Annotated in this window: 57 protein-coding genes, 1 tRNA gene and 4 pseudogenes (1 of these 62 running past the window's edge); 28 read left to right on the top strand and 34 right to left on the bottom strand. The window is 57.9% G+C overall.

Annotated features, from left to right (window positions below):
- The 3 genes from QK296_RS04740 to pabB form a co-directional block, all read left to right on the top strand.
- Positions 1 to 1,006, top strand: the 3' portion of a protein-coding gene (locus QK296_RS04740; RefSeq protein WP_003193324.1) for an inactive transglutaminase family protein. 527 nt of this gene lie to the left of the window's left edge; the window shows 1,006 of its 1,533 coding nt (coding positions 528–1,533); its start codon lies off the left edge, out of view; the stop codon is at positions 1,004 to 1,006.
- Entirely contained in the window at positions 1,006 to 1,992 is a 987-nt protein-coding gene (locus tag QK296_RS04735; RefSeq protein ID WP_003193326.1) for an alpha-L-glutamate ligase-like protein, read from the top strand. The genes QK296_RS04740 and QK296_RS04735 overlap by 1 nt, the downstream gene beginning before the upstream one ends.
- A 101-nt stretch (positions 1,993 to 2,093) precedes the next feature.
- Positions 2,094 to 3,437, top strand: a complete 1,344-nt coding sequence (gene pabB, locus QK296_RS04730; RefSeq protein ID WP_282390654.1) for an aminodeoxychorismate synthase component I — start codon at positions 2,094 to 2,096, stop codon at positions 3,435 to 3,437.
- Positions 3,438 to 3,547: 110 nt separating this feature from the next.
- Here the strand turns inward: pabB and thrH are convergent, their stop codons facing one another.
- Positions 3,548 to 4,165, bottom strand: a complete 618-nt coding sequence (thrH, locus tag QK296_RS04725; protein WP_003193330.1) for a bifunctional phosphoserine phosphatase/homoserine phosphotransferase ThrH — start codon at positions 4,163 to 4,165, stop codon at positions 3,548 to 3,550.
- A 151-nt stretch (positions 4,166 to 4,316) separates the two neighbouring features.
- On the opposite strand from thrH, the gene QK296_RS04720 reads away from it, so the two are divergent.
- From QK296_RS04720 to QK296_RS04710, 3 genes are all read left to right on the top strand, one after another.
- On the top strand, positions 4,317 to 5,051 hold the full coding sequence (locus QK296_RS04720) for a phosphoadenylyl-sulfate reductase (protein ID WP_282390653.1): 735 nt from the start codon (positions 4,317 to 4,319) through the stop codon (positions 5,049 to 5,051).
- Between the two features lie 490 nt (positions 5,052 to 5,541).
- Positions 5,542 to 7,071: an NCS1 family nucleobase:cation symporter-1 gene (locus tag QK296_RS04715; RefSeq protein ID WP_169856715.1), complete on the top strand. Its 1,530-nt coding sequence runs from the start codon at positions 5,542 to 5,544 to the stop codon at positions 7,069 to 7,071.
- A gap of 13 nt (positions 7,072 to 7,084) precedes the next feature.
- Positions 7,085 to 7,813 (top strand): aspartate/glutamate racemase family protein, encoded by a 729-nt coding sequence (locus QK296_RS04710; protein WP_034136192.1) that lies wholly within the window; start codon positions 7,085 to 7,087, stop codon positions 7,811 to 7,813.
- 143 nt (positions 7,814 to 7,956) lie between these two features.
- On the opposite strand, the gene QK296_RS04705 is transcribed toward QK296_RS04710, so the two are convergent.
- Positions 7,957 to 8,880 carry a LysR family transcriptional regulator gene (locus QK296_RS04705; protein WP_057709730.1) on the bottom strand — a complete coding sequence of 308 codons (924 nt, stop codon included), beginning with the start codon at positions 8,878 to 8,880 and terminating at the stop codon, positions 7,957 to 7,959.
- A gap of 107 nt (positions 8,881 to 8,987) precedes the next feature.
- Here QK296_RS04705 and QK296_RS04700 point away from each other — a divergent pair, with 107 nt between their 5' ends.
- Entirely contained in the window at positions 8,988 to 9,734 is a 747-nt protein-coding gene (locus QK296_RS04700) for a 3-oxoacyl-ACP reductase family protein (RefSeq protein WP_003193340.1), read from the top strand.
- Between the two features lie 127 nt (positions 9,735 to 9,861).
- Here the strand turns inward: QK296_RS04700 and QK296_RS04695 are convergent, their stop codons facing one another.
- Positions 9,862 to 10,548: an HAD-IA family hydrolase gene (locus tag QK296_RS04695; protein ID WP_003193342.1), complete on the bottom strand. Its 687-nt coding sequence runs from the start codon at positions 10,546 to 10,548 to the stop codon at positions 9,862 to 9,864.
- Positions 10,549 to 10,771: 223 nt separating this feature from the next.
- On the opposite strand from QK296_RS04695, the pseudogene QK296_RS04690 reads away from it, so the two are divergent.
- From QK296_RS04690 to QK296_RS04680, 3 genes and pseudogenes are all read left to right on the top strand, one after another.
- A pseudogene (locus QK296_RS04690) lies at positions 10,772 to 11,023 on the top strand (type II toxin-antitoxin system RelE/ParE family toxin); the annotation flags it as partial.
- A complete protein-coding gene (locus QK296_RS04685) occupies positions 11,007 to 11,333 on the top strand; it encodes a helix-turn-helix transcriptional regulator (protein ID WP_003193344.1) in 327 nt (108 codons plus the stop codon). The pseudogene QK296_RS04690 and the gene QK296_RS04685, both read left to right, overlap by 17 nt.
- Before the next feature lie 50 nt (positions 11,334 to 11,383).
- Positions 11,384 to 11,740, top strand: a complete 357-nt coding sequence (locus QK296_RS04680) for a DUF2784 domain-containing protein (RefSeq protein WP_014719513.1) — start codon at positions 11,384 to 11,386, stop codon at positions 11,738 to 11,740.
- On the opposite strand, the gene QK296_RS04675 is transcribed toward QK296_RS04680, so the two are convergent.
- Positions 11,727 to 12,695 carry an NAD-dependent epimerase/dehydratase family protein gene (locus QK296_RS04675; RefSeq protein ID WP_014719514.1) on the bottom strand — a complete coding sequence of 323 codons (969 nt, stop codon included), beginning with the start codon at positions 12,693 to 12,695 and terminating at the stop codon, positions 11,727 to 11,729. The two genes, QK296_RS04680 and QK296_RS04675, sit on opposite strands and share 14 nt — an antisense overlap.
- A 94-nt stretch (positions 12,696 to 12,789) precedes the next feature.
- Here QK296_RS04675 and QK296_RS04670 point away from each other — a divergent pair, with 94 nt between their 5' ends.
- The 6 genes from QK296_RS04670 to QK296_RS04645 all read left to right on the top strand — a co-directional run bounded on the left by QK296_RS04670 (position 12,790) and on the right by QK296_RS04645 (position 16,448).
- A complete protein-coding gene (locus tag QK296_RS04670) occupies positions 12,790 to 13,674 on the top strand; it encodes a LysR family transcriptional regulator (protein ID WP_014719515.1) in 885 nt (294 codons plus the stop codon).
- Between the two features lie 53 nt (positions 13,675 to 13,727).
- Positions 13,728 to 14,306 (top strand): DUF4337 domain-containing protein, encoded by a 579-nt coding sequence (locus tag QK296_RS04665; protein WP_003193347.1) that lies wholly within the window; start codon positions 13,728 to 13,730, stop codon positions 14,304 to 14,306.
- A gap of 185 nt (positions 14,307 to 14,491) precedes the next feature.
- Positions 14,492 to 14,827, top strand: a complete 336-nt coding sequence (locus QK296_RS04660) for a hypothetical protein (protein ID WP_003193349.1) — start codon at positions 14,492 to 14,494, stop codon at positions 14,825 to 14,827.
- Positions 14,828 to 14,928: 101 nt separating this feature from the next.
- Positions 14,929 to 15,561, top strand: a complete 633-nt coding sequence (locus QK296_RS04655) for a hypothetical protein (RefSeq protein WP_003193350.1) — start codon at positions 14,929 to 14,931, stop codon at positions 15,559 to 15,561.
- 132 nt (positions 15,562 to 15,693) lie between these two features.
- Positions 15,694 to 16,146 (top strand): thiol-disulfide oxidoreductase DCC family protein, encoded by a 453-nt coding sequence (locus QK296_RS04650; protein WP_003193352.1) that lies wholly within the window; start codon positions 15,694 to 15,696, stop codon positions 16,144 to 16,146.
- The gene (locus tag QK296_RS04645; RefSeq protein ID WP_281914730.1) at positions 16,143 to 16,448 is read left to right on the top strand and encodes a hypothetical protein; all 306 of its coding nucleotides are present in this window, start codon (positions 16,143 to 16,145) and stop codon (positions 16,446 to 16,448) included. The genes QK296_RS04650 and QK296_RS04645 overlap by 4 nt, the downstream gene beginning before the upstream one ends.
- On the opposite strand, the gene QK296_RS04640 is transcribed toward QK296_RS04645, so the two are convergent.
- From QK296_RS04640 to QK296_RS04630, 3 genes are all read right to left on the bottom strand, one after another.
- Entirely contained in the window at positions 16,399 to 16,896 is a 498-nt protein-coding gene (locus QK296_RS04640) for a DUF2269 domain-containing protein (protein WP_003193355.1), read from the bottom strand. The two genes, QK296_RS04645 and QK296_RS04640, sit on opposite strands and share 50 nt — an antisense overlap.
- A gap of 2 nt (positions 16,897 to 16,898) precedes the next feature.
- Positions 16,899 to 18,026, bottom strand: a complete 1,128-nt coding sequence (locus QK296_RS04635; protein WP_003193357.1) for a saccharopine dehydrogenase NADP-binding domain-containing protein — start codon at positions 18,024 to 18,026, stop codon at positions 16,899 to 16,901.
- A 198-nt stretch (positions 18,027 to 18,224) separates the two neighbouring features.
- On the bottom strand, positions 18,225 to 18,524 hold the full coding sequence (locus tag QK296_RS04630; protein ID WP_003193360.1) for a hypothetical protein: 300 nt from the start codon (positions 18,522 to 18,524) through the stop codon (positions 18,225 to 18,227).
- A gap of 313 nt (positions 18,525 to 18,837) precedes the next feature.
- Here QK296_RS04630 and QK296_RS04625 point away from each other — a divergent pair.
- Positions 18,838 to 18,948, top strand: a pseudogene (locus QK296_RS04625) (short-chain dehydrogenase); the annotation flags it as partial.
- Between the two features lie 127 nt (positions 18,949 to 19,075).
- On the opposite strand, the gene QK296_RS04620 reads toward QK296_RS04625, so the two are convergent.
- Positions 19,076 to 19,828, bottom strand: a complete 753-nt coding sequence (locus tag QK296_RS04620) for an NAD(P)-binding domain-containing protein (RefSeq protein ID WP_282390652.1) — start codon at positions 19,826 to 19,828, stop codon at positions 19,076 to 19,078.
- Between the two features lie 97 nt (positions 19,829 to 19,925).
- Here QK296_RS04620 and QK296_RS04615 point away from each other — a divergent pair, with 97 nt between their 5' ends.
- From QK296_RS04615 to QK296_RS04595, 5 genes are all read left to right on the top strand, one after another.
- Complete coding sequence (locus tag QK296_RS04615; protein ID WP_098950650.1) at positions 19,926 to 20,294, top strand: helix-turn-helix domain-containing protein; 369 nt, start codon at positions 19,926 to 19,928, stop codon at positions 20,292 to 20,294.
- A gap of 631 nt (positions 20,295 to 20,925) precedes the next feature.
- Positions 20,926 to 21,141 carry a hypothetical protein gene (locus tag QK296_RS04610; protein WP_098950649.1) on the top strand — a complete coding sequence of 72 codons (216 nt, stop codon included), beginning with the start codon at positions 20,926 to 20,928 and terminating at the stop codon, positions 21,139 to 21,141.
- Between the two features lie 497 nt (positions 21,142 to 21,638).
- Positions 21,639 to 22,166: an ATP-binding protein gene (locus tag QK296_RS04605; protein WP_098950648.1), complete on the top strand. Its 528-nt coding sequence runs from the start codon at positions 21,639 to 21,641 to the stop codon at positions 22,164 to 22,166.
- A 15-nt stretch (positions 22,167 to 22,181) separates the two neighbouring features.
- Positions 22,182 to 23,231, top strand: coding sequence for an N-acetyltransferase (locus tag QK296_RS04600; RefSeq protein WP_098950647.1), 1,050 nt, complete (start codon positions 22,182 to 22,184; stop codon positions 23,229 to 23,231).
- The gene (locus QK296_RS04595) at positions 23,209 to 23,604 is read left to right on the top strand and encodes an ASCH domain-containing protein (protein ID WP_098950646.1); all 396 of its coding nucleotides are present in this window, start codon (positions 23,209 to 23,211) and stop codon (positions 23,602 to 23,604) included. Before QK296_RS04600 ends, QK296_RS04595 begins: the two co-directional genes overlap by 23 nt.
- An 84-nt stretch (positions 23,605 to 23,688) precedes the next feature.
- Here QK296_RS04595 and QK296_RS04590 read toward each other — a convergent pair.
- The 5 genes and pseudogenes from QK296_RS04590 to QK296_RS04570 form a co-directional block, all read right to left on the bottom strand.
- Positions 23,689 to 24,623, bottom strand: a pseudogene (locus QK296_RS04590) (hypothetical protein).
- Positions 24,596 to 24,790 (bottom strand): annotated as a pseudogene (locus tag QK296_RS04585) (hypothetical protein); the annotation flags it as partial. The pseudogenes QK296_RS04590 and QK296_RS04585, both read right to left, overlap by 28 nt.
- Before the next feature lie 69 nt (positions 24,791 to 24,859).
- Entirely contained in the window at positions 24,860 to 25,966 is a 1,107-nt protein-coding gene (locus QK296_RS04580) for an SEC-C domain-containing protein (protein ID WP_282390650.1), read from the bottom strand.
- Between the two features lie 182 nt (positions 25,967 to 26,148).
- A complete protein-coding gene (locus QK296_RS04575; protein WP_256588493.1) occupies positions 26,149 to 27,135 on the bottom strand; it encodes a DUF3644 domain-containing protein in 987 nt (328 codons plus the stop codon).
- A gap of 405 nt (positions 27,136 to 27,540) precedes the next feature.
- Positions 27,541 to 27,630, bottom strand: a tRNA-Ser gene (locus QK296_RS04570).
- Positions 27,631 to 27,951: 321 nt separating this feature from the next.
- Between QK296_RS04570 and QK296_RS04565 the strand changes: the two genes are divergently transcribed.
- From QK296_RS04565 to QK296_RS04555, 3 genes are all read left to right on the top strand, one after another.
- Positions 27,952 to 28,644, top strand: coding sequence for a crotonase/enoyl-CoA hydratase family protein (locus QK296_RS04565; RefSeq protein ID WP_003193445.1), 693 nt, complete (start codon positions 27,952 to 27,954; stop codon positions 28,642 to 28,644).
- A 212-nt stretch (positions 28,645 to 28,856) separates the two neighbouring features.
- Positions 28,857 to 29,579, top strand: a complete 723-nt coding sequence (locus QK296_RS04560) for a 1-acylglycerol-3-phosphate O-acyltransferase (RefSeq protein WP_003193447.1) — start codon at positions 28,857 to 28,859, stop codon at positions 29,577 to 29,579.
- A gap of 147 nt (positions 29,580 to 29,726) precedes the next feature.
- Complete coding sequence (locus tag QK296_RS04555; protein ID WP_003193449.1) at positions 29,727 to 30,698, top strand: magnesium and cobalt transport protein CorA; 972 nt, start codon at positions 29,727 to 29,729, stop codon at positions 30,696 to 30,698.
- Here the strand turns inward: QK296_RS04555 and QK296_RS04550 are convergent.
- The 3 genes from QK296_RS04550 to QK296_RS04540 form a co-directional block, all read right to left on the bottom strand.
- On the bottom strand, positions 30,695 to 31,420 hold the full coding sequence (locus QK296_RS04550; protein WP_003193450.1) for an amidotransferase: 726 nt from the start codon (positions 31,418 to 31,420) through the stop codon (positions 30,695 to 30,697). The two genes, QK296_RS04555 and QK296_RS04550, sit on opposite strands and share 4 nt — an antisense overlap.
- A 205-nt stretch (positions 31,421 to 31,625) precedes the next feature.
- Positions 31,626 to 33,770, bottom strand: coding sequence for a 3-hydroxyacyl-CoA dehydrogenase NAD-binding domain-containing protein (locus tag QK296_RS04545; RefSeq protein WP_282390648.1), 2,145 nt, complete (start codon positions 33,768 to 33,770; stop codon positions 31,626 to 31,628).
- A gap of 16 nt (positions 33,771 to 33,786) precedes the next feature.
- Complete coding sequence (locus QK296_RS04540; protein WP_003193454.1) at positions 33,787 to 34,992, bottom strand: acetyl-CoA C-acetyltransferase; 1,206 nt, start codon at positions 34,990 to 34,992, stop codon at positions 33,787 to 33,789.
- A 647-nt stretch (positions 34,993 to 35,639) separates the two neighbouring features.
- Here QK296_RS04540 and QK296_RS04535 point away from each other — a divergent pair.
- Positions 35,640 to 36,446 (top strand): cytochrome c, encoded by an 807-nt coding sequence (locus QK296_RS04535; RefSeq protein ID WP_282390647.1) that lies wholly within the window; start codon positions 35,640 to 35,642, stop codon positions 36,444 to 36,446.
- 145 nt (positions 36,447 to 36,591) lie between these two features.
- Here the strand turns inward: QK296_RS04535 and QK296_RS04530 are convergent, their stop codons facing one another.
- The 14 genes from QK296_RS04530 to QK296_RS04465 form a co-directional block, all read right to left on the bottom strand.
- The gene (locus tag QK296_RS04530) at positions 36,592 to 37,374 is read right to left on the bottom strand and encodes a transglutaminase family protein (protein ID WP_281914723.1); all 783 of its coding nucleotides are present in this window, start codon (positions 37,372 to 37,374) and stop codon (positions 36,592 to 36,594) included.
- Positions 37,371 to 38,321, bottom strand: coding sequence for an alpha-E domain-containing protein (locus QK296_RS04525; RefSeq protein WP_169856705.1), 951 nt, complete (start codon positions 38,319 to 38,321; stop codon positions 37,371 to 37,373). Before QK296_RS04525 ends, QK296_RS04530 begins: the two co-directional genes overlap by 4 nt.
- A 4-nt stretch (positions 38,322 to 38,325) precedes the next feature.
- Entirely contained in the window at positions 38,326 to 39,735 is a 1,410-nt protein-coding gene (locus tag QK296_RS04520; RefSeq protein WP_003193461.1) for a circularly permuted type 2 ATP-grasp protein, read from the bottom strand.
- Between the two features lie 446 nt (positions 39,736 to 40,181).
- The gene (locus tag QK296_RS04515; RefSeq protein ID WP_003193463.1) at positions 40,182 to 40,523 is read right to left on the bottom strand and encodes a ribonuclease E inhibitor RraB; all 342 of its coding nucleotides are present in this window, start codon (positions 40,521 to 40,523) and stop codon (positions 40,182 to 40,184) included.
- A 213-nt stretch (positions 40,524 to 40,736) separates the two neighbouring features.
- On the bottom strand, positions 40,737 to 40,973 hold the full coding sequence (locus QK296_RS04510; protein ID WP_014719530.1) for a hypothetical protein: 237 nt from the start codon (positions 40,971 to 40,973) through the stop codon (positions 40,737 to 40,739).
- 103 nt (positions 40,974 to 41,076) lie between these two features.
- Positions 41,077 to 41,682 (bottom strand): START domain-containing protein, encoded by a 606-nt coding sequence (locus QK296_RS04505; protein WP_003193467.1) that lies wholly within the window; start codon positions 41,680 to 41,682, stop codon positions 41,077 to 41,079.
- 41 nt (positions 41,683 to 41,723) lie between these two features.
- A complete protein-coding gene (locus QK296_RS04500; RefSeq protein ID WP_034126753.1) occupies positions 41,724 to 41,978 on the bottom strand; it encodes a YkgJ family cysteine cluster protein in 255 nt (84 codons plus the stop codon).
- A 162-nt stretch (positions 41,979 to 42,140) separates the two neighbouring features.
- Positions 42,141 to 42,632 carry a translation initiation factor 2 gene (locus QK296_RS04495; RefSeq protein ID WP_282390646.1) on the bottom strand — a complete coding sequence of 164 codons (492 nt, stop codon included), beginning with the start codon at positions 42,630 to 42,632 and terminating at the stop codon, positions 42,141 to 42,143.
- 93 nt (positions 42,633 to 42,725) lie between these two features.
- Positions 42,726 to 44,165: a PLP-dependent aminotransferase family protein gene (locus QK296_RS04490; protein WP_003193472.1), complete on the bottom strand. Its 1,440-nt coding sequence runs from the start codon at positions 44,163 to 44,165 to the stop codon at positions 42,726 to 42,728.
- Positions 44,166 to 44,432: 267 nt separating this feature from the next.
- The gene (locus QK296_RS04485; RefSeq protein WP_003193474.1) at positions 44,433 to 45,245 is read right to left on the bottom strand and encodes an OmpA family protein; all 813 of its coding nucleotides are present in this window, start codon (positions 45,243 to 45,245) and stop codon (positions 44,433 to 44,435) included.
- Positions 45,242 to 45,604, bottom strand: coding sequence for a DUF4398 domain-containing protein (locus QK296_RS04480; RefSeq protein ID WP_003193475.1), 363 nt, complete (start codon positions 45,602 to 45,604; stop codon positions 45,242 to 45,244). Before QK296_RS04480 ends, QK296_RS04485 begins: the two co-directional genes overlap by 4 nt.
- Positions 45,605 to 45,613: 9 nt before the next feature.
- A complete protein-coding gene (locus QK296_RS04475; RefSeq protein ID WP_282390645.1) occupies positions 45,614 to 46,429 on the bottom strand; it encodes a transporter substrate-binding domain-containing protein in 816 nt (271 codons plus the stop codon).
- 72 nt (positions 46,430 to 46,501) lie between these two features.
- The gene (locus tag QK296_RS04470) at positions 46,502 to 47,431 is read right to left on the bottom strand and encodes an FAD-binding protein (protein WP_003193478.1); all 930 of its coding nucleotides are present in this window, start codon (positions 47,429 to 47,431) and stop codon (positions 46,502 to 46,504) included.
- A 2-nt stretch (positions 47,432 to 47,433) separates the two neighbouring features.
- Positions 47,434 to 48,183, bottom strand: a complete 750-nt coding sequence (locus QK296_RS04465) for an electron transfer flavoprotein subunit beta/FixA family protein (protein WP_003193480.1) — start codon at positions 48,181 to 48,183, stop codon at positions 47,434 to 47,436.
- 516 nt (positions 48,184 to 48,699) lie between these two features.
- Here QK296_RS04465 and QK296_RS04460 point away from each other — a divergent pair.
- Positions 48,700 to 50,364, top strand: coding sequence for an electron transfer flavoprotein-ubiquinone oxidoreductase (locus QK296_RS04460; protein ID WP_003193481.1), 1,665 nt, complete (start codon positions 48,700 to 48,702; stop codon positions 50,362 to 50,364).
- Positions 50,365 to 50,532: 168 nt separating this feature from the next.
- Here QK296_RS04460 and QK296_RS04455 read toward each other — a convergent pair whose 3' ends face one another.
- Positions 50,533 to 51,426, bottom strand: a complete 894-nt coding sequence (locus QK296_RS04455) for an AraC family transcriptional regulator (protein ID WP_003193483.1) — start codon at positions 51,424 to 51,426, stop codon at positions 50,533 to 50,535.
- A gap of 180 nt (positions 51,427 to 51,606) precedes the next feature.
- Here QK296_RS04455 and QK296_RS04450 point away from each other — a divergent pair, with 180 nt between their 5' ends.
- Entirely contained in the window at positions 51,607 to 52,659 is a 1,053-nt protein-coding gene (locus QK296_RS04450) for an NAD(P)-dependent alcohol dehydrogenase (protein WP_282390644.1), read from the top strand.
- Here the strand turns inward: QK296_RS04450 and QK296_RS04445 are convergent, their stop codons facing one another.
- The 3 genes from QK296_RS04445 to QK296_RS04435 all read right to left on the bottom strand — a co-directional run.
- Entirely contained in the window at positions 52,660 to 53,463 is an 804-nt protein-coding gene (locus QK296_RS04445) for an IclR family transcriptional regulator (protein ID WP_003193487.1), read from the bottom strand.
- A gap of 120 nt (positions 53,464 to 53,583) precedes the next feature.
- On the bottom strand, positions 53,584 to 54,549 hold the full coding sequence (gene araH / locus QK296_RS04440; protein WP_003193489.1) for an L-arabinose ABC transporter permease AraH: 966 nt from the start codon (positions 54,547 to 54,549) through the stop codon (positions 53,584 to 53,586).
- A 22-nt stretch (positions 54,550 to 54,571) separates the two neighbouring features.
- On the bottom strand, positions 54,572 to 55,241 hold a 670-nt coding region (locus QK296_RS04435; protein ID WP_282390643.1), incomplete at its 5' end, for an ATP-binding cassette domain-containing protein.

The following is a 55,241-nucleotide window of genomic DNA, read 5'->3' as shown; positions in this document are numbered from 1 at the left end:
CGACAATGTGAAGTTGCTGCTGGCCGGAGACCCCTCGACGCCGCACAAAGCCAAAATCGTCGAGCTGCTGCTGTCCATCGCCCACGTGCCGGTAGAGAAAGTCCACACCATCCGCCTGGTGGCCGACCAGCCGCAAACCCCGGAGCTGTGGCTGCGCAGTTTCAACGGCAACGACTGGCTGTACTTCAACCCGGAGACTGGCGAACAGGGCCTGCCCGCCGACCGCCTGCTGTGGTGGACCGGCGATGAAAACCTGATCACGGTCGATGGCGGCAAGAAGGCCATGGTGACCTTCAGCCTCAACAACAGCGAAATGAACGCGATTCGCCTGGCCAAGCTGACCGACGAAAACACCGACGCCAACTTCCTCGAATACTCGCTGTACGGCCTGCCGCTGCAAACCCAGCAGACCTTCATGATCATGGTGATGATCCCGATTGGCGTGCTGGTGATCCTGATCCTGCGCAACCTGATCGGCCTGCAAACCTTGGGCACCTTCACCCCCGTGCTGATCGCCTTGGCGTTCCGCGAGACCCAGTTGGGCTTCGGGATTGTGCTGTTCACGATCATCACGGCCCTGGGCCTGTCGCTCAGGTCGTACCTTGAACACCTGAAACTGCAGATGCTGCCGAGGCTGTCGGTGGTGCTGACCTTCGTGGTGGTGTTGATTGCCGCCATCAGCCTGTTCAGCCACAAGCTGGGGCTGGAGCGTGGCTTGTCGGTGGCGCTGTTCCCGATGGTGATCCTGACCATGACCATCGAACGCCTGTCGATCACCTGGGAGGAACGTGGTGCCAACCATGCGCTGAAAGTGGCGATTGGCACGCTGTTCGCCGCGTCCCTGGCGCACCTGATCATGAGCGTGCCGGAGCTGGTGTATTTCGTGTTCACCTTCCCGGCGATCCTGTTGATTCTGGTGGGCTTCATGCTGGCCATGGGTCGCTATCGCGGCTATCGCCTCACCGAGCTAGTGCGCTTCAAGGCGTTCCTGAAGGCTGACTCTTGATGTTCGGCTTCTGGAAGACCTGGAAGGCCCTGGAAGCGCGGGGGATCATGGGCATCAACCGGCGTAATGCCGACTACGTGCTCAAGTACAACAAGCGCAGCCTGTACCCCATCGTGGATGACAAGATCATCACCAAGGAACGGGCGCTGGCGGCCGGCATCCACGTGCCGGAAATGTACGGGGTGATCTCCACCGAAAAGGAAATCGACAAGCTCGACGAGATTATCGGTGGGCGCAGCGACTTCGTGATCAAGCCCGCCCAGGGCGCCGGCGGTGACGGCATCCTGGTGGTGGCCGACCGGTTTGAAGGGCGCTATCGCACGGTGTCCGGCAAGATCATCAGCCATGAGGAGATCGAGCACCAGATTTCCAGCATCCTCACCGGCCTGTATTCCCTCGGCGGCCACCGCGACCGCGCGTTGATCGAGTACCGCGTGGTGCCCGACCAGATCTTCAAGAGCATCAGCTATGAAGGCGTGCCGGACATCCGCATCATCGTGCTGATGGGCTACCCGGTGATGGCGATGCTGCGCCTGCCCACACGCCAATCCGGCGGCAAGGCCAACCTGCACCAGGGCGCGATCGGCGTGGGTGTAGACCTGGCCACCGGCCTGACCCTGCGCGGCACCTGGCTGAACAACATCATCACCAAGCACCCCGACACCACCAACGCCGTAGATGGCGTGCAACTGCCCAACTGGGACGGTTTCATGAAGCTCGCCGCCGGCTGCTATGAGCTGTGCGGGCTGGGTTATATCGGCGTGGACATGGTGCTGGACCAGGAAAAAGGCCCGCTGATCCTTGAGCTGAACGCACGGCCTGGGCTGAACATCCAGATTGCCAACGACTGCGGCCTGACGTTGCGCACCCATGCAGTAGAGGCGCGGCTGGAAGAACTCAAGGCGGCCGGGGTGACAGAGACCCCAGAGGAACGGGTGAAGTTCGTGCAGGAGATGTTCGGGCATATTCCGCCCGTGGAAGGCTGATCCGGTCTTCGAACTGTCTATCCCCGACATCCCCTCTAGGAGCAAATCCTACAGGGGACTACAATCCCCCTCCCCCGCGCCATTGGCTGATCCACCCCCGCATGTCGACCTGTTCCGTATACCCGTTGCCCTACCGGGCCAATCCCGCCGAGTTCTTTGCGGTCATTCGCCACGCCCCTGGTGCGGTGCTGCTCGACAGCGGCCGCCCGATGGCTGTTCGCGGCCGGTATGACCTGCTCAGTGCCTGGCCCGAAGCGATCCTGACGGTAGGGCCGGACGAAAGTGGCGGTGATTTCCTGCAACGCTTGCGCAAGAACCTCACGCAGTTGGGTCAAGCGACGTTGCCTGATGGCTATGACTTACCGTTTGCCGGTGGTTTGATCGGTTACCTGAGCTATGACTTTGGTCGGCACCTGGAGCAGATTTCACACCTGGCCGTGGACGATTTGCATCTGCCCGATGCGCGTTTCGGGCTCTATGCCTGGGCGCTGGTCAGCGATCACCAGGTGCAAACCAGCCAGCTGGTCTTTCACCCTGCGCTGGCCGACAGCGAGCGGCAACGCTTGATCAACGTGTTCAGTCAGGCACAAAACGATGCGCCGACGACCTTCAAGCTTCACGGCCCCATGATCCCGGACCTCAGCGCCGAGGCGTATCACCAGGCCATCATTCGCATCCAGGATTACATCCAGGCCGGCGACTGCTACCAAGTCAACTTTGCCCAACGCTTTCGCGCGCCGTGCATCGGCGATCCATGGGTAGCCTACTGCGCGCTGCGCGAAGCCTGCCCGACGCCGTTTTCCGGGTTCCAGAGTTTGCCCGATGACGGCGCGGTGCTGAGCCTGTCGCCGGAACGCTTTGTGCGCATCAGCGAGCGTCAGGTGGAAACCCGCCCGATCAAGGGCACCCGCCCTCGCGGTTTAACCCCCGAAGAGGATGCCGCCAACGCCGCTGAGTTGCTCGCCAGCCCCAAGGACCGCGCAGAAAACCTGATGATCGTCGACCTGCTGCGCAACGACCTCGGCCGCAGTTGCCGCATCGGCTCAGTGAAAGTGCCGGAGCTGTTCAGCCTGGAAAGCTACCCCAACGTGCACCACTTGGTGAGCAGCGTCACCGGCGTATTGGCCGACGACAAAGACGCCCTCGACCTGATCGCCGGCAGCTTCCCCGGCGGCTCCATCACCGGCGCGCCGAAGATTCGTGCGATGCAGATTATCGACGAGCTTGAACCCACCCGCCGCGGGCTCTATTGCGGCTCGCTGGTGTACCTGGACGTGCGCGGCGAGATGGACAGCTCCATCGCGATTCGCAGCTTGCTGGTCAAGGACGGGCAAGTGTGTTGCTGGGGTGGCGGTGGGATTGTGGCGGATTCAGAGTGGCAGGCGGAGTATCAGGAATCGTTGACGAAGGTGCGGGTGTTGTTACAGACATTGGAAGGTTTGTAGGGCCTGTACCGGCCCTATCGGGGGCAAGCCCCCTCCCACCTTCGACCGCGCCGCGATCAAAGGTGGGAGCTGGCTTGCCTGCGATGGGGCAATCAGTCGCGCCGCATAACTTACAGGCTCAACTGCCGATTCGACGCCTTGATAAACTCTGTCTTCAACTCTTCAAACGTATGCACCGCCGGAAACTGCGGGAATTCGCGAATCACATTGTCCGGCGCATGGAACAGAATCCCGCGGTCAGCTTCACCCAGCATGCTGGTGTCGTTATAGGAATCACCGGCAGCGATCACGCGGTAGTACAGGGTCTTGAATGCCAGCACCGATTGGCGTTTCGGGTCTTTCTGGCGCAGTTGGTAGCTGACCACTCGGTCGTTTTCATCGGTGATCAAGCGGTGGCAGAGCAGGGTTGGGAAACCCAGCTGACGCATCAGCGGCTGGGAGAACTCATAAAACGTGTCGGACAGGATCACCACCTGGAAGCGCTCGCGCAGCCAGTTGACGAACTCGATGGCGCCGTCCAGCGGCTTGAGCGTGGCGATCACGGCCTGGATATCGGCCAGCTTGAGCCCATGCTCGTCGAGGATGCGCAGGCGCTGCTGCATCAGCACGTCGTAGTCGGGAATGTCACGGGTGGTGGCCCGCAGGGACTCAATGCCGGTTTTCTCGGCGAAGGCGATCCAGATTTCCGGAACCAGCACCCCTTCCAGGTCAAGGCAGGCAATTTCCACACGACACTCCTATTAGATGTTGTTAGTTGAGCGAGCAAAAGGACTGCCGAACTCTAGCGACTCAAGCCCGCCGCCGCAACGCGGGACAGATTTTGATACCATCGCCCTCCTAGAGAGCGCTCAGCGCCACTGACCTGTAGGAACCGTCCTGATGAACCAAGCCTTCGACGTCGTTGAACTCGCCACGACTTATGCCAACAAGTCTGCCCAGGACATTCTCAAGCTGGCGTTCAGCCAGTTCGGCGATGACCTGTGGATTTCCTTCAGCGGTGCCGAGGATGTGGTGCTGGTGGACATTGCCTGGAAGCTGAACAAGAACGTCAAGGTGTTCAGCCTCGACACCGGCCGCCTGCACCCCGAGACCTACCGGTTTATCGAGCAGGTGCGTGAGTTCTACAAGATCGACATCGAACTGATCTCACCGGACCCGAGCAAGCTGGAGCCCTTCGTCAAAGAGAAAGGCCTGTTCAGCTTCTATAAGGACGGCCATGGCGAATGCTGCGGTATCCGCAAGATCGAACCGCTGCGCCGCAAACTTGCCGGTGTACGCGCCTGGGCCACCGGCCAGCGCCGCGACCAGAGCCCGGGCACTCGCAGCCAGGTGGCGGCGCTGGAAATCGACACGGCGTTTTCCACGCCGGAACGCACCCTTTACAAATTCAACCCGCTGGCACAGATGACGAGCGAGGAGGTGTGGGGTTATATCCGCATGCTCGAGCTGCCGTACAACAGCCTGCATGAGCGCGGGTTTATCAGCATCGGCTGCGAGCCCTGCACCCGGCCGGTATTGCCACGCCAGCATGAACGTGAAGGCCGCTGGTGGTGGGAAGAAGCCACGCAGAAGGAATGCGGGCTGCATGCGGGGAATATCATCAGCAAGGCTTGAGCCGCTGATGCCACCGCCTCTGTAGGAGCGAGCTTGCTCGCGAAAATCGTCAACGATAACGCGTGTTTCCTGAATGAACGCGGCGTCTGTGAGTTTTTCGCGAGCAAGCTCGCTCCTACAGAAAGCGAAATTTCCTTTTTGGTCGGGTGAATCTTGTACACAACCTTGTAACCATAAGTGCCATTTTTGTGTGCAACCTAATATACAACGCACCAAAACGTAACATCTCCCGGCGCCAATGGCGCTGTCTATAAATAGCCCTGCAATTAACAAAAAAATAAATACCTGTTCAAACGGTCAATTTATAACGCTTATAATTCAGTAATTTATTCTCAAACTATATAAAAACGAAATTAGCCAAGATTTTCATATATCGAAAATTGGCACGCATATGGCTTAGGCATAAGTACGCTTTGTATACAATCAATACAAAACCTACATACACTTTGCCATCCGCCGCTTTGCTGCAGATGCGCTGGAGCCTGCCGGAATGCGTACAAGCCTCTCGAACACCCTCGCACTGGATCTGCCCTCCTCCCCATTAAACCCTGCAGCCGCCGGCCCCGGCCCGCTGGTGCTCAGCCCGCGCCTGCACAACAAGGACCTGGCGCCCACCAAGGTCGAAGGACGACGCTGGGGGCGCTATAGCATCTTCGCGTTGTGGACCAATGACGTGCACAACATCGCCAACTACTCATTCGCCATCGGCTTATATGCATTAGGCCTGGGCGGCTGGCAAATATTGCTGTCCCTGGGGATCGGCGCGGCGCTGGTGTACTTCTTCATGAACTTGTCGGGCTACATGGGGCAGAAGACCGGTGTGCCGTTTCCGGTTATCAGCCGCATCAGTTTTGGCATCCACGGGGCGCAGATTCCGGCATTGATCAGGGCGGTAATTGCGATTGCCTGGTTTGGGATCCAGACCTACCTGGCCTCGGTGGTTTTCCGCGTACTGCTGACAGCCATTCATCCAGGGTTTGCCGATTATGACCACGACTCGATTCTCGGCCTGTCGACCCTGGGTTGGGCGTGCTTTGTGGCGATCTGGTTGGTGCAGTTGGTGATTCTCGCCTATGGCATGGAAATGGTACGTCGCTATGAAGGCTTCGCCGGGCCGGTGATTCTGCTGACCGTGGCTGCGCTGGCCGGCTGGATGTACTTCCAGGCGAACGGGCAAATTGCCTGGTCGATCCGCGAGCCCCTGAGTGGCGGCGAGATGTGGCGCAATATCTTTGCCGGCGGCGCGCTATGGCTGGCGATCTACGGCACCTTGATCCTCAACTTCTGCGACTTCGCCCGCTCTTCGCCGTGCCGCAAAACCATCCAGGTCGGCAACTTCTGGGGCCTGCCGGTGAATATCCTGGTGTTCGCCGCCATCACCGTGCTGCTGTGCGGCGGGCAATTCCAACTCAATGGCCGGGTGATCGAAAGCCCGACCGAAATCATCGCGGCGATCCCCAACACCTTCTTTCTGGTGCTCGGCTGCCTGGCTTTCCTGATCGTCACCGTGGCGGTGAACATCATGGCCAACTTCGTCGCCCCGGCCTTTGTACTGAGCAACCTGGCGCCCAAGTACCTGAACTTCCGGCGCGCCGGGTTGATCAGTGCCTTTGTTGCCGTACTGATCCTGCCGTGGAACCTCTACAACAGCCCGTTGGTGATCGTGTACTTCCTCTCTGGCCTCGGCGCGCTGCTGGGGCCTCTGTACGGGGTGATCATGGTCGATTACTGGCTGATCCGTAAAAGCCAGGTGGACGTGCCACAACTGTATAGCGAAGACCCCCAAGGCATTTATTACTACAGCCGGGGGGTGAACATGCGTGCGGTGGCGGCGTTTATGCCGGCGGCGGTGATCGCCATCCTGCTGGCGCTGTTGCCGGGGTTTGCCAGCGTCTCGCCGTTCTCCTGGTTGTTTGGCGCTGGCATCGCCGGGTTGCTGTACCTGCTGATCGCCAAGCGCCAACCGCACTACGCCGATGTCAGCGGCGAAAGCATTGCCGTCGATAACGTCAGTCATTAAACAAGGACTTTCCATGCGTATCCTCGTGGTCAACGTCAACACCACCGAATCCATCACCGAGACCATCGCCCAGCAAGCACGGGCGGTGGCTTCACCGGGCACCGAGATTGTCGGGCTAACCCCGTACTTCGGCGCCGAATCGGTGGAAGGCAATTTTGAAAGCTACCTGGCGGCCATCGCCGTGATGGACCGGGTAATGGCCTACGACCAGCCCTTTGATGCGGTGATCCAGGCCGGCTATGGCGAACATGGCCGCGAAGGCTTGCAGGAACTGCTCAATGTGCCGGTGGTGGATATCACCGAAGCGGCGGCCAGCACCGCGATGTTCCTGGGGCACGCCTACTCGGTGGTGACCACCCTGGACCGCACTGTGCCGCTGATTGAAGACCGGCTGAAACTCGCCGGCCTCTACCAGCGATGCGCTTCGGTGCGCGCCAGCGGCATGGCGGTGCTGGAGCTGGAAGAAGACCCGTTGGGCGCCATGGAGGCCATCGTGCGCCAGGCGGAACTGGCCATTCGCGATGACAAGGCCGAGGTGATCTGCCTGGGCTGCGGCGGCATGGCCGGGCTGGACGAGCAGATTCGCCAGCGCACCGGGGTGCCGGTGGTGGACGGGGTGACGGCGGCGGTGATGGTGGCCGAGTCGTTGGTGCGGTTGGGGTTGTCCACGTCGAAGGTCAGAACGTATGCCACGCCGCGGCCGAAGAAGGTCATCGGTTGGCCGGGCAAGTTCGGGCGGTAGACCGATGCGCCTGCATCGCGGGCAAGCCCGGCTCCCACAGTGATCGGGACCCCATGTGGGAGCCGGGCTTGCCCACAGTGACAGCGACCCCATGTGGGAGCCGGGCTTGCCCGCGATGGCCACGACTCGATGTAAGGCCGTGCTCAGATAGCACTGAACCGTTGAGCCAGTTTCTGCTCGGCAAACTGCTCAATAACGAAATCCACAAACGCCCGCGTCTTGCCCGGCAGCAATTTATGCTCGGCGTAGTAGATGGAAATATTGCCGTCGTCCACATACCAATCGGGTAACACTCGCACCAACGCCCCGCTGTCCAAGAACGGCACGGCCATCGGCATGCTCACCAGCGCGATACCAAGGCCCTGGGCACTGGCGCAGCAAGCGGCTTCGGAGTCGCTCATGGTCATGGCCGGCTTCAGTACCAGTGGGCTGTGCTCGCGCTCACGGTGGGTCAGTTGCCATGAACGCACCCGGCCAGTCTGCGGCGAGCGAATCAAGATGCCGAGGCAGTGCGACAGGTCCTCGGGCGCCAGCACTGGCAAGCGCCGCGCCAGGTAATCCGGCGACGCCACCAGCACCCGGTGCGCCGGCGTCAACTTGCGCGCCACCACGCCTTGGGGCAGCTCAAAACCACCGCCGATAGCGGCATCGAAGCCTTGCCCGATCAGGTCGACCTGGCGGTTATCGAAGTGCCAGTCCGGACTGATATCAGGACAGCGCCGCATAAATTCGCCCAACAACGGCACCACGTACCGATTGCCGAACACTGGCCCCATGCTGACCTTGAGCGTGCCCACCGGCCGCCCTTCGGCACTGGCCAGGTTGGCGACCGCATTCTGAATGGTGGTGAGGCTGCTGCTGACTTCCGCCAGGAACATTTTGCCGGCTTCGGTCAGCGCCAGGCGCCGAGTGCTGCGCTGGAACAGCCGCACACCGAGGCGCGCCTCCAGCTTGGCGACGCTTTTACCCACTGCAGCAGGCGTGAGGCTCAGGTGCCGTGCAGCCTCGGCAAAGCTGCCACCCTCGGCGCTGCGCACAAAGCATTCGATACTGCCAAAGCTTTCCATATGGCCCCACTCTAAACTTTTGGTTTACACAGACTATAGCAACCACGGGCTACCGAGCTGCGCGGGTGAGGTCGATACTCGCTCCATCAACTACCTCGGAGATCGACATGACCACACACAACCTCACCGGCAAAGTCGCCTTGATTCAAGGCGGTTCCCGCGGCATCGGCGCCGCCATCGTCAAGCGCCTCGCCGCTCAAGGCGCAGCGGTTGCCTTTACCTACGTCAGCTCAGCCGCCAAGGCCCAAGCGTTGCAGAACGAGGTGATCAGCGAAGGCGGCAAAGCCTTGGCGATACAGGCCGACAGCGCTGATGCCACGGCGATTCGCGCGGCGGTCAACGCCACGGTCGAGGCGTTTGGACGCCTGGATATCCTGGTGAATAACGCTGGCGTGCTGGCCATCGCCCCACTGGACGAATTCAAGCTGGAAGACTTCGACCAGACCTTGGCGATCAACGTACGCAGCGTATTTATCGCCACCCAGGAAGCCGCCAAGCATATGGGCGAAGGTGGCCGCGTGATCAATATCGGCAGCACCAACGCCGAACGCATGCCCTTTGGCGGTGGCGGGCCCTACGCCATGAGCAAGGCGGCGCTGGTGGGGTTGACCAAGGGATTGGCGCGGGACCTGGGGCCACGTGGCATCACCATCAACAACGTGCAGCCTGGGCCGGTGGACACCGACATGAACCCGGCGAACAGCGATTTTGCCGAAAGCCTGATCGGGTTGATGGCGGTAGGTCGGTATGGGCATGTGGAGGAGATCGCCAGTTTTGTGGCGTATCTGGCCGGACCGGAAGCGGGCTATATCACGGGCGCCAGCCTGACCATTGATGGTGGGTTCAGCGCCTGATTTTGCAAAACCGCACACCAAATGTGGGAGCGGGCTTGCCCGCGAAGGCGGTGTGTCAGTGGCACATCTGTCACTGCGCTACCGCTTTCGCAGGCAAGCCCGCTCCCACATTTTTGACCGCGCGGGGTCAGGCCATGGGAGGCAAGCCGTAGGCGGCCAGGTCAAAGTCGGCGAGCTTGCGAATAATCTGGTCAGCATGCTGGTACTTGCTGTCAGCCATCGCCTCATCGGGCACCGCAATAGCGGTCATGTTGGCAGCCTTCGCCGCCGTCACGCCGAACGGCGAGTCTTCGAACACCAGGCAATCCTCAGGCGCCACACCCAAGCGGCGCGCGGCGGTAAGGAAGATGTCCGGCGCGGGCTTGGCGGCGCCGACTTCCGGGTCGTCGGCGGTGACGATGGTGTCGAACAGGCCAAACCATTCACGGTGCAAGGTGGTCTTGTGGCCAAACGAATTACGCGATGAACTGGTGCCCACCGCAATTGGAATATTGTGCGCCTTCAAGTGCCGCACCAACGCCTCGGCGCCGGGCATGCCCAGGGCCTTGGGAAAACGCTCGCTCATCAGCGGTTCGCGTATTTCCAGAAACTCGGCGGGCGTGATCGGAAGGTCCAGTGCCTTGACCACGTAATCGGCCAAATCCTGAGCACCGCGCCCGATGATGTGCTGCTTGATGCCCCAGTCGTAGGTACGGCCATAGCGTTCGGCAATGATCTGCGTGACTTCGGTGTAGATGCCTTCGGTATCTAGCAACAACCCGTCCATATCGAAAATCACGGCCTTGATCGGGACAGCGGTACGCGGTGCATTCATCACAACACAACCTTGGGGCAAGGACTAAAAGGATTCAGCACAATAACGGCCCTCGTTGCCTGCAAGCAACCTTCGTGGACCAACCGTTGATTCATACCACGCAACAGTTTTAACCCTCGACGCTGACGGCGGCCAGCTAGGGTTTGAGAGGACAACGTCATGACCCGTCGACACGAATCTGAAAATACCGATTGCAAACCTTATAAAAGACTTATTAACCTCCATGAACTCAATCCAATGGACCCGAAAAGCCGTCAAACAATTGCTTCGGTTGCATTCGTATCATCAGCAACAGGTACGCAATGCCGTGTCCGCTCTTGAACACATGCCCGATGCAATCAACGTCAAGGTGCTGGTTAACCATCCTCACAGCTATCGCTTGCGGGTAGGTCATTACCGGGTCCTTTTCGACTGGGACGGCAGCATCCAGGTCGTCAGCATCCAAGAGGTTAAAAAACGTGACGAGCGAACCTACTGCCGTACAGATCATCCACAATACGCAGGGCAAGCCAGCCTATGTGGTGATTCCCTATGAACACTATGTGGCGCAGCAAAACGATCCAAACCTGATTCCCCATGCGGTAGTCAGCCGCCTGGTGGATGGCGCAACACCTATTCGCGCGTGGCGCGAGCATCTGAGCCTGACCCAGGAAGAAGTCGCCCAACGCCTGGGTATTTCACAATCGGCATTTGCCCAGCAGGAAGCGGTCAGCAAACCCCGCCGCACCACGCGGGAAAAGATAGCCAAAGCGTTCGGTATCAATGCCAGTCAACTGGAGCTATAACGTCACCCTGCAAAATTTCACGTATTCCTTTACTCACATCGAGCTCAAACATGCTCTACCGCCTAGCCGCCGACGGCCTCGTGCTGTTCCACCTGGCCTTTATCCTGTTCGTGCTGTTCGGCGGCCTGCTCACCCTGAAGTGGCCCAGGGTAATGTGGCTGCACCTGCCCGCCGTTGCCTGGGGCATCGCGGTGGAGGTGCTGCACCTGCCCTGCCCACTCACCCGTTGGGAAAACCTGTTTCGCCACTTGGCCGGGCAGGATGGTTATGGCGGTGGGTTTATCGAGCATTACATTCTGACGATGATCTACCCAGCCGGGCTGACTGCGAATACTCAATTAGTGCTGGGGGCCGTGGTGGTGGTGGTCAACCTCGCCGTGTATGCACGCCTGATCAAACGCAAGTAGGCAGGCAACCCAGGCCAACCAGGGTGGCCTCCACCGCCTGTTCCAGCGGTGTGTGGGGCTCATGGCCGAGCGTCGCGAGCAGGCGCTGGTTATCCAGGCGCAACGGTGTTTGCCACAGGTAGCGCATCTCCTGCATCTCACGCACGGTGACGACAAAAGGCGCCGCCCAGTTCAACAACCACCAGGGAAACGCGCCGACCCTGGGTTGCTGGCCCGTCCTGCGCAGCACCACACGCTGGATCGTCTTAGCCATCTGCGTACCGTCCGCATCCATGTACCCAGCCATATGAAAGCAGGCGAAGGCGCCAAGACTGGCACGACGCTCAATCAACTCAAGCATTGTACGCGCTACGTCCGGCAGATAAGCCCATTGATGGGCCACGCCGTAATCGCCTGGGTAGCGGATGGTGTGCACCGGTTTGCCGGGTTTGACCAAGCCTTGGGCAAACCAGTTATTGGCCACCCTGGCGCCGAAAAAATCCCCAGCGCGCACAATCACCACCCGGGCGCCCTGAGTGGAAGCGGCTCGCAAGCGCTGCTCCATCTGCACACGGATCGCGCCCTTGCGAGTCAGCGGGTGCTGGGGTGAGTCTTCGTGCAGCACAGGGAATGCATCCGGCCCGAAGTTGTAGACCGTGCCGGGCAGCACGACTGTCGCGCCTTCGCAGATGGCCGCCGCAATGGAGTTGTCGATCATCGGCAACACCCACTCGGCCCATTTGCGATAACCCGGCGGATTGACGCCGTGCACGATTACCGCGCAGCCCCGGGCGGCCGCGATCACGTCGTCGCGATTCAGGGCATCGCCTTTTAGCCACGTAAAAACAGGATTTTGGCTGCGAGCCTTGATCAGATCCCGAGTCAACGCCCGCACCTCCCAGCCCGCCGCGCTCAACTGCCGCGCCACTTCGCCACCAATGCCACCGGTTGCACCCAAAACCAGAACCTTGCTCATCACCCTCTCCCACTGTTGGTTGATGAGGGTATGTTGGATGCGGAACAGCTATAGAGGAATTGCCCAAGAGTATCGAGCCGCTATACATTTATGTATGGCTACGAATATCGGTTGGGAGCTTTACCGGTCATTTCTCGGTGTACTCAAGGAAGGATCGCTGTCGGGGGCCGCACGGCAGCTCGGCATCACCCAACCCACGGTAGGGCGGCACATCGCCGCGCTGGAAACGGCGCTGGGCGTCGTGTTGTTCACCCGCTCGCCCTCAGGCTTATTACCCACTACGGTCGCCCACACACTGCGGGCGCATGCAGAAACCATGGCGCGTACCGCCGCCGCCCTTGAACGCGCCGCCTCGTCCCAAGGCGATGAGGTGCGCGGCGTGGTACGAGTATCGGCCAGTGAAGTGGTGGGTGTGGAGGTACTGCCGCCGATCATCACGCAATTGCGCCGGGAACACCCGCACCTGAAGGTGGAACTGGTGCTGACCAACCGCTTGAGCGACCTGCTGCAGCTGGAAGCCGACATTGCCGTGCGCATGGTGCGCCCCAGCCAGGAGCAGCTGCTGGCGCGGCGTATCGGCCTGATCGAAGTCGGCCTGCATGCCCGTGACGATTACCTGCAGCAACACGGCATCCCCCAACACATGCACGACCTGGCCGGCCACTCCGTCATCGGCTTTGATCAAGCCACTGCATTTATCCGCAGCCTGGCAATCAAGGGTTTTGAGCGCAACGCCTTCGCCATCAGTAGCGACAGCGACCTGGCGCAACTGGCAATGATCCGCGCCGGTGCCGGCATCGGTGGGTGCCAGGTACAACTGGCCCAGCGCGACCCACGTCTGCGCCGAGTGCTGCCTGACGGCTTCGCGTTTAAAATGGACACTTGGGTAAGCATGCACGAAGACCTGCGCAACAGCCCACGCTGCCGGGTGACATTCGATGCACTGGTGGCAGGTTTGCAGCGTTACGTACAGGCTTGAGACAGCTGCGCTGGTGAACAATCAGCGCACCTCAATCCGTTCGCGGTCGCCCCATGTCCGAAGCCTTCGAAGTTCCCAGCCCCCACGAAAAACACCTTGAACACACCACCGAGCATGCTCACGGCCGCGGCGATAGCTTTGCCAGTCGTATCGCCGTGATGACCGCGATCATGGCGACCGTCGGTGCCATGCTCAGCTATCAGGCCGGCTCCAGCGAAAGTGAAGCTGCGATGGACAAGAACAACGCCGCCATCATCAAGACCGAAGCCGCTAACCAGTGGAACTACTACCAGGCCAAATCCAGCCGCCAGAACCTGGCAGAACTGGCCAGCCATATTCCCGGCGTGGATGCTGCGCATTACCAGGCGGAGATCGAGCGCTACAAGCGCCAGAAGGAAGAAGTGCGTAAACAGGCCGAAACGCTTGAGGCCACTTCACGGGACTGGGACCACAAATCCGAGGAAGCGCTGCACCAGCACCATCGCTGGGCCCAGGCGATGACGGCGATTCAGATCGCGATTTCATTGGCGGCGATTACCCTGCTCACGCGCAAGGAATGGCTCAAACGCATGTCGTACACCGCCGGCGGGGTGGCGGTGATGTTGGGTGGCCTGGCGTGGCTGCATCTGTGACACGCCGAAGATTAAATGTGGGCGCTGTCGAGCCCCGGCGAGGCTGCGATGGGATCACCGCGCAGTACCCGCCAGACTGAGCCATCTGCATGCCAGCCTCGCTGATCGATTTCAATCTGCCAACTGAGGGCTTAAAGTGTCGCCCCCGAGAATTGAATCTCGAGATTGAACCTATGGAGTTATAAGTGAAATACGTCAGTAAAGTCGTTGCAGCAGCCGTACTTGGTTTCACCCTGGCAGGTTGCACCGGCACCGCCATGAAAACCCAGCAATACGACGCCAGCCAATACACCGTGCTGGGCCACAGCGAAGCCAGCGCCACCGGCATCATGCTGCTGGGCGTCATCCCCATCGGCCAGAACAACCGCTTCGTGCGCGCCCAGGATGCAGCCATCAAGGCCAAGGGCGGGGACGCGTTGATTAACACGCAAGTGCAGGAAAAGTGGTTCTGGGCTTGGGTATTGAACGGCTACACCACCAAGATCTCCGGTGATGTGATTAAGCTGAAGACCGCGCAATAAGTGTGAAAAAGCCGCTTGATCTCGGTATGAGACAGCGGCTTTTTAGCGCAAGTGATAAGCGGGTGTGCTACGTCGAGAGCAGCCGATTAAAGGAAGCAGTCATGCGAATATTGTTTGTATCACTCTTCTGTTTTTTTATAACGGCGTGTTCAAGCAGTCCAGCAACGCTGTTTATAGACCAAGTCAAAAACAGCCAGACGCCTTTGGCTCTCACACCGGTGGAAGCCCTGCATATTTCGCAGGCGGTACCCATGCCTGTCGACCCCGGCTGGCGACCACCTCAATGGAAAATTACCGCCGCAGAACCTCGTATCCTGATCAATGGAACGCCCTCTAATTATCGAGTGTTCAGCACTACCCTGGTTAAAGACAAAGTCTTCCATATCAACGTTAACTCTTGGTGCGTCAACGCCTGCTTAGGATTCAGCAAATACGCGTTGAACCCGTATTTAATCCTCATGGATGCCCAGGGTAATGTGCAAGGCGAAGGCTTTGGCAAGGCGACCGGCATAGTCGGAGTCATCAACCAAGCCTTGACCGGTACAGTGAAAAACAGCGGTACTTATTACCTCATCGTCGCCGCAGATAATCGGGCACCGGGAGAGACCATTGTTATCGACAACGTCCTGCTGATCGGCGCTGCAGCTAGCCCGATAGCGCCTTTGCGTATTGGCATGAACAGTTACCCATTTGGCTCAGTCGGACCGTTTCTGAATACCGAAGAATCGCCTTGAAGCGGTGACAGATCTGCCTTCGAATCATCGGCGCGCCCCCTGAAGCTCATTGGGGTAGCCAACCCCAAACACTACAGTGCAGACGAAGGCAGGTATGATCCAGGCTAACCCGGCCCGACTGGACCCACACACATGCCTGCCTCCGACCCCCGCCCTACCCCCGCGCCATTCCTCAAGCCCGGTGAAACCGTGGTGTTGTTCGACGGGGTGTGCAAGCTGTGTAACGGTTGGGCAAGGTTTCTGATCCGCCACGACCGCCAACGGTGCTTGCGATTAGCCGCCGTGCAGTCACCCGAGGGCCAGGCGCTGCTGGCGTGGGCGGGGTTGCCGCTGGAGCAGTTCGACACCCTCGCAGTGATCCGCGATCGGCACTGTTGGGAGCGTTCGGAGGCGGTGTTGCAAATCATTGCGCAACTGCCTGCCCGCTGGCGCCCAATGCTGCTCCTGCGCGGCATCCCGCGCTTTCTTCGGGATTGGGCTTACGACCGCGTCGCGCGCAATCGCTATCGGCTGTTCGGGAAATACGATACCTGTCTGTTGCCGAACGCGGATCATGAACAGCGCTTTTTGAAGGATCAGCCATGAACCCCCTGTTGCGCATCAACTGGATCGCGCGGGGCGGCCTGGCTTTCATGTTTGCTTACCATGGGCTGGTGCCGAAGCTGCTGTGGCTAAGCCAGGGTGAGCGGGCAATGATCCAGGCGCATGGGATCGAGCAGGTGCAGTTGTTCGCCACGCTGGCGGGGGTTGGCGTTGTGTGCGGTGGCTTGGAATACCAAGCCCTGAACGGCATCTATTTCAGCCCGAGCGCCTCAAGTGCAATGGCCAGCGCTGATGTCAGCCATACAGCAACAGCCCAATCAACTGCCATGGCGTCATCTTCGTGACCATGATCAGCACGATCACAAACATCCCAGAGAAACCCAAAACTCCCATCCAGAACCATTGCCTATAGACGCCGCGGTATCCATCACCAAGCGCCCTGCCCGTCTCAACCGCACTGAGCGCCATCTGCTGCAAACGCTTCTGCAGCACCAGCACCGGCAGCCAAAGAGCCCCCACACACAGGAAGATGATCAGCGAAGTCAGCACCCATTCGGTGGTCAACCCCAGTCCGGCAAGCTTGATCAACACAAAGCCGGTAATGATCTGAATGACGCCCGCCGGCGTAGTGATCCAGGTATCGAACTGCACCACCATCCGCGCCACATGGGCAATCACTTGCGGGTTGGCCGTACGGCTCGCGGCGATCAGATACAGATACGAGCCCATGCCGAAGCCAAACAGGAAAATCGCCGCGATGATGTGGATGTATTTCAGGCTCAGATAGAGCATGGTCAGCCCTGCCCGTCAGAGAAATGCACGGCCAGGCTAAGGTTCGCCGGGTCGTTGATGGCGGCCATGTATTCGTCGACGGTGATTTCGCCAACGCACGGCCGCGCACCGGGTTCAGGCACATAGCCTTGGGCGACTTTGAGGGCCAGAGCAACGGCGGCGCAGCTGGGGATTTCCGGGCCTTTGTCATTCAGCGCCGTCAGTTGCACCGCCAGGGACAGCGGTTGCCCTTCTGCACCGAGGCCGTTCACGTCGATGTACATCGCGCTTTTGCCATCGCCAAAGCGCTCGAACCAAGTACCCAGCCGATGCAGCCGCGCAGCCCAGGCAAGATGGTCACGCACGACGCCCCACCGCAGCGCCTGGGCCAGCAGATAGTTGGCGACACCGCCAAGCTTGAGCCCCGCACCAGCCTTGAAGCTCAGGGTGTGGGCACCATAGCGGCCAGCAAAGATGTCCATGTCGGGCACATCCACATTCGCCAACACCCGCGTGCCAAGCTCAGGCATTTTGCGCAGCGTCAGGTCCTGCCAGCCCAGCACTTCATGCACCTGACCATGCCTGAGCTGCTTGATGGGTTTGCCCGCGTAAGCCAGCACACCTTCGACGGTGGACAGGCCCGGCATCTTGGCCGAGGAGGAAATACCGTGCTCGATCGAGTCGATACGGGTGAAGCGATAGCGATACTGATCGATGATGGCGCACGACAGCGTCGGCACGGAGCTGCACCCGCTAAGGATCGCCACGCCTGCCTGCCGTGCTTGTGCATCCAGCACGCTCACACCGTTGACGAAGGTGCGGCAGTCGGACAAGTCGCAGTAGTTCACGCCAGCGTCGATGCAACTCTGGGCGACAGCATAGGACTGCCCCTGGAACGGGCCGCCGGTGTGGATCACCCACCTGATGTTCATCGAACGCAAAACGGAGGCGAACCCGGCTCCCATGGCATCGCCGCACCAGCCCTCGCAAGCGGTGTTCGACTGGCTTTTCAGCTCATCCACCTTGCGCTGCAGCTTATGAGGGTCGCGACCCGAAATCACCAGTTCAATGCCCGGCGCCAACACCAGATGCCGGCAAACGATGCTGCCGAAATTGCCGTAGCCACCGACTACCAACACCCTGAGTGTCATTCCATTCTTCCCTAAACAAACGATCATGCGCTGCGCCTGAGACAGGCTGGCGGCTGAGGCGGCAAAGATACCCGATTTGCTTAACAGCTTGGGCCAGATCAACAGAGAGAGTGAGAAGAAGGACTACGGTTTTACAGAGCCCTGATCACCAGCCCGCCCCACAAGCCGTCTCAGACCACCTGCAACGGTTTACCGAGATCAATTGACTCCAGGCCAACTCTCTACATATTCAATAGTGAAGTCCGGATAGGAATCGACAATCTGGATCTTGTAATCAGGATAGCTATCGACGGTTTGCCATTTCCCGACAGAATCCGGCCAGGAATCCACCTTCTTTACTTTGAGGTCGGGGAATTGATTCACCACCTTCACCTTGTAGTCGGGATAGCTGTCCACGAACTGGATCTTGCCGTAAATCTTCGACACATCGACCGTCGTACCGGCGTGAGCGCAAAAAGTGCAGGTCAACAGCAAGGAAGCGAGGGCAACTTTGAACATGAGTACTGCATCCTGAAAAATTGAGGCGTCCAGTCTATCCGTAGCCGCGCAGGCCGTGCCGAAAAACGCCTATCCCTTAAACTCACCCGCCCCATTGCCGACGGCGTCAACATACGCCACACACAACGACTCGGCGATCTGGCTTTTGACTGCTTTGGTCGATTCCGGGCGCGGGTTTCACCTTTGTTGTTTCCGGACTTTGGATAGCAACCCTGAGCCGGAAATAGCATGAGGGTTCCCGTCGGCGAAGTTAGCGATAAAACACAACGCTGTGCGGGCCATAAAGTAAATAAATCCGTCCCCTTTTTCCGGTAGTGATGCGGTGGTGCTGAGTGACTTTGCACTGCTCTGTTCGATTCCACTGCGCGATGGATGCGATTTGCTCGATGTCATCGGGCGACGAATGGACGCGCCGTGCGCATGATCTAAAAACAGCAGGTTTCAAACTCAAAAATTAAAAAACCCCAGGTTTCTTTCGAAACCTGGGGTTTTGTTTGCTGTGAACGTGGTGAAACGAAAATCAAATAAACCTGTGCCTTCGCCAACTTCTGTTACGCGTGCGATATCGGGCTCAGTTGACGATTCATCGCAATGATATCCGCATGACTAGGGTTGGGACCCAGCTTCGCGAAATGCTCTATCATGCGATCCCGAGTTTTTGGCGCCTCACCTTTAACTGCCGCATCGAGGGCCCGGCGCATATCAACGGCGGTGTAGTCGCAGCAGTACGCAGGGGTTGCAGGTTGTTGCCGCCACGACTGCTCAAGTGAACCCGCATTGACTGGATCAAAACCTGATTCGCTCACCAGTTCCATGACTGTCTGCACACCGACCTGATCGTCCCCAGCGACTGCCGCCGCCAATCGTCCGGGCGTGCCCTCGGGCTGGCCGAGTTCAGCGAGCGAATAGGCTAACAAATTGTTGAACGCCTTAATCACCGGCCTTCCAATCTGTTTCGAAACCCAAATGCTTTCGGCCATGCCTTCCTCTATTTCCGCAATTTTCTGATCCCTCAAGCCTGGGTAGTAATTGCCGGTATCCACGACAGGGACGTCCAATGGAACAGATGCGAACAAGTCAGCAGGCAGATCAGCCACTGCTGGGAAAGGGATAGATAAAAATATCACTTCGGCGTCTCGAACAACGCCCGAAATATCTGCAGGTACCGCCCCAATCTCGTTGGCGAATGCACGAACCCCCTCAATGCCTTTGGAGTTAGCCACCTGCACTTCATGGCCTGCGGCAATCATCTTCCGGGCAAGGGTTGCGCCAATGTTTCCTGTCCCAATCACGCCAATTTTCATGAGTTCTCGCTCGTATAGGTTCCGGGTAGGCGCCTACCTTAGGAGAATAGTGAGATAATGATAAGTACACACCAAAAGGTAAGTAACGAACCAAACTATGACCAGTGAACGAGAATGGGACTGTGCCGACCCAAAAAACCGAGTGAAATGGGCTGAAGCAACCCTGGAGACCCTCCGCGTCTTGGAGGGAAAATGGAAGATCATCATCCTTTGCCAGCTGTTCGCAGCCAAAGGCCCTCTGCGTTTTTCTGATCTTGAAAAACTCATAGAGGGCATCAACCAGAAAATGCTTATCCAGCAGCTTAAGCAGCTCGAAAAAGACGCAATTGTTCGCCGCACGGTTTACCCGCAGGTACCACCGAAAGTTGAGTATGAGTTGACCGAGGATGGATACGCGTTAGGACCGTCGATGCAGGCTTTGATTGAATGGGCCGAACAGAGGCGCAGCCCTTTTGACCAGGCCTGAAACCACAAACCCCCGGCTTTCTCTATGAAAACCAGGGGTTTGTGTTTACTTAATGTGGCGGTGAAGGAGAGATTCGAAACTACCCGCAAAGTAACTTTCATTATGCAAGCATCCGGTTTACGAGGGCTGCAGCGATGCTCCCTCTCCAAAAAAAGGCATTCTCAGTCCCATGGCAGCCCCATGGCTTTTGGACCAAGTTAGTGCGCGCGGGTTGAGAGGGGGTAAAAAACGGCAAGCCGACCGGTTTATGTTGAGGCATGGGAAAAAGGTAATATTGGTAATACGGTGGATAAATAAGATAAAACCCCTTTAATTTCAATAAGTTTATAGATATTTAGAAAGGTAATAATTTAGTAATTTATAGGTTAGGTCATTACCTTTTCCTCGGGTAATTCCTGACAAGCTCAATCCCCAGCAAAACCGGGCACTTGGGCGAATATTACCTTTTCCATTACCAAATATTACCCCTCAAGGTAATACCTCAAACCCACGGACTACCTGGGCTGCAGCGGCTTTAGCGCCTTACCTAACCAAAATTACCTTTTTCCCAACCCTGGTTCCAAAATAGCCGACTGTGAGGCGAATCCTGCAGCTTGAGGCTAGTCTGAGAGTTCACTATAGGAACCTTGATATGGCGCATGAATATTCGCTCTCAGATGTGCTTGAAAGGATGTATGAGAATCAGTTGGCACTTGAAGCAGCTGTGATGGAGATCACCCTACGCCTGGAACAACAAGGCTCAGCAGAGGTAGCTGAAAACGTGCGTGGGACCTTAGAGGCAATCGGTGAGAACGCGGGGCATATCAAGCAAGGCTTGGCACGCCCGAAAAGGTCAGGAGCCAGCTAAGGATGCGAGACAAATTGTGAAATGCTCCAATCTCGACGAGGCCCACACGTTTCGTGGCGTATGGCAGCTTTCCGCCTCTTCGAAGTCCGCTACACACGGTAAGAAAAAAGATCTATCTCGTTTCGGAAAATGCCCGTATTCCTATGTTTTCTTCTCTTTCGACCAATGAACCCGGGGCCTCCAACCCTGCCCCGTTCATGATCGCCTGCTACGTCGCTGTGCGACCGCCCTGCACTTCTCTTCAAATCTTTGCAATCCGTGAAACTGCCGGTCGCCCGTAGAGCGTCCCGGCCCGCCTGGGCTGCCGGTTCGTTTGCACTACATCTGTGTTTGCACAAAAAAAGGACGCAAACCCCGTCGGCGGGAGGGGGATAAGCGCTTTTTTACGCGTTTTAATTTCGCAGAAAATATTTTGTCTCACCCTCGCCCGATGTCTAATTGACATCAAGACGATTGACTGGCGTACTAACAGGACCGCATAGATATGGAAATCAGACATGGTAGTTTTTGTGGCAGGTGTACACGGCGTAGGCAAAACATATCTTTGCGAACGATTCGCGACGGTCTCAGGCATCCAGCATGCAAGCGCCAGCGCGCTCATAAAAAGCGAACTCAAAACATCAAACTGGGAATCCGATAAGCTTGTATCTGATATCGATTCAAACCAGATTGCCTTAACGGTAGCTGTTAAGCGAATAACAGAGAACTCTAGACGCCTCTTACTAGATGGCCACTTCATTCTTAAAAAACATGATAATACTCTGGCAGCGGTGCACGAGCACACTTTCAAAGATTTAAACCTATCACTAATATGCCTAATAGAATCGGAAGCTGAAACAATACGACAGCGTCTTATATCTCGAGACTCGAACGCTTTTTCTGGCAATATAGAGAATTTTTTACAAGAAGAAAAATCAAGAGCACATTACATTAGCAAGTTATTCGATATTCCTTTAATCATATTAAAAAACCCTTCCGAACAAGAATTCAATACACACTTGCATAAAGCATTTACAACCAACTGACTCTGGGCTCAGACAATGGAACTCGTACAAAAAAAATTTAAGCACGTTAACATCCAAGATCCTTTCTTCTCCTCGTTAATCAATGATTATAAAGAGTTTACGACATGGTTCGCTAAGAAAGCCGAGGATCAAGCTTATGTCTTTGAGGATGAGAACGATAAGGTCAATGGCTTTCTATACCTAAAGACAGAAGAGGGATCTGTAGACGATGTAGTTCCACAGCTTCCTAATAAAAAACGCTTGAAAGTCGGCACGATGAAAATCAATGCTCGCGGAACCAAGCTCGGAGAACGTTTCATCAAGAAAATATTCGATCACGCACTACACAATAAAGTTAGCGAAATATACGTTACCGTATTCCCAGCGCATGAAGTTTTAATAGCACTATTCACAAAGTATGGCTTCATCCAAGTTGCCGAGAAACATACACAGAATGGCACCGAACTCGTACTTATCAAAGATCTGAACGTGTTACAGAACACTCTGGTGAGGTCGTACCCCCTTATGGACATGGCGAATCGAAATATTTATCTGCTGTCTCTAAATCCGCAATGGCACACTCGCCTGTTGCCAGACTCTATTCTCAAGAATGAGAACGCAGATATCATCGAAGACATCTCGCACGCAAATAGCGTTCATAAAGTCTACCTCGCGGCGATGGACGGTCTGGAAAAATTGAAACCTGGTGATATCCTTGTTATTTACCGAACGACGGATCACCAAGGGCCCGCTCATTACCGCTCAGTGGCGACGTCTGTAGGTGTCGTTGAGGAGTACCGGTCGATTCGCTCATTCGCTTCACGGGATGAATTCATGAGCTATTGCCAGCCGTACAGTGTGTTCAGCGACGCTGAACTTGACCAGTTTTGGCAACGGAAAAACTACCCCCACGTCTTCCGCTTTACGTATAATGCCGCCTTTAAACGCCGCGTGACACGTGGCGAGATGATCGAGCAATTCGGTATGAATCCTGCCGCTTACTGGGGATTTATGCGACTAACGCGAGACCAGTTTAATTTAATCGCACAGGCGGGCCAGATGGATGAAAGTATTATTATCAATTAAGCCTGAATATGCGGAAAAAATCTTACTCGGCGAAAAACGATTCGAGTTTAGAAAATCCGTCTTCAAGAACCCTGAGGTCAGAACCGTCGTAATTTACGCGACTATGCCTATTGGAAAAATAATTGGCGAATTTGATTTCGACGAAGTTCTGTCTGACGAGCCTAAAGAGATTTGGTCTTTAACATCGAAATTCTCAGGCATAACAAAGAAGTTCTTCAATGAATACTTTGATGGCAGAAAACTGGCTCACGCGATAAAAGTCGGTCAGGTAAGAAGATATGAAACACCAATAAGTTTAAAGTCCCTTATTCCTAGCGGAATGGCGCCCCAGTCGTTTTGTTATATCAAAGACGGCCAAGGTCAGCTGAACTAGCAATTTACCCCTAAGAAAAAACCCGCCGACGGCGGGTTTTTTTGAATTGAATCCCTAGAAGATAATAGATTTTAACTGTATAGCCTACAGATCAGCTTTTGCTGCTCTCTCAGAAAATGCGGCCATGTCCTTAGGGCTTGGGGTTGGCCCTGGTATATGTGTATGCCCCGCCAGTTGCACATTCATCTCCTGCACTAGGTCGATCAAATCACACACCACCTGAAATAGGTTTACGCTCTCCGACCCGATCCAGTTTTGGGGAGCCAGCAACCACTGACCAGCCCCCGCCACGCTCTTGCGCAGCCCCTGAATCCTTTCCTCCATGTCGCCACCTACCGTGGCGTTGTACTTCTGCCCCACCACCAGGTTCAGATCCCGCCCGGTCGCCTGGTGCAGATCATCCACCGCCGCCAGGCTGACAGATCCTCCCGACAGCAGCTTGAGCGCACCCAGGGCTTCAAGCGTCTTGATGCCCCCCACCGATTCGGTTGAATGATCGTCCACAGTCCTGGTGTGGCTCTGGAACCGCTCGGTGTTTCCCATCGCCTCCACTTCCCGCTCGATCGCCTTGTCCAGGATCTTACCGTCGGTTTGACGCAGCCAGTTGCCGTCGGCGTCGACACGCTGCTGACAGGCTTCGCTATGCTGCCACACCTGGTCACCCTTCGGGACGCTCGGCATGCTCAAGCCGTGGGGCAGAATCGTTTGGATATAGGGCTTGTGCGGCAGGCCATAGGCGAAACACACCACAACCTGGGTGCCTTCCTCGGGGAATGCGTAAATGCCCATTTCCTCGCCACCGGTGGGCAGCGGCAAAGGCACGCCAGCATGGTGTCTGGCTCGCCGGCCGGCCCCATGACCTCGATGTCGACCGCGTAGCGGGGGCGGAAGTCGTCGCAGATCCCGGCGCCGGCGGGCGCGTCGGCCACGGCGACAACCTGGGCAAAGCGTGGCAGGTGATAACCACCAGTGAGTTCGGGGAATTGTCGTTCTACGCTGCGGCGGATTGCGTCGTCCATCGGATGGCCATCTGGTTGTCGATGAGCGCGACACTGGTGATGCGCTCGCCGTGATTGATCGTTGCACCTGGTCGCAACCCGGGGAGGGCTGCAATCATCGCGCTTTGGTTGCCCTGGTAGTCGTCGAACAGTTCCACCGGCAGCTGCAGCGGCGAGCGAACGCCGAAGTTTCCGAGCAGCCCGTACGAACAACAACTCCTCAACAATCAATTTTCCTGAATTAAACGTAGATCAGGCTATAGCATTAGTGTTGTATCAATATTTACGATGCTAGGCATGCCTAAGCTCCGTACGTTGATCAACGAACGAGCAGCCATATCGCACGTAAGGCCCTCAGAAAATATATCGCAAATATATTCTTGCATGCTGCCATCTAAACCAGCCCACCAAGCGGGATGCAAGTATATATTTTCAAGTAACTGGAGCATAAAGACAGCAAGATTATCTGACGATAGATTTGCATTTCTAAATTGCCCGACGAGTTTCAAACCAGTAGTTGAATGTTCCGGAAGCCAAGAGAAAACTATGTACCCCTTCCCTGCATCAGAAAAGGAATTAATAATCACATAGTCAGGCACGCTACCTTTATTATGCGAGATAAATTGCACTGGCTTCCCATCGAATCCGTATATAGGTGCTACGATAGAGCTACCCATTATGTGCGGCGGGTGTGCTAACTCAAAGACAACATGCTTTAGCTCAGAATAATCCTCCCCGACAAGCATGTCATCCAGCTTTTCTTTTATATAAGCCAAATCGCTCTTTGAAAGATTATTATTACTTATCATTTCATTTGCGGCACGCTGAAGCATTAATTGTTGCATAAGCGACTGCCCTTTATCAAAGCCTTTAAGGTCCTGAAAAATCTCTGAAACGTCGCCCTTGACATAAAGTTCTCTTGATACGGCCCTGAAAGCGACTAGAAAACAGTGTTGTTTGTTAATGTAAAAAGGGCAGTCTTCGACAGGGAAAAATAGTACCTTGTCGTGATGAGAGCAGAATCCAGAAAATGTTGACGCTCTATTAATCCCGACGCGCGCAGGAGCCAGCTTATTAGTTTTAGTGATAGATTGGACATTACCAAGAAAAGCTAAAACATGCCCTTCTACAGAAATCTCTTTCAACGATGAACTTTTTGAAACGGTATGGGCGTTAATAATTTTCACAGTGCAGTTAGGATGCCACACTGATGGGGCACTGCAGGTTTTAGACGTATTGATTTTCTTAATAGTCCTATGTGCGTCTGCAACACTTACTGGAGTTTCGCTTCCTCGATCAAGGTGGCATTTCTTGTATTTCAAACCTGACCCACACCAACAAAGCTCATTTCGTTTAAACCCCATGCCCAGTCAACTCCTTATATTAGAAAGACACTCAAAACCATTACAAACCCGTTTATAGCCGTAATACCTTCTAGACAACAACAGAGCTGCTTGCAAATTAAAAACGTACCTAAAAAGCATAGCTCTAGCTTTTACATCAGTCGTGCCTCGGCCTAGACCGGTGTGTAAATTAAAGTCACAAATCAATGCTTTTCATAATGCGCATCGAACTCTTTAAGAATATTTGGATTGTAAAAAACCTTAGGTATTCCGGTAGTGCTACCAGGAGTAAGATACCGCTTATGTGCAAATCTCTCTTCCGCCTCCAATGCTTTACGGATGATGTGATAATTTGAGTTTTGTTTGAAATTTTTGAACCGGCGGGTAAGCCGGGTGGTAAGATTCTTATAGTCCCACGGGTACTTCTCAGATATATCTAGCTCCGTGATTATTATTTTTGTTGCATTACTATCCGCAGAGTACTGAATTGGCAAAGCGGAGTCGCTTTTAACCTTCTGTAATTTTATGTCGATCCTCAATGTGAGATTATAAGAACCGACATCTTCCTCATCATACATCCTTTCAAACTGGTTAATATAATCCAAAACTTTCTTTTCTTTTGGATTAAGCATTACACCTGGCGCCTCGTCAAACCCTCTAAAAAATGAAATAGGCATTAGATAAAAATTATATTTAGCAAGGATATCTCCATGCCAGCTTTTTACGATATTTGCATAGTTCTGTAATGAAGCGGCACCGAGCTCCTGTATTTTAATGCTGAGCAGGACGTCATCATTGATGAAGTGAATCGCATTATCTCTAATTTCTGTTAGTGCAGTAACATTATCAATAACAGCCTTTTCTACCTCACTCCCGTAGTCCTCGGTTATTATTCGAATCGCTTCAAACATACTAACGGACATTGGATTTCCGGCTCGATTTGTTTTCGGCCTAGGCAGCTTTGACTTTTCACCACTCTTGAGAGTTCTATACTCCATTGCATAGAGCGATGCTACTTTATTACTAGAGAGGCTAAGTACCTTTGCTTTAAACAAAAGCTCCCAAGCATTTATGCACAACACTGAAAAACTTTCCTCTCTATACTTGAAGTCCGGCTTATTATAAACCTCCATAGCTGAAAGCATAGCGGATATGGACTTACCCAACATGCTCCGCGAACGTGATTTCATGTATATTCTTCCTTGTTTGAAGCATCAAAATGATACTGAGATGAGTGTCCGATAGACGTCACTAAAATTCAACACGAGTTTCGCACTCAATCTAAGCTTTTCGTCAAAGTATTATTTTCATTGAGCTTTTTATGCAGCGGATGAATGCACCACCACTTCCGAAATCTAAAGTTATTTTTCAAAACCCAGAAATCGCTCCTCCGCATGAAAGGCCACCCCTGTACGGTACCGTCTCTCATTGACGACTTCTGCATGTCGATTGGGGGGCAGGACGGCCAACGCTGTACGGCCCCTTTCGAAGACGAGTAAAACACCCATCTGTCCCATATAACCGTATTTCAGGCACCAAAAACCACAAACCCCCGGCTTTCTCTATGAAAACCAGGGGTTTGTGTTTACTTAATGTGGCGGTGAAGGAGAGATTCGAACTCTCGATACAATTTCTTGTATACACACTTTCCAGGCGTGCTCCTTAAGCCACTCGGACACTTCACCGTATCTCGTCAAACCAGTTCAGTCTGTCGAGGCGCGCTAATGTAGTCGAAAGCCTTGCTGATGGCAAAGGTTTTTTTCAGAATTTTCATGCGGTTAGACGGTTATGCCATTCCCCTCCCGGCGAGGGGTGGTGATTGTGCCATTCTCAGGCATCGGCGGCACGCGTCTGGAGCGCTTGCTGCGCCCTGCTCCGGGGCGTCTACCCTTGGGGATGCAGGAAAAGCCTGACTGGGTAGTCAGTCACGGCGCTTTACCCGCGGGGGCGTGGTGAGTAACGTCTGCGCATCTATCTCTATAACAAGCCCTACAAGGAACCGCGTCATGAGTGAGTTGATTGCCTACCACTTCGAAGACGGTATCGCGACCCTGACCCTGAGCAACGGCAAGGTGAATGCCATTTCTCCGGCGGTGGTCAGTGAGTTTAATGCGGCGCTGGATCAGGCCGAGAAGGATCGGGCGGTGGTGATCATCACGGGCACGCCGGGGATTTTGTCGGGCGGTTATGATTTGAAGGTGATGACCGCTGGCCCTAAAGAGGCAATCAGCCTGGTGACCTCGGGTTCGACCCTGGCGCGCCGGATGTTGGCGCATCCGTTCCCGGTGATCGTGGCCTGCCCCGGTCATGCGGTGGCCAAGGGCGCGTTCCTGTTGTTGTCGGCCGATTATCGGATTGGCGTCGAAGGCCCGTTCAGCATTGGCCTGAATGAAGTGGCGATTGGCATGACCATGCACCACGCCGGTATCGAGTTGGCGCGGGATCGCCTGCGTAAGTCGGCGTTTCAGCGTTCGGTGATCAATGCCGAGATGTTTGATCCACAAGGCGCCCTGCACGCAGGTTTCCTCGACAAGGTGGTTGCACCGGAAGAACTGCAAGCGGCTGCACTGGAAGCGGCACGGCAGTTGAAGAAGATCAATATGAACGCGCACAAGCACACCAAGTTGAAAGTGCGCCGCGCACTGCTCGAAGCCCTGGACGATGCAATCATCCAGGATCAGGGCCATAGCCTGAGCTAAGTCCTACACCTTTCGTGTCCGAGCCCGACCTTGAGTCGGGCTTTTTCTTACCTATGAATGTGAAACTTCCATAACCGCTCTAGTTAGCCGTTATCGGCCCATGTGGAAACATGCGCTTAAACATCGGCTATCTCCTACGTCTGTAGGGGCAATTGCCGAATACAGTGCACATCCGTACACTGCGCCACCTTTTGTCCCGATGGGCCGTGTCGATGCTTTTTCTGTTGCGTATGTTGTTGATGGGCCTGCATTTTATGATCGCCGGCGTGCTGGGTGTGCTGGTCGGTGTGTGCCGGCCGTTCAATCCGGACAACAGCCGTCTCTGCGCTCGCCTCTATGCGTTGCCAGCCATGCGGATCCTGGGCTTGAACGTGAAGGCCGACGTCGACTCGCTGCGCAACAAGCCCGGTACCTGCGTGGTGATCGCCAACCATCAGTCCAACTACGATCTGTTTGTACTCGGCAATGTGGTGCCGCACCGCACCGTATGCATCGCCAAGAAGAGCCTGAAATGGGTACCGCTGTTCGGCCAGTTGTTCTGGCTGGCTGGCAATGTGCTGATCGACCGTGGCAATGCACACAAGGCGCGGCGGGCGATGCTGACCACCACGCATACCTTGCAGCATAAGGACACGTCGATCTGGGTGTTCCCGGAAGGTACGCGCAACCTGGGCAAAGGGTTGTTGCCGTTCAAAAAAGGCGCGTTTCATATGGCGATTGCGGCCGGTGTGCCTATCGTGCAGGTGTGTGTCAGCAATTACGTGACGCAGATGAAGCTCAATCGCTGGGCCAGCGGCAGTGTGCTGATACGCTCGTTGCCGCCGATTCCTACCTGTGGGTTGACGGTGGATGACATCCCTCAGTTGCTGCTGACGTGTCAGACGCAGATGGATGAGTGCATTGCACAGATGGATCGCGAACTGCAACGCGCGTAGGCGCACGCTTAGGGTGACGCGGAGCGTCACGGGCGGCATTCCCACGCAGAGCGTGGGAACGATCAGTGATATCAGCCAGCAACAACGGAACGCCATTCAGGCTAAGCTGCCCAACATCTGTCCTCTTGATAAGAAGTGATCAGCACCATGGGTAGAGTTGTTGCGGCTGCCGTTTACAGCGCCGGTAAGAAAGTCTCGGATATTACTCTCGATGAAGGCGCGGCCTGGGCCGCCAAACCTGGGCACTTTGTGTGGATCGGCCTGGAAGAACCCAGCGCCCAGGAACTGAACAACCTGCAACGCCAGTTCAACCTGCACGAGCTGGCGATTGAAGACGCCATGGAAAAACACAGCCGCCCGAAGCTGGAAACCTTCGGCGACGCGCTGTTTATCGTCACCTACTCACCGGTGCGCGAGAACGGCAAGCTGGAGTTTATCGAAACCCATATTTTTGCCGGCAACGGCTACATCATCACCGCACGCAACGGTCACTCGGCGTCCTACGGCTTTGTGCGCCAACGCTGTGAGGCGCGCCCGTTGTTGCTGGAGCATGGGGAAGATTTCGTACTCTATGCGTTGCTGGATTTTGTCACTGAAAACTACCAGCCGGTGAGCGAGGCGATCCACGCCGAGATTGATGAGTTGGAGCGTAACGTGCTGTGCAGTTCGCTCAACGAGCGCGATATCCAGCACCTCCACGGCCTGCGCCGCGATGTGTTACGGCTCAAGCGGCACGTGGCGCCAATGGTGGAGATCAGCCAGGAGTTGCAGAAGCTGAGCTTCCCGTTTATCGACAAGAACATGCGCCCGTATTTCCGTGATGTGCAAATCCACGTGACGCGGCAAATGGAAGACCTCACCACCCTGCGCGACATTGCCAGCCAGACCATCGAGATCGGTGTGTTGCTGGAGGCGTCGCGCCAGAGCGTGGTGCAGCGCAAGTTCGCCGCGTGGGCGGCGATCCTGGCGTTCCCCACGGCGGTGGCGGGGATTTACGGGATGAACTTCCAGAACATGCCCGAGCTGCAATGGCACTACGGCTATTTTGCGGTGCTCGGTTTTATTACCTTGGGCTGTACCGGTTTATGGGCCAGCTTCAAGCGTTCGGGCTGGCTTTAAGCCTTGGCTTCAGGCTGGTGCGCCACAAAGCGCATCATCCACTCCGCCACGGTCACGCCGTGGTGGTCGCGCTCCAGGCTGGCCACGCCGTTGCTGTAGACCTTTTCACCCAGGGTTGTCTGAAGTATTTCCAGCAACTCACGGGAATAGTCGTGAACAAACTCCGGATGGCCCTGGAAGCACAGCACTTGGTCGCCAATGTGATACGCGGCAAACGGGCAGAATTCGCTCGAGGCGATCACGGTGGCATTGTCCGGCAAAGTGGTGACTTGATCCTGGTGACTGATCAATAGCGTCAGTTCCGGCACCTCAGGACTCATCCATGGCGTCTTGGCATCCAGCTTGTAAGCGTGGGTGCCCATGCCCCAGCCCTGGCTGGCACGTTCGGCCTTGCCGCCCAAGAGCAGCGCGAGCAACTGATGGCCGAAGCACACGCCCAGCAGCTTGTCGCCGCGCTCATAACGCGTGAGCAGGTAGGTCTTGAGCGTCTGGATCCAAGGGTCGGTTCCGAACGAATCGGCCTTACTGCCGGTGATCAGGTACGCGTCAAACACCTCGTCATCCGGTGGGTACTCGCCCTGCACCACGTTGTAGACCACAAACTCGGCGGCAATCGGTTGCTTGGCGAACAGGCGCTTGAACATCTGCCCATAGCCTTGGTACTCATCGATCAAAGCGGGACGCAGAATATCGGTTTCCAGGATGCAGACGCGTAGCGACATAAAAAATACCTGACACGGCGATGGGAATATTGCACACCCAGAGCCTGCCCTGAAATACCCCCCCAAAGCAAGCCCTCAATGGGCACCCACACACACTGTAGGAGCGAGCTTGCTCGCGAAAAACGTCAACGATAACGCAGGTATCCTGGATAAAAGCGTTGCCTGTGCGTTCTTCGCGAGCAAGCTCGCTCCTACAGTGAAACTTCTAAAACAGCGCGCCTTTTGCGGCTTTTTCCAGCAACAACGCCGGCGGCGAGAAGCGCTCCCCGTACTCCTCGGCGAGGTAGCGGGCGCGGGCGATGAAGTCGTTCAGCCCGTACTGGTTGATAAACTGCAACGCGCCGCCACTCCACGCGGCAAAGCCGATGCCGAAGATGGAACCAACGTTGGCGTCCGCCGTGGACATCAACACGCCTTCCTCCACGCAACGCACGGTTTCGATGGCTTGGATAAACAGCAAGCGGTCGCGCACGTCCTTAGGTGAGATTTGCTTGCCAGGCTGTTCAAAGCGGGTTTTCAGCTCAGGCCACAAGTGCTTCTGGCCGCCAGCGGGATAGTCGTAAAAACCAGCGCCGGCCGCCTTGCCCGTGCGCTTGTATTCGTTGACCAACAGATCAATCACCGCCGTCGCAGGATGGTTCGGCATGGCCTTGCCTTCGGCCTGCAGGTCCTTGGCCGTTTGCTGTCGGATATGGCTCATCAGGCTCAGGGACACTTCATCGGACACCGCCAACGGCCCCACTGGCATCCCGGCCTTGCGCGCTTCGGTCTCGATCATCGGCGCAGCCACGCCTTCGCCGAGCATGGCGATGCCTTCGTTGGTAAAGGTGCCGAATACCCGCGAGGTGAAAAAGCCGCGACTGTCGTTGACCACAATCGGGGTTTTCTTGATTTGCAGTACGAAGTCAAACCCTCGGGCCAGGGTTTCGTCGCTGGTGCGCGCGCCCTTGATGATTTCCACCAGGGGCATCTTGTCCACGGGGCTGAAGAAGTGCAGGCCGATGAACTTGGCTTGATCGGGCACCGCCGTGGCCAGGCCGCTGATGGGCAAGGTGGAGGTGTTGGAGGCGATCACCGCGTCGGCCCCCACCACGTTTTGCGCCGCAGCCGAGACCTTGGCCTTGAGTGCGCGGTCTTCGAACACGGCCTCGATAATCAGGTCGCAGCCGGCCAGGTCGGCGTCATCCTGCGTAGGATGAATGCGCGCCAGGGTGGTTTCGCGCTGTTCGGCGGTCAGTTGCCCACGGCTGACCTTCTTGTCCAGCAGTGCAGCCGAATGGGCTTTGCCTTTTTCGGCGGCGGCCAGGGTGATGTCTTTGAGCACCACCTCGATACCCGCACAGGCACTGACATAGGCGATGCCCGCGCCCATCATCCCGGCGCCGAGCACACCGACCTTACGCGTGACGTAGGGCGCATAGCCCTGGGGGCGTGAGCTGCCGGCATTGATTTGGTTGAGCTGGAACCAGAAGGTGCCGATCATGTTTTTTGCCACTTGCCCGGTCACCAGTTCGGTGAAATAGCGGGTTTCGATCAGGTGCGCGGTATCGAAGTCCACTTGGGCGCCCTCGACGGCGGCACAAAGAATTTTCTCCGGCGCGGGGAAGCAGCCCTGGGTCTTGCTGCGCAAAATCGACGGCGCAATGGCGAGCATCTGCGCGACTTTAGGGTGGGACGGCGTGCCGCCGGGGATCGCGTAGCCCTTGTTGTCCCAGGGTTGCCTGACTTCGGGATTAGCCAGAACCCAGGCACGGGCCTGTGCCAGCAATGCCTCGCGATCCGCCGCCACCTCATCAATCAAGCCCGCTTGCAGGGCCTGGGCAGGCCGGACTTTTTTACCTTCGAGCAAATACGGCAAGGCTTTTTCCAGGCCAAGCATGCGCACCATCCGCACCACGCCGCCGCCCCCTGGCAACAGGCCAAGGGTCACTTCCGGCAAACCCAGTTGCACTGACTTGTCGTCCAGCGCAACCCGGTGGTGGCAGGCCAGGCAAATCTCCCACCCACCGCCCAGGGCCGCGCCATTGATCGCAGCCACCACCGGTTTGCCGAGGGTTTCCAGGCGGCGCAACTGCGCTTTCAACACCAACACACTGTCGTAGAACGCCTTGGCCTGGGCTTTGTCGACCTTGATCAGCTCATTGAGGTCGCCGCCGGCAAAAAAGGTTTTCTTGGCCGAGGTGATCACCACCCCGGCGATCTCGTTCTTTTCCGCTTCCAGGCGCGTGAGGGTGGCCGCCATGGCTTCGCGGTAGGCAGCGTTCATGGTGTTGGCGCTCTGGCCGGGCATGTCGAGGGTCAGCACCACGATCTGGTCCTGGCCTTTTTCGTAACGAATGGCATCGGTCATGACAAATTCCTTAGGCTCAGAGGCGTTCGATAATGGTGGCGATACCCATGCCACCGCCGACACACAAGGTGGCCAGGCCGTAGCGTTGCTGGCGCACCTCCAGCTCGTCGAGCAAGGTGCCGAGGATCGCGCAGCCAGTGGCGCCCAAGGGGTGGCCCATGGCGATGGAGCCGCCGTTGACATTGACCCGTGCGGCGTCGATGCCCATGTCCTTGATGAACTTGAGCACCACCGAAGCAAAGGCTTCGTTGACTTCGAACAGGTCGATGTCTTCAACCCGCAGGCCGGCCTTGGCCAGCGCCTTGCGAGTGGCCGGCGCGGGGCCGGTGAGCATGATGGTCGGGTCGGTGCTGGTCACCGCCGTGGCGACAATGCGCGCCCGTGGTTGCAGGCCCAGCTCGCGGCCCTTGGCCTCGGAGCCGATCAACATCAGCGCGGCGCCGTCCACGATCCCGGAGCTGTTGCCCGGCGTGTGCACATGGTGGATGCGCTCCACGTGGCTGTAGACCCGCAGCGCGGTGGCATCGAAGCCCATCTGGCCCATCATTTCGAAGCTGGGCTTGAGCTTGCCCAAGCCCTCGAGGGTTGAGTCGCCACGGATAAATTCGTCATGGTCCAGCAGCACGATGCCGTTCTGATCGTGCACCGCGATCAGCGACTTATTGAAGGAACCGTCTGCCCGCGCCCTGGCGGCTTTCTGCTGGGACTGTAGGGCGAAGCTGTCGACATCCTGGCGCGTGAAGCCTTCCAGTGTGGCGATCAGGTCGGCGCCAATGCCTTGGGGCGTGAAGTGGCTGTGCATATTGGTTTGCGGGTCGAGCACCCAGGCGCCGCCATCGCTGCCCATGGGTACGCGGGACATGGATTCGACGCCGCCGACCACCACCAGGTCTTCGAAGCCGGAACGCACCTTCATTGCCCCCAGGTTCACCGCTTCCAGGCCTGAAGCGCAGAAGCGATTGACCTGCACACCGGCCACACTGATGTCCCAGTCCGCCACCAGCGCGGCGGTCTTGGCGATATCGGCGCCTTGGTCGCCCACCGGTGTGACGCAGCCCAGGACGATGTCATCCACTTGGCGGGTGTCGAGGTCGCTGCGCTGCGCCAACGCCGTGAGCAAGCCAGCCACCAGGTTTACCGGTTTGACGCTGTGCAGGGCACCGTCGGCCTTGCCTTTACCCCGGGGCGTGCGTATCGCATCAAAAATCAAAGCTTGGGTCATGACATCCTCGAACCGCTGTGGGTGTGTGCCCCTACCTTAGGCCCGATTGACACGGTTTCAATGACGGATGCGCTCATTGCTTTTGACCCCCTCGCTCGGACGAACGGTAGGTCCCTATGGGAAAACCCTGATTAATCGTTTTAGCGGTCTAGCCCTAGGGTTGGCGCCAAGATGGCAATAAGCCTCATGCCGTTTTTAGCGCAAATAATTATTAGCTGATATGAAATGGGTCTAAGCCAGAAAGAACGGGCGCTCTAAGGTTGAACCTGTAAGACGCTGCTGCCGGGTTTTGCTGGAGCAGCTGTAAGAAAAGTGCAACGTCACCTCGCGATACTGGATACAACGGCACGCATTTGACGCTCAGGAATAACAACAAAAGAAAAGGCAGTCAGCCATGTTCAAACAATCGAAAGTACGTCAGGCGGGACTTATTCTGTTCGCCACCACCCTGATTCTGATCTTGCCCAATTTACCCAAGGTTATTGGGTGACACTCCCAGCTTCCGTGCTCACACCGCACCAGGCCAGCCGCTTTTGGCAGCACCTGCCAGGACATTGCGCTTAGCGCGCCTGTTGCAGGGGCTGTCTTTTTACCTGCCGTTTTCCGTTATCGTGTGCGCCCTCACTCTCTCGCAACGGGCCTGTGCCTTGAAACCGATCCTCGCCTTTTTTGCCCTGCTGTTGAGCCTGCCTGCGGCGGCGGCACCCTTGACCATCGAGCTGGACCACAGCCAAAAGACCTGGCAGACCGCCGAGTTGCTCAAGCACCCCGACGCTCAAACGGTGCAGATCATCGATGATGTGTCCTACAAGCGCACGATGACCTACCGTGCAGTGCCCCTGGCGGCGCTCTTACCGGGCCTTAAGCCTGCGAACCACCTGCAAGCCGTTGCCCTTGATGGTTTTGCCGCCGAACTTGCCGCCGCGCCGTTGCTGGAAAAAAACGGCGCCCGCGCCTGGTTGGCCGTGGAAGACCCGGCCCATCCATGGCCACCGTTGGCACAGGGCAAGCCCAGCGCCGGGCCGTTCTATCTGGTCTGGACCAACCCTCAAGCCGGGCATATCAGCCCCGAACAGTGGCCGTTCCAAGTCTCAAAATTCAAGCAGTTGCAGACGGTTGGCGAGCGTTTCCCGGCGCTATTGCCCGACCCGAAACTGGCGGCGAACGACCCGATCAACCAGGGCTTTGCGTTGTTCCAGAAGAACTGCCTGGCGTGCCACCGCCTCAATGGCGGCGGTGATGCCCAGATGGGCCCGGACCTGAATGTGCCCTTCAACCCCACCGAGTATTTCAGCGGCGATTTCCTCAAGCGTTACATCCGCGACCCGCAAAGCCTGAGGCATTGGCCACAGGCGAAGATGCCGGCGTTTACAGCCAGTGTATTGCCAGACAATGAGTTGGATTTGCTGGTGGGGTATCTGCGGCATATGGCGGGCCGCAAACTGCAACCTTGAGCCTGCGCTGTATCGATCGTTCCCACGCTCCGCGTGGGAACGCCTCTTGTGATGCTCTGCGTCACGCTTTGGGACGCGGAGCGTCCTCGGCTGCATTCCCACGCAGAGCGTGGGAACGATCAAGCAACGCAGAGCGCGGGGGCGATCATTGCTGAGGCGCCACGAATACCTTGGCGTGCATCTGCTCATGCCCACCACCACGGCGCATGCCGCGTACCGGGCAGGCATCGAGATAGTCCAGGCCCACGGCCAGCTTCAAGTGCCGCTCCGGCCGGGCCAGTTGGTTGGTCACGTCAAAGCTGTACCAGGCGTCATCCAGCCAGGCTTCGGCCCAGGCATGGCTGGCCAGGTGCGCGCTGTCTTCGGTGTACAAATACCCCGACACATACCGCGCGGGGATCCCCAGGCTGCGTGCGCAGGCCAGGAACGCATGGGTGTGGTCCTGGCACACCCCAGCGGCACCTGCAAAGGCCTGGGCGGCGCAGGTATCGACGTCGGTCGCGCCAGGGGTGTAGACCATGGTGTGGTTAAGCGCCTGCATCAAGTCGATAAGCGCGGTGCGGTCGCGACGCTGATGGCAGTGTTGCTCGGCAAAGCCGCGCAGGGCGTCGTCGGGCTCGGTGAGGCGCGTAGAGCGCAGGAACGGAAAAGCTGACTGGCTTTCGTGTTCGGCCTCGCGCAATTCATCGATTTCCACCACGCCCCGGGCGCCAATGATGATGGCGTCATGGGGCTCGTCCAGGGTGAGCACATGCAAGATATTACCGAAGGGGTCCACCTGGGCCCGCACCGGGCGTGGCAGGTCGAGTTGCCAGCTCAGCACGTGCTGGCGCTCGCTGTCATGGGGTGTCAGGCGCAGGTACTGGATGCTGGCGCGCACCTGGTCTTCGTAGTGATAGGTGGTGTCGTGGCTGATGGAGAGTCTCATGCCGCCTCCAGGTAGGAACTGTAGATGGCGTCGCCCAAATGGCGGACCAAGGGGATAAAGTCGGTCAGCCAGGCATGCAGGCCTTCCTCGAGGATTTCGTCGATGGCGGTAAAGCGCAGGCGCGCATCCATCTCGGCGGCCAGGCGCTGGGCCGGGCGGCCGTTGATGCCGGGCAGGCTGGCGAGGATCTGGTCGATCTCTTCGCTGCAAGCGCGCAGCGAACGCGGCACATCGGCGCGTAACAGCAGCAGCTCGGCCACTTGCCGAGCCCCCGGTGCATCGCGATAAATCTCGGTATAGGCCTCGAACGATGACAGCGCACGCAGCAACGCACTCCATTGGTAATACGCGTGGGCCGTGCCATCGCTGACCGCTGCAGCCTGGTCGCCGGCCATTTCGTAGCGGGCATCCAGCAGGCGCAGGGTGTTATCGGCGCGCTCAATGAAGGTGCCCAAGCGAATAAAGCGGAAGGCATCGTTGCGCATGATGGTGCCGTAAGTGGCCCCGCGGAACAGGTGGGAACGCTCCTTGACCCACTCACAAAACCGGCTCATGCCGTAGTGGCTCAGCCCCTGCTGGGCGATATCGCGAATGTCCAGCCAGGTGGCGTTGATGTTTTCCCACATGTCGGCGGTGATTCGCCCACGTACCGCATGGGCGCTGGCCCGCGCCGCGCCCAGGCAGCTATAGATGCTCGCCGGGTTGGCCGCGTCCAGGGCAAAAAAGTGCAGCAAGCGTTCAGCGTGCAAGGGGCCATGGCGCGCGTGGTAATCCTCCAGGGTGCCGGTGATCAACAGCGGCATGGCCAATTCGTGCAGGCCATCGCCGCGCCCGTCCTGGGGCATCAGCGACAGCGAATAGCTGACATCGAGCATGCGCGCGAGGTTTTCGGCGCGTTCCAGGTAGCGCGACATCCAGTACAAATCCGAGGCAGTTCTACTCAACATGGCATCAGTCCTCGACCACCCAGGTGTCTTTGGTTCCGCCGCCCTGGGACGAGTTGACCACCAACGAGCCTTCGCGCAGCGCCACGCGGGTCAGGCCACCCGGTACCACGCGGGTGTCCTTGCCGGACAACACGAAGGGGCGCAGGTCTATGTGACGTGGGGCGATGCCGTTTTCGACAAAGGTCGGGCACGTGGATAAACACAGGGTCGGCTGCGCGATATAAGCGTGTGGCTTAGCCTTGATACGCGCCCGGAACGCTTCGATTTCTGCGGTTGTAGACGCAGGGCCGACCAACATGCCGTAGCCACCGGAGCCTTGGGTTTCTTTGACCACCAGATCGGGCAGGTTGGCCAGTACGTGGGACAACTCGTCAGGCTTACGGCATTGAAAAGTCGGAACGTTCTGCAGGATCGGCTCTTCGTCGAGGTAGAAGCGGATCATTTCAGTGACGAACGGGTAAACCGATTTGTCGTCCGCGACGCCGGTGCCAATGGCATTGGCCAGCACCACATTGCCGCAGCGATAGGCGGCGAGCAGGCCGGGCACACCGAGCATGGAGTCGGGGTTGAATGCCAAGGGGTCGAGAAATGCATCATCGAGGCGACGGTAGATCACATCGACAGCCTTGGGCCCGTCGGTGGTGCGCATGAATACACGGTCATCGCGCACGAACAAATCTGCGCCTTCGACCAACTCCACGCCCATTTCCCGGGCCAGAAAGGCATGTTCGAAGAACGCGCTGTTGAAACGCCCGGGCGTCAGCACCACCACACTGGGGTTATCCAGGGGGCTGGCGCTTTTGAGGGTGTCGAGCAGCAGGTTGGGGTAATGGTCGATGGGTGCGATGCGCTGGGCCGCGAACAGTTCGGGGAACAGACGCATCATCATCTTGCGGTCTTCGAGCATGTAGCTCACACCGCTGGGCGTGCGCAGGTTGTCTTCAAGCACGTAGTACGTGCCGTCGCCATCGCGTACGAGGTCGACCCCGGAGATGTGCGAATAGATGTCGCGGTGCAAGTCCAGGCCCTGCATTGCCAATTGATATTGCTCGTTGGCCAGTACCTGTTCGGCAGGAATGATGCCGGCCTTGATGATGCGTTGGTCGTGGTACAGGTCGGCGAGGAACAGGTTCAGCGCCTTGACCCGCTGGATGCAGCCGCGCTCGACGATCCGCCATTCACTCGCCGGAATGCTGCGGGGGATGGTGTCAAAGGGGATCAGGCGCTCGGTGCCTTGTTCGTCCCCGTAGAGGGTGAAGGTGATGCCGGCGCGGTGGAACAGCAAATCGGCTTCACGCCGGCGCTGGGCCAGCAGTTCGGCAGGGGTGTCGGCCAGCCAACGGGCGAACTCGCGGTAATGGGGGCGAACCTGCCCTGCCCCATCGTACATTTCATCGTAATAAGTGCGGATCATGCCGTACTCCTTGTCACCCGGACGCAAGAACCTTCGCAAGGCCCGTGCCAGCGGCATAAACACTTAATAATCAATCGCTTGAATAATCCAAGCGGAGGCGCCGCACCGTCCTGGTGCGCGCAATTGCCTGGGTCAAGCCGTGCGCTTCATTGCAATGCGGTCTTTGGCTATCAACAGCATAGTCAGAGTTGATTTCACTGCGCGGCTGGCACTGCGGATAATCACCTCCATCGGCTGAACAGGAGATGTCCTACAGCTAAACCTTTTGTGCAAGCGATATGGTGTTACTTCGTGTACTGATCTACCTCCTCGAACTTCCCTTTCCGCCACCCTATTTGGGTGGCTTTTTTTTGCGCGTAAAACGGCGGTTCACCTGCCACGGCCGCCCAAACAAAATCGGCCGACCCAAAGGTCAGCCGATACGCTGTGCTGCTCATAAATACCAACTACATGGGTAACCCACGCACCTCCTGCTTGACGCCCCATCCCTCGATAATCCCACCCAGGGGCTCCACCACTGCCTCAAAGTCTTGCTCGAAATCTCCTATGCCGTCGTAGGTTGCGAACATGATTTTGCTCAGTTCCAGGTACCAGGCGCCATCGTCGCGCGCGCTGACCTGGGCATTGAGGGACTCCCCACGAAATCGACCCGCGGCCCTGCGCGCCCGTTCCTCATCCGGGAAAATGGCGTAGAACTCGATGGGGTGAAAACGCGAGAAATCAAAGCCGCCTTCTTTCATGCGGCGCAATACGTTGGTGCTGATGTCTTCTTGATAGGCTGTGCTCATGAAACGTCCTCCTCAAACCGATGGATAGACTTTCCGTGCTTCCTGAAGCCCCGCGCCCTGCTGGCGCGGGCACCACGGCATAACAACACCGCAGGAAAACAAGCATGTAGCTGACAAGACCAGACCTTAGCGATTCATTCGCTGATCTCGATTGCAGAGTAGCGCGAAGCTATCACCTCCACCAGAGGTGCTCGTGTGGCGTGTGAAAAATGTTTAGACGGAGGGAGAAATATCGAGAATCTGGATACTGTTCTGGTCTTTGAGAATCTTGACCGTCGGCTCGGGTTTACGGCCTTCCAGGTCATTGAGATCGAGTTCGGCAGCAATCGGCACCAGCTTCGCACGAATCATATGCGCAGCGTCTTCGAGGCTGGGCTTTTGTTCGCAGGTGAACTGCTGCACGGACTTTTCACCGTGATCATCAACGAAGGTAATTTGCCACGTTTGCATCGGTGCCTCCTCGATAAAACCCATAGGTGGGCTTACACATATCTGGACCTTGGCGGCGCGCAAAACGTTCCGCTCAAGCCCGGAGGCACCGGATTAACTGCACTTATTTTTCAGCGTGATCTTTCAAGGCTTTCAAGGTGTTGAACGGTGCGTCCACCACGAACTTGTTGGCCAACCACGAAGGTACGCTGCCACCTGGCTCGGTGTGTACCTGGTAGGTGACTTCGGTCTGGTTATCGCCCTTTGGCACCAGTTTCCAGAACCCCTCTACCTGGGCGACCCGCACGTAGCCTTTTGCTTCAGGCTTGTAGGTCGGCACACCTTCCAGTTTGCGCGTGACGGTGCCGTCAGCGGCTTTGCTGGTGGTGACGTGGATGTACGAGTCGCGGTCCGTCACGGGGAACGGCGCCTTGAACTGGGTATAGGTCCAGGCCTCGTCGCCTTTCTTGTCGACGAGTTTCTGGGATTTGCACTCATGGATCCATGCGCAAGCACCGACCACATCTTCCTGCAGCGCCTGGACCTTGGCCAAAGGCGCCTTGATCACCGTCACACCGCGATACGCCTTGTACTTGGAACCGGCAATCTCGCTCAGGGACACCTTGATACCGTCTTCATCCTTGGCGACTTGCCAATCCTCAGCCTGGGCAGTGGCCGCAAACAACAGCGTAAAACCGCACAGCACAGCCACTCGTTTCAGCGAACCCATCGTTGTATTCCTTATTGTTGAAGTTCCGATAGTAAAGCCCATCAAGCCGCCGTCATCTGCTCCCACCAGCCGATCAGCCGGATGGCATCGGCCTGGTCGTTGCCACAGACTTCGATATCCGCCTTGAAATCACTGCACACGGCGGGCCGCTGCGGCTGACCGAACAACTGGCACAGTTGTTCCACCGACAGGTGCACGCAGCGAACGCCGGCGGGTTTGCCCTGGGGCATTCCGGGTAGTGGCGAACTGATGGAGGGGGCAATGCAGCATGCGCCACAGCCTTCACGGCATTTCATGACCAGCAGGTCCTCGACGACTCAATAGGGATGGCCGGGCTAGAGTACGCTCTTAAACAGCCGTTTTAAAATGGCCCAACAGAGGTTTTTCGCACAAAACAAAAGTGACCCACCAGTCTGCGACAGATGGTCGGCAACCTGGGTCACCTCTGGTCCGAAAGTTTATTGCTTGAATTCGAAATCCAGCGCAGCGCCTTCAACATCACGGCGCTCTTCGTTACGCAGTTGCAGCTTCATCTCGTTGCTGAGCAAGCGGCCGTTGATCTGGAACGCGCTGTTGTCGGTGGGCTTTTCGCCAAACATCGGCGGCAGCAAGGGCACGCTCTTGGGCTTGGGCATGGTGCCGATGGGTTGTAAGTGCCTGACCATGTCCGAAGGCAGGGACAGGTCCAACTGTGCCGGTGGTAGTTTGGTCTGGGCGACTTCACGGGCCGACTTGGACTTGCTCGCCACGGGGGCACGCTTTTTGGTCGAGGCGGCCTTCTTTTGTGCCGCGGGGGCTTTTTTCGCAGGGGTTGTCTGCTTGGCTGAGGTCTTTTGCTCGGCACTGACGGCAGGCTTGCCATCAGCCACCGGCGCTGCAGCCAGCACGCTGCCCACATTGCACAGGCCCAGCAGACCAATCATCCATGTAACGCGAAAAATAGAAGTCATATCGCCAACAGCATTAACGGCAGAAGGCCATATGCTCGCTTGTTGTGCGCGGCATGACAAGGGCACAGATCAGCCTTGTCCTCTTTACACGCCTCAAAAACCCGCTGCGGCCTCTTGGCATAACTGGCTGGCAAGCATTCCCAGGGTCATCAGGGCCCGCTCTGCCTCGCGGTTCCACGGCGTGCCGCAATTGAGACGAATACAGTGGTTGAACTGTTCGGTATTACTGAAGATCAGCCCCGGTGCGATGCTAATGCCTTGTTGCAGGGCACGCACATGCAGCTCCTGGGTATTGACCCGCCCCGGCAAACTGACCCACAAGATAAAGCCGCCGGTCGGGCGGGTCATCTGGGTGCCCTCGGGAAAGTATTGCTGCACCGCCAGTTGGAAAGCGCTGAGGTTCTTGCGGTATTCCTGGCGGATGTAGCGCAAATGACGGTCGTAGCCACCGTTTTCCAGATAGGCCGCGACGCCCATCTGCGTGACGCTGCAAGCAGAATGCGTGCTGAACATCTGCAGGCGCTGGATTTCCTGCTGGTACTTGCCGGCAATCATCCAACCAATGCGCACGCCCGGCGACAGGGTTTTAGAAAAGCTTGAGCAATAGATCACGCGGTCGAGGCGGTCGTAGGCCTTGAGGGCTTTGGTGCGGCCAAGTTCGAACATCAACTCGCCGTAAATGTCATCTTCGACGATCTGGATATCGAAGTCCGACGCCAGGCGCAGCAACTGTTTCTGCCGCTCCTCCGGCATGGTGCCGCCCAGCGGATTACTCAGGCGTGTGGTCAACACCAGCGCCTTGATCGACCATTGGTTGGCGGCCAGTTGCAGGGCTTCCAGGCTCATGCCTGTAGCGGGGTCGCTAGGGATCTCGATCACCTTGAGGCCCAGCAGATCAGCCAATTGCAGCAAGCCGTAATAGGTGGGTGATTCAGCCGCGATCAGGTCGCCAGGGCGCGTCAGTACGCGCAACGACATCTGCAATGCATCGACACAGCCGTGGGTGATCACCACTTCGGAAGGGTCCACTACCACGCCCGCGTCGCGCATGCGGATCGCCACCTGGCGCCGCAGGGGTTCAAAGCCAGGGCTGAACATGTAGCTGAACGCCCGTGGGCTCTGGAAGCGTGTGACCTTGGCCAATTGCTGATGCAGTGCCCGCACCGGCAGGTAGTCGACACTCGGCACCGCCGCGCCCAACGGAAACACCCCTTCACGGCGCGACTCGACCAGCACCTGCTGGATGATGCTGCTACGGGTGACCAACCCTGGGCGCTCGACCCGTGCGATATCTGGCGTAGGCGCCGTGAGTGCTGGCGTCTGGTGCACGTAATAGCCCGACTGCGGCCGCGCCCGGATCAGCCCCTGGTCTTCCAGGTTGGCGTAGGCCTGCAGCACAGTGGCATGGCTCACATTGAGCTGGGAGCTCATCTTGCGCACCGACGGCACGCGCTCCCCTGGTTGATAGACACCGCGCCGGATGTCCTCAGCCAGTTGCTGGGCAATACGTTGGTAAAGCAACAGATTGGTCATGACGCAGCACTCGATTTCACGGGTATTTTATTTTTGTGTGAAACATACCGGCACAGTTTAGAAGTGTACGGGGACAGTTGCCACAATAGTCGAGCGCGGGCGGGAGTGACAGTAAAAACTGTAAGGGGGCTGGGACAGCATTCATAGAGCACAAAAAAATGTGGGAGGGGGCTTGCCCCCGATTGCGGTGTGTCAGTCAAGGATGTACCAACTGAACAACCGCTATCGGGGGCAAGCCCCCTCCCACATTTGATCCGGTTCTGGATGTTAGCGTGCTGCGCCCAATTGGCCCTTCTCGTCAGAGAACACAATTTCAACCCGGCGGTTCTGCGCACGACCACGCTCGGAGGCATTGGCTTCCACCGGGTATTGGTCGCCATAGCCCTCGACCTCAATGCGCTTGTCATCGATACCCAGGTCCATCAACAGATCGGCCACCGATTGAGCACGGTCGCGGGACAGTTTCAGGTTTTCCTGCTCGCCACCGGTGTTGTCGGTGTAGCCCTCGACGCGCACCCGACGCTTGGGGTTCAGTTGCAGGAATTGCACGATCTTGAGCACTGTGCGATTGGCCGAGTTCTGCAGTTCAGCTTCGCCGGTGTCGAACAGTACGTCCCCCAGGGTCATCACCAAGCCACGGTCGGTCTGGGTGGTGAGGCTGGCGATCTGCGCTTCAACCCACTTGCCCTGCTGTTGCACGCTGGCCAGCTTGTTTTCGCGCAAGGCCAGTTGCAGGCGCTGACGCTCCAGTTCCAGTTGGGTACCGCGCTCGGCATTCAGGCCCTGCTGGGTGTGCTCTCGGGCAATGGCGCTGTAACGCTGGCTCAGGTAGGCGTAATGCACCACATCGGCGCCGCTGCCCCAGTAGCTGGACAGGCGGTCTGCGCGAGCCAGGGACTCGCCGGCGCGGATCACGTCTTTGGGCGCGAAGCGCAGCACGTTGGCGTCTTCCTTGACCTTCTGAAAGTCATCGCCAGCCTGCTGCAACGCCTGCTCGCTGGTGGGTTGGCTGGCACAGCCGCCCAAGGCCACGCTGCCCAGCAGCAGTACACAACTCAAACCACGGATCATCGGGCTCATTGTGCCTCTCCCAACTGCAGCTGCTTACGCAGGCGAGTGATACGGGTATTGAGCACGTTCAATTGTTCCTGGCTCTTACCGGTCAGCACTTTGGCTTCGGCCAGGCGCGCGTCCAGCTCCGCCTGCTCGGCGCGCATACGCGCTCGCTTGTAGGATTGGTCGGCCATGTTGCCCTTGGCCCGGGCGAATTTTTCTTCGGCCAGTTTCAGTTCGGGGGATTCATCGGTGTTGGCCCCGACCGCAGTGGCTTGTTCCAAGGCTTGCTGGGTCAGGCGCATTTGTTCGATCGGCGCAGGATCGGTTGCACATCCTGCCAGCGCAACAACGGCGAGGGCCGCGAAAAGAGCTCGAAAAATCACTGTAAATCCCTACTTTGTTGGGGTGCCGACAGGTTGTTGCAATTGCGCCTTCCAGCGCTCCAGATTGCGCTGCAGCGCGGCTTGCGCGACACCGGAGGCGGGCAATTCTGTCATCTTTTTCGTCAGCTGTCCGCGCAGCCAAGGATCATTGCAGGCCGAGTTGTGGGAAATCGCCAAGTACAGGCCAGGCTGATCGACAGGCACATCATGAGCCACCAGGTCATTACTCATGCCCAGAGTCTGGGCCATGGCCATGCCGGAATAGCGCCCAGCCAGCACGTAGTCCACCTCACCCAACAGCAGCTTCTGAAAGGCCGGCGTCAAGTTGGGCAGACGTTGCAGGTTGAGTTGCTGGCCGGCGAAGGTCTCGAACTCGGCGCTCAAGCGCGCACGCTCCGAGACTGCGCCTTTGTGGCCGTGCAAATCGGCGGCGGTGGAATAGACCAGGGCGGAATCCTTGCGCGTCCATACCAGGTAGTCGGTCTGCATCAGCGCTGGATGGATGTAGTCGAAGTGGTCCAGCTCGCCCAGGTTCAGCGGTGCGTCGGCGAGGATGTCCATGCGCCCGCTACGCGCTTCCTCCAGGGCCAGGGAGCATTTGCCGCCGTAGAGCAGGTCGATTTTCAGCCCCAGGTCCTTGCCCACTTGTTGCAGCACGTCAGCGGTGGCGCCGATCAGGTGCGTAGGGTCCTGGGGGTCACGCCAGAGTAATGGCGGCGCGTCCGGGCTGCCGGTGATCACCAGGCGCTCGCACTTGCCGGCGGCGAGCGTCAGGCTCGGCAGCAGCGTAAGGCCCAACAGTAAGGCCCAGGGGCGCAGTTCCATGGCAAGACTCTCCCGATCAGTAAAAAAAAACCCGGTCATAAGACCGGGCTCTTTATAAGTGAAGTGGCTGGATTAGACCAGCTTCTCCAACTCAGGTACGGCTTCGAACAAGTCCGCTACCAGGCCATAATCGGCAACCTGGAAGATCGGCGCTTCTTCGTCCTTGTTGATCGCTACGATCACTTTGGAGTCTTTCATACCAGCCAGGTGCTGGATCGCGCCGGAGATACCGACGGCGATGTACAGCTGTGGCGCCACGATCTTGCCGGTCTGGCCGACCTGCATGTCGTTGGGTACAAAACCTGCGTCAACGGCTGCGCGGGAAGCGCCGACCGCAGCGCCCAGCTTGTCAGCCAGGGCGTACAGGTGCTTGAAGTTGTCACCGTTTTGCATGCCACGACCGCCCGAGACGACGATCTTGGCAGCGGTCAGTTCAGGACGGTCCGACTTGGCCAGCTCTTCGCCGACGAAGCTGGAAGTGCCAGCGTCGTGGGCAGCGGAGACGGCTTCAACGGCAGCCGAGCCACCTTCGGCGGCAACCGGGTCGAAACCGGTGGCGCGCACGGTGATGACCTTGACCGAAGCGTTGGACTGTACGGTAGCGATGGCGTTACCGGCGTAGATCGGGCGCGTGAAGGTGTCGGCGCTTTCTACCGAGATAATCTCGGAGATCTGGTCAACGTCCAGCTGCGCGGCAACGCGTGGCAGGATGTTTTTGCCGTTGGAGGTGGCGGCAGCCAGGATGTGGCTGTAGCTCTTACCCAACTCTGCAACCAGTGGTGCAACGTTTTCCGGCAGCTGATGCGCGTAAGCGGCATTGTCAGCGTTCAGGACTTTGCTCACGCCCGCGATTTTCGCAGCGGCTTCAACCACGGCGCCAGCGCCCTGCCCTGCTACCAGGACGTGGATGTCGCCACCGATTTTAGCGGCGGCGGCCACGGTGTTCAGGGTGGCCGGAGCCAGCACCTTGTTATCGTGTTCGGCGATTACGAGGATAGTCATGATCAGATCACCTTCGCTTCGTTTTTCAGTTTCTCGACCAGTTCAGCCACCGACTTGACCTTGATGCCCGCGCTGCGTGCAGCCGGCGCTTGGACTTTGACGGTCTTGTTGGTAGAGGCGGTGGAAACGCCCAAAGCATCCGGAGTCAGCGTCTCGAGAGGCTTCTTCTTAGCTTTCATGATGTTTGGCAGGGACGCATAACGCGGCTCGTTCAAACGCAGGTCGGTGGTGACGATGGCCGGCAGTTTCAGGGAAACCGTCTGCGCGCCGCCGTCGATTTCACGGGTGACCGCAACGCTGTCGCCGCTCACTTCGACTTTCGAAGCGAAGGTGCCCTGGCCGTAACCGGTCAGTGCAGCCAGCATCTGGCCAGTCTGGTTGTTGTCGCTGTCGATGGCCTGTTTGCCAAGGATCACCAGTTGTGGCTGTTCCTTGTCGACAACGGCCTTGAGCAGCTTGGCAACGGCCAGGGAGGTCAGCTCTTCAGCGGACTCCACCAGAATGGCGCGGTCGGCGCCCAGGGCCAGAGCGGTACGCAACTGCTCTTGGGCAGTGGTCGGGCCGATGGACACCACGACGATCTCCGTCGCCACGCCTTTCTCTTTCAGGCGTACGGCTTCTTCCACAGCGATTTCGCAGAAAGGGTTCATCGACATCTTGACGTTAGCAAGGTCGACGCCGGAATTGTCCGCCTTGACGCGAACTTTCACGTTGTAATCGACAACGCGTTTGACAGCTACAAGAACCTTCATGGATTCCTCGTTACTCTCCGGTGAAAAGAAAGTCGCCTAGGCGAACCTGGCGGTTGATGCTCATCGGCACACAAGGGCACCTCCAAAGACCTCGGCAGTGGCCTTGCACACGGGAAATGACGACCGTTCGTCAGTGGTGACTGAGAGGTCATTCTTTATCGCGGCGTGTAAACTGCGCCCCAACGTTTGGGTGCGCATCACCTTTATTGCCTTCGGCCTGTCTTTGGACGTGCTCTTGAAACCTGCAGTCTGCCTACGGGAAGCGCAAAACCGACCGTATCTTGACCGGAACGCCTATTCTGGTCAATACGGCAAAATGGTCAGTCATAAGCCCCGTTGCTTTGATTTATCTAGGCTGCAGGCAATTCAAACAAACGTTTGTATTGGACGCTGTCAGTGGTCTATATATAATGCGCCACCTAGAGAGACAGGTGGGTGCTGCCTTCGCGCAGAACCACACCGAACCTCCACCCATTAGAAAAAAAAGCCTGTTGAGCCTTGAGTAGGAGATAGCCTGTGGAACGCGAATACATGGAATTCGACGTGGTCATCGTCGGCGCTGGCCCGGCGGGCCTGTCTGCCGCCTGCCGACTGAAGCAGAAGGCCGCCGAAGCCGGTAAGGAAATCAGCGTCTGCGTGGTCGAGAAAGGCTCCGAAGTCGGCGCCCATATCCTCTCCGGTGCCGTGTTTGAACCACGCGCCCTGAATGAACTGTTCCCGGACTGGAAAGCACTCGGCGCCCCGCTCAACACACCGGTGGTGCGCGACGACATCTATGTGCTGCGCAGCCCGGAAGCCTCCACCAAGGTGCCCGACTTCTTTGTGCCCAAGACCATGCACAACGAAGGCAACTACATCATTTCCCTGGGCAACCTGTGCCGCTGGCTGGCCCAGCAGGCCGAGAACCTGGGCGTGGAAATCTACCCAGGCTTCGCCGCACAGGAAGCGCTGTTCGACGAGAACGGCGTGGTACGCGGGATCATCACCGGCGACCTCGGCGTTGACCGTGAAGGCAAGCCAAAAGACGGCCTATACACCCCAGGCATGGAGCTGCGTGGCAAGTACACGCTGTTCGCCGAAGGTTGCCGTGGCCACATCGGCAAGCAACTGATCCAGCGCTTCAACCTGGACAGCGACGCCGACGCCCAGCACTACGGCATCGGCCTGAAGGAAATCTGGGAAATCGACCCTGCCAAGCACCAGCCGGGCCTGGTGGTGCACACCGCCGGTTGGCCGCTGGATATCATGGGTAACGAGAACACCGGTGGCTCGTTCCTTTATCACCTGGAAAACAACCAAGTGGTGGTCGGCCTGATCGTCGACCTGTCCTACAGCAACACCTTCCTGTCGCCGTTCGATGAATTCCAGCGCCTCAAGCATCACCCGGTGCTGGCCCAGTACCTGGAAGGCGGCAAGCGCATCAGCTACGGCGCTCGCGCGATCTGCAAAGGTGGCCTGAACTCGCTGCCGAAAATGGTCTTCAAGGGCGGCGCGCTGATCGGTTGCGACCTGGGCACCCTCAACTTTGCCAAGATCAAAGGCAGCCACACCGCGATGAAGTCCGGCATGCTCGCCGCCGACGCCGTGGCCGACCGCCTGTTCGCCGAATCTGAAGGCGGCGACGAACTGACCACCTATGTCGACAGCTTCAAAGCCAGCTGGCTGTACGAAGAACTGTTCGCCAGCCGCAACTTCGGCCCGGCCGTGCACAAGTTCGGCGCAATCATCGGCGGCGGTTTCAACTGGCTCGACCAGAACATTTTCGGCGGCAAGATTCCTTTCACTCTGCACGACACCAAGCCGGACTACGCCTGCCTGAAGCTGGCCAAAGACAGCCAGAAGATCGACTACCCCAAACCCGACGGCAAGTTGAGCTTCGACAAGCTGAGCTCGGTGTTCATCTCCGGTACCAACCATGAAGAAGAGCAGCCGTGCCACTTGAAGCTCAAGGACCCAAGCATCCCGATCGGCACCAACCTGCCGCTCTACGATGAACCGGCGCAGCGCTACTGCCCGGCTGGCGTGTATGAAGTGGTGACCAAGGAAGACGGCGAGAAGCGCTTCCAGATCAACGCCCAGAACTGCGTGCACTGCAAGACCTGTGACATCAAGGACCCTTCGCAAAACATCACCTGGGTGACGCCGGAAGGTGCGGGCGGGCCGACTTACCCGAATATGTAAGTCGTTCGTTTGGCCAAAAAAGGCTCCCGAGATGGGAGCCTTTTTTGTGGGCGACATCGATCAAAATGTGGGAGCTGGCTTGCCTGCGATGGCGGTCTTCAGGTGCCAAATGTATGGCTGACACACCGCTATCGCAGGCAAGCCAGCTCCCACACAGACCGTGGGGTGTCAGGCCGCCCGCTCTTCGCCCGGGTTGCGCAGGAAGTAGCGTTTGTATTCCCGACTGAACTGCGACGTACTCTGGTACCCCACCTTGTGCGCCGCCTGCGCCACACTCATGCCTTCCACCAGCAACAACTGCTGGGCCTTCAATAACCGCAAGCGCTTGAGGTACTGCACCGGTGACAATAAGGTGCAGCGTTTGAAATGCTCATGAAAGGTCGAGGCACTCATGTGCGCAAATCCGGCCAACGTCTCGATATTCAGCGGCTCGGCGTAATGGGCATGCAGGTGATTCAATGAGGTGGCGATGCGCGAAAACTGCCCCTGCTGTTCCACCAGCGCACGCAACACATCAGCCTGGGGCCCGCGCAAGGCGGTGAACAACAATTCGCGCACCCGCGCAGGCCCCATGATCCGGCTTTCCAGCGGATCGTGCAGGCACTGCAACAACCGCTCGACGCAGCCGCGCATCGCATCGTCCAGCACCACCGAACTCATCGACTCCAAGGTCTGCGCGGTCGGCGGCGGCCCGGCCTGCATGCCCATGGCAATCACCAGCTCGCCCAACACCACGCGGTCGATGCCTACCGTGACGCCATACAGCGGCGCCTCGGGGGCCATGGCAAAGGTCTCGCATTCGAACGGCACCGGCATGGCCTGGATCAGGTAATGCCCGGCGCCATACTCCAGGGTGCGCGGGCCAAGGTAGGCGACCTTGCTGCCCTGAGCCACGAACATCAGGCTTGGCTCATAGATCTGCGGCCCACGCGCCACATCGCAACTGGCGCGCAGCACCTGCACGCCGGGCAGGTGAGTCGGGGAAAAACCATCGCGGGGCGTGAGCCCTTCGATCAAGGCAACCAGCGTGGCATTGGCGTCCAAATGGCGGGTCAACAGCATGGCAAAAAACTTCGCGAATGAGGGATGACAGCATCATCGCAGGTCTGGCGGCCAATATATCCAAACCTCAGGCACTGCCGGACGAATAGGCATGAGACTCGGAGCAATTGCCATGTTCGCGCCAGGGGCCGGCGCGCAGACTTTGCCGCCTCTGCAGTCCAAGCTTTTGTGAGGTTTACTATGTACACCGCCATCGGTTACGCCGCCCAGTCGGCCACCACGCCCCTCGCCCCGATGTCATTTGAACGCCGCAGCCCGCGCGTCGATGACGTAGCCATCGAGATTCTCTACTGCGGCGTGTGCCACTCCGACATCCACCAGGCGCGCAACGAATGGGGCATTGCCGTGTACCCGCTGATGCCGGGCCACGAGATTGTCGGCAAGGTCACTGCGGTCGGCGCCAACGTGACCGCGCATAAAGTCGGCGACCTGGTGGGCGTAGGCTGCATGGTGGACTCGTGCCGTCACTGCCAAGCCTGCCAATCAGACCTTGAGCAGTATTGCCTCGAAGGCCCGACCATGACCTACGCCACGCCGGACCGCGTGGATGGCAGCAACACCATGGGCGGCTATTCCGACAGCATCGTGGTCAGTGAACACTTTGTGGTGAAGATCCCGGCCAAGCTTGACCTGGCCAGCGCTGCGCCGATCCTGTGCGCAGGCATCACCACCTACTCGCCACTCAAGCACTACGGCGTAAAGGCCGGCGATAAAGTCGGGATCCTCGGCATGGGCGGCCTGGGCCATATGGGCATCAAGTTCGCCAAGGCCATGGGCGCCGAAGTCACGCTGTTCACCCGTTCGGCCAGCAAGGCCGAGGAAGGCCGTCGCCAGGGCGCCGACCATGTGATCGTGTCCACCGATGCCGAGCAGATGAAAGCTGCTGCGGGGTACTTCGATTTCCTGCTGGACACCATCCCGGTGCAGCACGACCTGAACCCCTACCTCGATGTGCTGCGCTTTGACGGCGTGCATATCCTGGTCGGCCTGATCGAGCCGGTGGACCCGCCCGTCAACGCCGCCAAGCTGGTGCTGGGCCGTAAAGTGTTGGCCGGTTCGCTGATCGGCGGCATTGCCGAAACCCAGGAAGTCCTGGATTTCTGCGCCGAGCATGGCATTACCTGCGACATCGAGATGCTCGACATTCGCCAGATCAACGAGGCTTATACGCGCATGATCGCCGGTGACGTGAAGTACCGCTTTGTCATCGACATGGCGAGCCTGAAAGCCTGATCAGGCTTTGGCGCCCAACTCCGCTGACAGCCGGGCTGCGACCTGTTTGATCACAGGGATCAGCTCGGCCATTTTCTCCAGCGGCATGTAGGGCACCGTACTGGCGATGCTGATGCCGGCGACAATGCGCCCGCTGGCATCGCGCACCGGTGCCGCCACGCAGCGGATCGAAGGCTCGTTGTCTTCCAGGTCGAACGCGTAGCCCCCCTCCACATACTCATGCATGCGCTGTTCGAACTGCGCCCAGGATTGCTCCGGGTGCTGCGGCCATTGCAGGCTTTTGCCCGCCGTCGGCAAGCTCGCCTCGTACAAGCGCTGCCACTCCTGCGGTGAATCATCGAGCATCAACGCCTTGCCGATACCGGTGCGCGCCAGCGGCATACGATGGCCGACCCGCGAGCGCATTTCCGGGCCGTTGCGGCCGGGGTTCTTGTGCAGGTAAAGCACCTCGTCGTATTCACGAATCGCCAGGTGAATGGTGTCGCCGGTCAGCGCCGACAACTCGTCCAGGTACGGCACCGCCAGGTTCACCAAGGGCAATTCTTCACGGGCCTGGAACCCCAACTCGATCAGCTTGGGCCCCAGCAGATAACCGACCTGGGGCACCACGCGCAGGTAGCGCTCGTCTACCAGGCAACTGGCCAGGCGGTGTGTCGTGCTGCGCGTGGTGCCGATGCGCCGGGCGATCTCCTTGAGATCCCGCGCACCGGCCGCCACCGCTTGCACCACGCCCAGGCCGCGCAACAGGGTCTGGGTGCCGGTGGGGGCGGCGTCTTTGACGGGGGTGTGGGCGTTTTCCTGCATATCGGGCCTATAAGTATGAAAGCGGGGGCATTATGGCAAATACGGCCCTCCTGAACACAGGAGATCCAAGGTGGGAGCTGGCTTGCCTGCTCCCACAGTTTGATCTTCACAGGGTGAACATCAGCGTTGTTTCATGCGGTCGATTATCACCGCCAGCAACAGGATCGAGCCACGAATCACATACTGGTAAAAGGTATCGATGTTCTTCAGGTTCATCGCATTCTCGATGATCGCCAGAATCAACACCCCGGCAATCACATGGCGGATCATGCCGATCCCGCCGCTCAACGACACGCCGCCCAGCACGCACGCCGAAATCACCGTCAGCTCGAAACCCTGGCCAATCATCGGCTGGCCCGAGGTCATGCGTGAGGCGAGGATCACCCCGGCCAAGGCGCCGATCAAACCGTGCACGGCAAAGATGATGATCTTGGTGCGATCGACATTCACCCCCGCCAGCAACGCGGCTTCCTGGTTGCCGCCAATGGCCATGGTGTTGCGCCCGTAGGTGGTGTAATTGAGCAGCCAGCCAAAGAACACAAAGCACAGCACGGTGATGATGATCGGCACCGGCACGCCCAGCAGTTGGCCGTTGCCGAACACGAAGAACCCTTCATTCATCACCCCCACCGCCTTGCCGTTGGAGAAGATGTAGGCCAGGCCGCGCACGATCTGCATGGTTGCCAGGGTGGCAATCAACGCGTTGATGCGCAGCTTGGCAATCACGATGCCGTTGATCAGCCCCACCACCAGGCCCATGGCCAAGGCTGCCGACACGCCGAGTGCCACGCTGTCGGTGTCGCGCATCACGATGCCCGCCACCACCCCGGCACAGGCGATCACCGAACCCACCGACAAGTCGAAGTGCCCCGACGCCAGGCAAAACAGCATGGTGCAGGCGGCGATGCCCACGGTGGAAATCGCCAGACCGAGGCCGCGCATGTTCAACGGAGACAGGAAGTTATCGATGAACACCGCGCTGAGCACAAAAATGCCCAGCGCCGCCAAAAGCATCACCCAATCATCGAGAAATTTGCGCTGATTGAAACCCGGCCAGAAGCCCTTTGCTGTTTTTACCTGAGACATAGCCAAACCCTCTTGTTCTTGTTCAAGCCCGCGACTGTGGCAGCGCCAGTTGCAGCAGGCGCGCTTCATCCGCTTGGGCGCGGGGTAACTCACCGGTCAAGGCGCCTTCACTCATCACCAGGATGCGGTCGGCAATGCCCATCACCTCCATCAGGTCGCTGGACACCACGATCACCGCAATGCCGCTGGCCGCCAGGTTATGGATGATCTGGTAGATCTCCGACTTGGCGCCGATGTCGATACCGCGAGTGGGTTCGTCGAGCAGCAACACCTTCATCGGCATCGACAACCAGCGGCCAAGGATGGCTTTCTGTTGGTTGCCGCCGGACAGGTACATGATCTTCTGCGCTGCGTTCGGCGTTTTGACCCGCATCGCCTGGATCTGCCGGTCGGCGTTACCTTTCTCCCAGCCTTCGCGCAACAGCCAGCCAAAGGTGGAATGGGCGCCACGGGCGCTGATGTTGATGTTTTCAGCGACGCTGCCCAGCGGGATGATGCCCTCTTTCTTGCGGTCCTCCGGGCACAGCAATACCCCGGCGGCGATGGCGTCGCGGGGTGAGCGCAGTTGCAGCGCTTGCCCGCACAATTCCAGGCTGCCGGCACTGGCGCGCTCTAACCCACTGAGCAGGCGAAACAACTCGGTACGCCCCGCGCCCACTAGCCCGAACAGGCCCAGGATCTCGCCCTTGCGC

This window comes from Pseudomonas sp. AL10 (genome assembly GCF_029960685.1).
GTDB lineage: Bacteria > Pseudomonadota > Gammaproteobacteria > Pseudomonadales > Pseudomonadaceae > Aquipseudomonas > Aquipseudomonas lactis.
Note: the sequence above shows the minus strand (reverse complement) of the source record. Positions and strands in the feature narration are given on the sequence as shown.

What these genes read in the sequence shown, in the direction of transcription:
- QK296_RS04665 (WP_003193347.1), top strand. Translation starts at nt 13,728, where the DNA reads ATGTCCGAAGCCTTCGAAGTTCCCAGCCCCCACGAAAAACACCTTGAA.
- QK296_RS04605 (WP_098950648.1), top strand. Translation starts at nt 21,639, where the DNA reads ATGGTAGTTTTTGTGGCAGGTGTACACGGCGTAGGCAAAACATATCTT.
- QK296_RS04495 (WP_282390646.1), bottom strand. Translation starts at nt 42,632, where the DNA reads ATGACTTCTATTTTTCGCGTTACATGGATGATTGGTCTGCTGGGCCTG.
- QK296_RS04540 (WP_003193454.1), bottom strand. Translation starts at nt 34,992, where the DNA reads ATGACCCAAGCTTTGATTTTTGATGCGATACGCACGCCCCGGGGTAAA.
- QK296_RS04700 (WP_003193340.1), top strand. Translation starts at nt 8,988, where the DNA reads ATGACCACACACAACCTCACCGGCAAAGTCGCCTTGATTCAAGGCGGT.
- QK296_RS04575 (WP_256588493.1), bottom strand. Translation starts at nt 27,135, where the DNA reads ATGAAATCACGTTCGCGGAGCATGTTGGGTAAGTCCATATCCGCTATG.
- QK296_RS04655 (WP_003193350.1), top strand. Translation starts at nt 14,929, where the DNA reads ATGCGAATATTGTTTGTATCACTCTTCTGTTTTTTTATAACGGCGTGT.
- QK296_RS04645 (WP_281914730.1), top strand. Translation starts at nt 16,143, where the DNA reads ATGAACCCCCTGTTGCGCATCAACTGGATCGCGCGGGGCGGCCTGGCT.
- pabB (WP_282390654.1), top strand. Translation starts at nt 2,094, where the DNA reads ATGTCGACCTGTTCCGTATACCCGTTGCCCTACCGGGCCAATCCCGCC.
- QK296_RS04465 (WP_003193480.1), bottom strand. Translation starts at nt 48,183, where the DNA reads ATGAAGGTTCTTGTAGCTGTCAAACGCGTTGTCGATTACAACGTGAAA.
- QK296_RS04630 (WP_003193360.1), bottom strand. Translation starts at nt 18,524, where the DNA reads ATGTTCAAAGTTGCCCTCGCTTCCTTGCTGTTGACCTGCACTTTTTGC.
- araH (WP_003193489.1), bottom strand. Translation starts at nt 54,549, where the DNA reads ATGTCTCAGGTAAAAACAGCAAAGGGCTTCTGGCCGGGTTTCAATCAG.
- QK296_RS04510 (WP_014719530.1), bottom strand. Translation starts at nt 40,973, where the DNA reads ATGCAAACGTGGCAAATTACCTTCGTTGATGATCACGGTGAAAAGTCC.
- QK296_RS04635 (WP_003193357.1), bottom strand. Translation starts at nt 18,026, where the DNA reads ATGACACTCAGGGTGTTGGTAGTCGGTGGCTACGGCAATTTCGGCAGC.
- QK296_RS04580 (WP_282390650.1), bottom strand. Translation starts at nt 25,966, where the DNA reads ATGGGGTTTAAACGAAATGAGCTTTGTTGGTGTGGGTCAGGTTTGAAA.
- QK296_RS04640 (WP_003193355.1), bottom strand. Translation starts at nt 16,896, where the DNA reads ATGCTCTATCTGAGCCTGAAATACATCCACATCATCGCGGCGATTTTC.
- QK296_RS04505 (WP_003193467.1), bottom strand. Translation starts at nt 41,682, where the DNA reads ATGGGTTCGCTGAAACGAGTGGCTGTGCTGTGCGGTTTTACGCTGTTG.
- QK296_RS04615 (WP_098950650.1), top strand. Translation starts at nt 19,926, where the DNA reads ATGACCAGTGAACGAGAATGGGACTGTGCCGACCCAAAAAACCGAGTG.
- QK296_RS04695 (WP_003193342.1), bottom strand. Translation starts at nt 10,548, where the DNA reads ATGAATGCACCGCGTACCGCTGTCCCGATCAAGGCCGTGATTTTCGAT.
- QK296_RS04650 (WP_003193352.1), top strand. Translation starts at nt 15,694, where the DNA reads ATGCCTGCCTCCGACCCCCGCCCTACCCCCGCGCCATTCCTCAAGCCC.
- QK296_RS04595 (WP_098950646.1), top strand. Translation starts at nt 23,209, where the DNA reads ATGAAAGTATTATTATCAATTAAGCCTGAATATGCGGAAAAAATCTTA.
- QK296_RS04530 (WP_281914723.1), bottom strand. Translation starts at nt 37,374, where the DNA reads ATGAGACTCTCCATCAGCCACGACACCACCTATCACTACGAAGACCAG.
- QK296_RS04735 (WP_003193326.1), top strand. Translation starts at nt 1,006, where the DNA reads ATGTTCGGCTTCTGGAAGACCTGGAAGGCCCTGGAAGCGCGGGGGATC.
- QK296_RS04680 (WP_014719513.1), top strand. Translation starts at nt 11,384, where the DNA reads ATGCTCTACCGCCTAGCCGCCGACGGCCTCGTGCTGTTCCACCTGGCC.
- QK296_RS04555 (WP_003193449.1), top strand. Translation starts at nt 29,727, where the DNA reads ATGGGTAGAGTTGTTGCGGCTGCCGTTTACAGCGCCGGTAAGAAAGTC.
- QK296_RS04620 (WP_282390652.1), bottom strand. Translation starts at nt 19,828, where the DNA reads ATGAAAATTGGCGTGATTGGGACAGGAAACATTGGCGCAACCCTTGCC.
- QK296_RS04560 (WP_003193447.1), top strand. Translation starts at nt 28,857, where the DNA reads ATGCTTTTTCTGTTGCGTATGTTGTTGATGGGCCTGCATTTTATGATC.
- QK296_RS04515 (WP_003193463.1), bottom strand. Translation starts at nt 40,523, where the DNA reads ATGAGCACAGCCTATCAAGAAGACATCAGCACCAACGTATTGCGCCGC.
- QK296_RS04500 (WP_034126753.1), bottom strand. Translation starts at nt 41,978, where the DNA reads ATGAAATGCCGTGAAGGCTGTGGCGCATGCTGCATTGCCCCCTCCATC.
- QK296_RS04520 (WP_003193461.1), bottom strand. Translation starts at nt 39,735, where the DNA reads ATGATCCGCACTTATTACGATGAAATGTACGATGGGGCAGGGCAGGTT.
- QK296_RS04550 (WP_003193450.1), bottom strand. Translation starts at nt 31,420, where the DNA reads ATGTCGCTACGCGTCTGCATCCTGGAAACCGATATTCTGCGTCCCGCT.
- QK296_RS04720 (WP_282390653.1), top strand. Translation starts at nt 4,317, where the DNA reads ATGAACCAAGCCTTCGACGTCGTTGAACTCGCCACGACTTATGCCAAC.
- QK296_RS04545 (WP_282390648.1), bottom strand. Translation starts at nt 33,770, where the DNA reads ATGACCGATGCCATTCGTTACGAAAAAGGCCAGGACCAGATCGTGGTG.
- QK296_RS04485 (WP_003193474.1), bottom strand. Translation starts at nt 45,245, where the DNA reads ATGAGCCCGATGATCCGTGGTTTGAGTTGTGTACTGCTGCTGGGCAGC.
- QK296_RS04610 (WP_098950649.1), top strand. Translation starts at nt 20,926, where the DNA reads ATGGCGCATGAATATTCGCTCTCAGATGTGCTTGAAAGGATGTATGAG.
- QK296_RS04490 (WP_003193472.1), bottom strand. Translation starts at nt 44,165, where the DNA reads ATGACCAATCTGTTGCTTTACCAACGTATTGCCCAGCAACTGGCTGAG.
- QK296_RS04670 (WP_014719515.1), top strand. Translation starts at nt 12,790, where the DNA reads ATGGCTACGAATATCGGTTGGGAGCTTTACCGGTCATTTCTCGGTGTA.
- QK296_RS04475 (WP_282390645.1), bottom strand. Translation starts at nt 46,429, where the DNA reads ATGGAACTGCGCCCCTGGGCCTTACTGTTGGGCCTTACGCTGCTGCCG.
- QK296_RS04710 (WP_034136192.1), top strand. Translation starts at nt 7,085, where the DNA reads ATGCGTATCCTCGTGGTCAACGTCAACACCACCGAATCCATCACCGAG.
- QK296_RS04525 (WP_169856705.1), bottom strand. Translation starts at nt 38,321, where the DNA reads ATGTTGAGTAGAACTGCCTCGGATTTGTACTGGATGTCGCGCTACCTG.
- QK296_RS04455 (WP_003193483.1), bottom strand. Translation starts at nt 51,426, where the DNA reads ATGCTGTTGACCCGCCATTTGGACGCCAATGCCACGCTGGTTGCCTTG.
- QK296_RS04715 (WP_169856715.1), top strand. Translation starts at nt 5,542, where the DNA reads ATGCGTACAAGCCTCTCGAACACCCTCGCACTGGATCTGCCCTCCTCC.
- QK296_RS04705 (WP_057709730.1), bottom strand. Translation starts at nt 8,880, where the DNA reads ATGGAAAGCTTTGGCAGTATCGAATGCTTTGTGCGCAGCGCCGAGGGT.
- QK296_RS04445 (WP_003193487.1), bottom strand. Translation starts at nt 53,463, where the DNA reads ATGCAGGAAAACGCCCACACCCCCGTCAAAGACGCCGCCCCCACCGGC.
- QK296_RS04565 (WP_003193445.1), top strand. Translation starts at nt 27,952, where the DNA reads ATGAGTGAGTTGATTGCCTACCACTTCGAAGACGGTATCGCGACCCTG.
- QK296_RS04675 (WP_014719514.1), bottom strand. Translation starts at nt 12,695, where the DNA reads ATGAGCAAGGTTCTGGTTTTGGGTGCAACCGGTGGCATTGGTGGCGAA.
- QK296_RS04470 (WP_003193478.1), bottom strand. Translation starts at nt 47,431, where the DNA reads ATGACTATCCTCGTAATCGCCGAACACGATAACAAGGTGCTGGCTCCG.
- QK296_RS04600 (WP_098950647.1), top strand. Translation starts at nt 22,182, where the DNA reads ATGGAACTCGTACAAAAAAAATTTAAGCACGTTAACATCCAAGATCCT.
- QK296_RS04450 (WP_282390644.1), top strand. Translation starts at nt 51,607, where the DNA reads ATGTACACCGCCATCGGTTACGCCGCCCAGTCGGCCACCACGCCCCTC.